The sequence below is a fragment of the Candidatus Hikarchaeum yamanae genome (assembly GCF_009889665.1).
Classification (GTDB): domain Archaea; phylum Halobacteriota; class Halobacteria; order Halobacteriales; family Hikarchaeaceae; genus Hikarchaeum; species Hikarchaeum yamanae.
Window position 1 is genome coordinate 1 of the sequence record NZ_WTZR01000011.1, and the last position, 49,726, is coordinate 49,726.

At 41.6% G+C, this 49,726-nt stretch carries 58 protein-coding genes, 4 tRNA genes and 1 pseudogene; 35 read left to right on the forward strand and 28 right to left on the reverse strand.

Annotated features, from left to right (window positions below; genetic code table 11):
- Nucleotides 1–218 (reverse strand): annotated as a pseudogene (locus ACM9H2_RS04920) (hypothetical protein); the annotation flags it as partial.
- 179 nt (nucleotides 219–397) lie between these two features.
- Here ACM9H2_RS04920 and ACM9H2_RS04925 point away from each other — a divergent pair.
- Together ACM9H2_RS04925 and ACM9H2_RS04930 are read left to right on the forward strand one after the other, a co-directional pair.
- A complete protein-coding gene (locus ACM9H2_RS04925) occupies nucleotides 398–1,243 on the forward strand; it encodes a deoxyribonuclease IV (RefSeq protein WP_415488817.1) in 846 nt (281 codons plus the stop codon).
- Nucleotides 1,244–1,246: 3 nt separating this feature from the next.
- Nucleotides 1,247–1,834 carry a SprT-like domain-containing protein gene (locus ACM9H2_RS04930; RefSeq protein ID WP_415488819.1) on the forward strand — a complete coding sequence of 196 codons (588 nt, stop codon included), beginning with the start codon at nucleotides 1,247–1,249 and terminating at the stop codon, nucleotides 1,832–1,834.
- Nucleotides 1,835–1,848: 14 nt separating this feature from the next.
- On the opposite strand, the gene ACM9H2_RS04935 is transcribed toward ACM9H2_RS04930, so the two are convergent.
- Nucleotides 1,849–2,364: a hypothetical protein gene (locus ACM9H2_RS04935; protein WP_415488821.1), complete on the reverse strand. Its 516-nt coding sequence runs from the start codon at nucleotides 2,362–2,364 to the stop codon at nucleotides 1,849–1,851.
- Between the two features lie 68 nt (nucleotides 2,365–2,432).
- Between ACM9H2_RS04935 and ACM9H2_RS04940 the strand changes: the two genes are divergently transcribed.
- The 3 genes from ACM9H2_RS04940 to ACM9H2_RS04950 are packed head-to-tail and all read left to right on the forward strand — an operon-like array spanning nucleotide 2,433 to nucleotide 5,169.
- Entirely contained in the window at nucleotides 2,433–3,659 is a 1,227-nt protein-coding gene (locus ACM9H2_RS04940; RefSeq protein WP_415488823.1) for an ATP-binding protein, read from the forward strand.
- A 38-nt stretch (nucleotides 3,660–3,697) separates the two neighbouring features.
- Entirely contained in the window at nucleotides 3,698–4,483 is a 786-nt protein-coding gene (locus ACM9H2_RS04945; protein ID WP_415488825.1) for a cupin domain-containing protein, read from the forward strand.
- A 2-nt stretch (nucleotides 4,484–4,485) separates the two neighbouring features.
- Nucleotides 4,486–5,169, forward strand: a complete 684-nt coding sequence (locus ACM9H2_RS04950; RefSeq protein ID WP_415488827.1) for a hypothetical protein — start codon at nucleotides 4,486–4,488, stop codon at nucleotides 5,167–5,169.
- Between the two features lie 38 nt (nucleotides 5,170–5,207).
- Here ACM9H2_RS04950 and ACM9H2_RS04955 read toward each other — a convergent pair.
- The 3 genes from ACM9H2_RS04955 to ACM9H2_RS04965 all read right to left on the reverse strand — a co-directional run bounded on the left by ACM9H2_RS04955 (nucleotide 5,208) and on the right by ACM9H2_RS04965 (nucleotide 7,029).
- A tRNA-Val gene (locus ACM9H2_RS04955) sits at nucleotides 5,208–5,282 on the reverse strand.
- Between the two features lie 65 nt (nucleotides 5,283–5,347).
- Nucleotides 5,348–5,878, reverse strand: a complete 531-nt coding sequence (locus tag ACM9H2_RS04960; RefSeq protein ID WP_415488829.1) for a cob(I)yrinic acid a,c-diamide adenosyltransferase — start codon at nucleotides 5,876–5,878, stop codon at nucleotides 5,348–5,350.
- A gap of 497 nt (nucleotides 5,879–6,375) precedes the next feature.
- A complete protein-coding gene (locus ACM9H2_RS04965; protein WP_415488831.1) occupies nucleotides 6,376–7,029 on the reverse strand; it encodes a sulfite exporter TauE/SafE family protein in 654 nt (217 codons plus the stop codon).
- A 379-nt stretch (nucleotides 7,030–7,408) separates the two neighbouring features.
- Between ACM9H2_RS04965 and ACM9H2_RS04970 the strand changes: the two genes are divergently transcribed.
- The 3 genes from ACM9H2_RS04970 to ACM9H2_RS04980 all read left to right on the forward strand — a co-directional run bounded on the left by ACM9H2_RS04970 (nucleotide 7,409) and on the right by ACM9H2_RS04980 (nucleotide 10,813).
- The gene (locus tag ACM9H2_RS04970) at nucleotides 7,409–8,530 is read left to right on the forward strand and encodes a pyridoxal phosphate-dependent aminotransferase (RefSeq protein ID WP_415488833.1); all 1,122 of its coding nucleotides are present in this window, start codon (nucleotides 7,409–7,411) and stop codon (nucleotides 8,528–8,530) included.
- 151 nt (nucleotides 8,531–8,681) lie between these two features.
- Entirely contained in the window at nucleotides 8,682–8,978 is a 297-nt protein-coding gene (locus ACM9H2_RS04975) for a hypothetical protein (RefSeq protein ID WP_415488835.1), read from the forward strand.
- Between the two features lie 2 nt (nucleotides 8,979–8,980).
- The gene (locus tag ACM9H2_RS04980; RefSeq protein ID WP_415488837.1) at nucleotides 8,981–10,813 is read left to right on the forward strand and encodes a ribosome biogenesis/translation initiation ATPase RLI; all 1,833 of its coding nucleotides are present in this window, start codon (nucleotides 8,981–8,983) and stop codon (nucleotides 10,811–10,813) included.
- Nucleotides 10,814–10,860: 47 nt separating this feature from the next.
- On the opposite strand, the gene ACM9H2_RS04985 is transcribed toward ACM9H2_RS04980, so the two are convergent.
- Nucleotides 10,861–11,382, reverse strand: coding sequence for an archaemetzincin family Zn-dependent metalloprotease (locus tag ACM9H2_RS04985; RefSeq protein WP_415488839.1), 522 nt, complete (start codon nucleotides 11,380–11,382; stop codon nucleotides 10,861–10,863).
- 39 nt (nucleotides 11,383–11,421) lie between these two features.
- Here ACM9H2_RS04985 and ACM9H2_RS04990 point away from each other — a divergent pair, with 39 nt between their 5' ends.
- The 3 genes from ACM9H2_RS04990 to npdG all read left to right on the forward strand — a co-directional run bounded on the left by ACM9H2_RS04990 (nucleotide 11,422) and on the right by npdG (nucleotide 13,451).
- Nucleotides 11,422–11,808, forward strand: a complete 387-nt coding sequence (locus tag ACM9H2_RS04990; RefSeq protein WP_415488841.1) for a UPF0146 family protein — start codon at nucleotides 11,422–11,424, stop codon at nucleotides 11,806–11,808.
- A gap of 42 nt (nucleotides 11,809–11,850) precedes the next feature.
- Complete coding sequence (locus ACM9H2_RS04995) at nucleotides 11,851–12,711, forward strand: TIGR01548 family HAD-type hydrolase (RefSeq protein WP_415488843.1); 861 nt, start codon at nucleotides 11,851–11,853, stop codon at nucleotides 12,709–12,711.
- Nucleotides 12,712–12,776: 65 nt separating this feature from the next.
- Nucleotides 12,777–13,451, forward strand: coding sequence for an NADPH-dependent F420 reductase (gene npdG / locus ACM9H2_RS05000; protein ID WP_415488845.1), 675 nt, complete (start codon nucleotides 12,777–12,779; stop codon nucleotides 13,449–13,451).
- An 11-nt stretch (nucleotides 13,452–13,462) separates the two neighbouring features.
- Here npdG and trxA read toward each other — a convergent pair whose 3' ends face one another.
- Nucleotides 13,463–13,732 (reverse strand): thioredoxin, encoded by a 270-nt coding sequence (trxA, locus tag ACM9H2_RS05005; RefSeq protein ID WP_415488847.1) that lies wholly within the window; start codon nucleotides 13,730–13,732, stop codon nucleotides 13,463–13,465.
- Between the two features lie 110 nt (nucleotides 13,733–13,842).
- Here trxA and ACM9H2_RS05010 point away from each other — a divergent pair, with 110 nt between their 5' ends.
- The 9 genes from ACM9H2_RS05010 to ACM9H2_RS05050 all read left to right on the forward strand — a co-directional run bounded on the left by ACM9H2_RS05010 (nucleotide 13,843) and on the right by ACM9H2_RS05050 (nucleotide 22,740).
- On the forward strand, nucleotides 13,843–14,004 hold the full coding sequence (locus ACM9H2_RS05010) for a preprotein translocase subunit Sec61beta (RefSeq protein ID WP_415488849.1): 162 nt from the start codon (nucleotides 13,843–13,845) through the stop codon (nucleotides 14,002–14,004).
- A 34-nt stretch (nucleotides 14,005–14,038) separates the two neighbouring features.
- Nucleotides 14,039–14,665, forward strand: coding sequence for a pyridoxal 5'-phosphate synthase glutaminase subunit PdxT (pdxT, locus tag ACM9H2_RS05015; protein ID WP_415488851.1), 627 nt, complete (start codon nucleotides 14,039–14,041; stop codon nucleotides 14,663–14,665).
- Between the two features lie 62 nt (nucleotides 14,666–14,727).
- A complete protein-coding gene (gene hisE / locus ACM9H2_RS05020; protein WP_415488853.1) occupies nucleotides 14,728–15,018 on the forward strand; it encodes a phosphoribosyl-ATP diphosphatase in 291 nt (96 codons plus the stop codon).
- A gap of 120 nt (nucleotides 15,019–15,138) precedes the next feature.
- Nucleotides 15,139–16,266 carry a GMP reductase gene (locus ACM9H2_RS05025; RefSeq protein ID WP_415488855.1) on the forward strand — a complete coding sequence of 376 codons (1,128 nt, stop codon included), beginning with the start codon at nucleotides 15,139–15,141 and terminating at the stop codon, nucleotides 16,264–16,266.
- 80 nt (nucleotides 16,267–16,346) lie between these two features.
- The gene (locus ACM9H2_RS05030) at nucleotides 16,347–17,357 is read left to right on the forward strand and encodes an NOG1 family protein (RefSeq protein ID WP_415488857.1); all 1,011 of its coding nucleotides are present in this window, start codon (nucleotides 16,347–16,349) and stop codon (nucleotides 17,355–17,357) included.
- Nucleotides 17,358–17,408: 51 nt separating this feature from the next.
- Nucleotides 17,409–18,029: a GTP-binding protein EngB gene (gene engB / locus ACM9H2_RS05035; protein ID WP_415488859.1), complete on the forward strand. Its 621-nt coding sequence runs from the start codon at nucleotides 17,409–17,411 to the stop codon at nucleotides 18,027–18,029.
- A 170-nt stretch (nucleotides 18,030–18,199) separates the two neighbouring features.
- Nucleotides 18,200–18,952, forward strand: a complete 753-nt coding sequence (locus ACM9H2_RS05040; protein WP_415488861.1) for a coenzyme F420-0:L-glutamate ligase — start codon at nucleotides 18,200–18,202, stop codon at nucleotides 18,950–18,952.
- Nucleotides 18,940–19,923: a 5,10-methylenetetrahydromethanopterin reductase gene (locus ACM9H2_RS05045; protein ID WP_415488863.1), complete on the forward strand. Its 984-nt coding sequence runs from the start codon at nucleotides 18,940–18,942 to the stop codon at nucleotides 19,921–19,923. Before ACM9H2_RS05040 ends, ACM9H2_RS05045 begins: the two co-directional genes overlap by 13 nt.
- Before the next feature lie 402 nt (nucleotides 19,924–20,325).
- Nucleotides 20,326–22,740 carry a xanthine dehydrogenase family protein molybdopterin-binding subunit gene (locus ACM9H2_RS05050; protein WP_415488865.1) on the forward strand — a complete coding sequence of 805 codons (2,415 nt, stop codon included), beginning with the start codon at nucleotides 20,326–20,328 and terminating at the stop codon, nucleotides 22,738–22,740.
- Here ACM9H2_RS05050 and ACM9H2_RS05055 read toward each other — a convergent pair.
- Nucleotides 22,735–23,196, reverse strand: coding sequence for a deoxyuridine 5'-triphosphate nucleotidohydrolase (locus ACM9H2_RS05055; RefSeq protein WP_415488867.1), 462 nt, complete (start codon nucleotides 23,194–23,196; stop codon nucleotides 22,735–22,737). The two genes, ACM9H2_RS05050 and ACM9H2_RS05055, sit on opposite strands and share 6 nt — an antisense overlap.
- A 98-nt stretch (nucleotides 23,197–23,294) precedes the next feature.
- Here ACM9H2_RS05055 and ACM9H2_RS05060 point away from each other — a divergent pair, with 98 nt between their 5' ends.
- From ACM9H2_RS05060 to ACM9H2_RS05070, 3 genes are all read left to right on the forward strand, one after another.
- Nucleotides 23,295–23,858 carry a GNAT family N-acetyltransferase gene (locus tag ACM9H2_RS05060; RefSeq protein ID WP_415488869.1) on the forward strand — a complete coding sequence of 188 codons (564 nt, stop codon included), beginning with the start codon at nucleotides 23,295–23,297 and terminating at the stop codon, nucleotides 23,856–23,858.
- Nucleotides 23,859–23,943: 85 nt separating this feature from the next.
- Nucleotides 23,944–25,047: an amidohydrolase family protein gene (locus tag ACM9H2_RS05065; RefSeq protein WP_415488871.1), complete on the forward strand. Its 1,104-nt coding sequence runs from the start codon at nucleotides 23,944–23,946 to the stop codon at nucleotides 25,045–25,047.
- 5 nt (nucleotides 25,048–25,052) lie between these two features.
- On the forward strand, nucleotides 25,053–25,418 hold the full coding sequence (locus tag ACM9H2_RS05070; RefSeq protein WP_415488873.1) for a Rieske (2Fe-2S) protein: 366 nt from the start codon (nucleotides 25,053–25,055) through the stop codon (nucleotides 25,416–25,418).
- Here ACM9H2_RS05070 and ACM9H2_RS05075 read toward each other — a convergent pair.
- From ACM9H2_RS05075 to ACM9H2_RS05095, 5 genes are all read right to left on the reverse strand, one after another.
- On the reverse strand, nucleotides 25,415–26,017 hold the full coding sequence (locus tag ACM9H2_RS05075; RefSeq protein ID WP_415488875.1) for a cupin domain-containing protein: 603 nt from the start codon (nucleotides 26,015–26,017) through the stop codon (nucleotides 25,415–25,417). The two genes, ACM9H2_RS05070 and ACM9H2_RS05075, sit on opposite strands and share 4 nt — an antisense overlap.
- 1 nt (nucleotide 26,018) lies before the next feature.
- Nucleotides 26,019–26,729 (reverse strand): cupin domain-containing protein, encoded by a 711-nt coding sequence (locus ACM9H2_RS05080; RefSeq protein ID WP_415488877.1) that lies wholly within the window; start codon nucleotides 26,727–26,729, stop codon nucleotides 26,019–26,021.
- A gap of 89 nt (nucleotides 26,730–26,818) precedes the next feature.
- Complete coding sequence (locus tag ACM9H2_RS05085) at nucleotides 26,819–27,529, reverse strand: SDR family oxidoreductase (protein ID WP_415488879.1); 711 nt, start codon at nucleotides 27,527–27,529, stop codon at nucleotides 26,819–26,821.
- Between the two features lie 36 nt (nucleotides 27,530–27,565).
- The gene (gene yciH, locus ACM9H2_RS05090; RefSeq protein ID WP_415488881.1) at nucleotides 27,566–27,859 is read right to left on the reverse strand and encodes a stress response translation initiation inhibitor YciH; all 294 of its coding nucleotides are present in this window, start codon (nucleotides 27,857–27,859) and stop codon (nucleotides 27,566–27,568) included.
- 84 nt (nucleotides 27,860–27,943) lie between these two features.
- Nucleotides 27,944–29,086: a hypothetical protein gene (locus ACM9H2_RS05095; protein WP_415488883.1), complete on the reverse strand. Its 1,143-nt coding sequence runs from the start codon at nucleotides 29,084–29,086 to the stop codon at nucleotides 27,944–27,946.
- 102 nt (nucleotides 29,087–29,188) lie between these two features.
- On the opposite strand from ACM9H2_RS05095, the gene ACM9H2_RS05100 reads away from it, so the two are divergent.
- Entirely contained in the window at nucleotides 29,189–30,325 is a 1,137-nt protein-coding gene (locus ACM9H2_RS05100; protein ID WP_415488885.1) for a zinc-binding dehydrogenase, read from the forward strand.
- 39 nt (nucleotides 30,326–30,364) lie between these two features.
- The gene (gene nthB / locus ACM9H2_RS05105; RefSeq protein WP_415488887.1) at nucleotides 30,365–31,033 is read left to right on the forward strand and encodes a nitrile hydratase subunit beta; all 669 of its coding nucleotides are present in this window, start codon (nucleotides 30,365–30,367) and stop codon (nucleotides 31,031–31,033) included.
- Here the strand turns inward: nthB and ACM9H2_RS05110 are convergent, their stop codons facing one another.
- The 7 genes from ACM9H2_RS05110 to ACM9H2_RS05140 form a co-directional block, all read right to left on the reverse strand.
- Nucleotides 31,034–31,432 (reverse strand): hypothetical protein, encoded by a 399-nt coding sequence (locus ACM9H2_RS05110; RefSeq protein ID WP_415488889.1) that lies wholly within the window; start codon nucleotides 31,430–31,432, stop codon nucleotides 31,034–31,036.
- On the reverse strand, nucleotides 31,410–33,071 hold the full coding sequence (locus ACM9H2_RS05115; RefSeq protein WP_415488891.1) for a flavoprotein: 1,662 nt from the start codon (nucleotides 33,069–33,071) through the stop codon (nucleotides 31,410–31,412). Before ACM9H2_RS05115 ends, ACM9H2_RS05110 begins: the two co-directional genes overlap by 23 nt.
- The gene (locus tag ACM9H2_RS05120; RefSeq protein ID WP_415488893.1) at nucleotides 33,064–34,860 is read right to left on the reverse strand and encodes an electron transfer flavoprotein subunit alpha/FixB family protein; all 1,797 of its coding nucleotides are present in this window, start codon (nucleotides 34,858–34,860) and stop codon (nucleotides 33,064–33,066) included. Before ACM9H2_RS05120 ends, ACM9H2_RS05115 begins: the two co-directional genes overlap by 8 nt.
- 1 nt (nucleotide 34,861) lies before the next feature.
- Entirely contained in the window at nucleotides 34,862–35,713 is an 852-nt protein-coding gene (locus ACM9H2_RS05125) for an electron transfer flavoprotein subunit beta/FixA family protein (RefSeq protein WP_415488931.1), read from the reverse strand.
- A gap of 132 nt (nucleotides 35,714–35,845) precedes the next feature.
- Entirely contained in the window at nucleotides 35,846–36,175 is a 330-nt protein-coding gene (locus tag ACM9H2_RS05130) for a ferredoxin family protein (protein WP_415488895.1), read from the reverse strand.
- A 59-nt stretch (nucleotides 36,176–36,234) separates the two neighbouring features.
- Nucleotides 36,235–36,819, reverse strand: coding sequence for a 50S ribosomal protein L15e (locus ACM9H2_RS05135; RefSeq protein ID WP_415488897.1), 585 nt, complete (start codon nucleotides 36,817–36,819; stop codon nucleotides 36,235–36,237).
- 158 nt (nucleotides 36,820–36,977) lie between these two features.
- Nucleotides 36,978–37,871, reverse strand: coding sequence for a hypothetical protein (locus ACM9H2_RS05140; protein ID WP_415488899.1), 894 nt, complete (start codon nucleotides 37,869–37,871; stop codon nucleotides 36,978–36,980).
- Between the two features lie 117 nt (nucleotides 37,872–37,988).
- Here ACM9H2_RS05140 and ACM9H2_RS05145 point away from each other — a divergent pair.
- Nucleotides 37,989–38,103, forward strand: a tRNA-Met gene (locus ACM9H2_RS05145).
- A gap of 5 nt (nucleotides 38,104–38,108) precedes the next feature.
- Here ACM9H2_RS05145 and ACM9H2_RS05150 read toward each other — a convergent pair.
- The 3 genes from ACM9H2_RS05150 to ACM9H2_RS05160 all read right to left on the reverse strand — a co-directional run bounded on the left by ACM9H2_RS05150 (nucleotide 38,109) and on the right by ACM9H2_RS05160 (nucleotide 38,872).
- Nucleotides 38,109–38,459, reverse strand: coding sequence for a DUF5830 family protein (locus tag ACM9H2_RS05150; RefSeq protein WP_415488901.1), 351 nt, complete (start codon nucleotides 38,457–38,459; stop codon nucleotides 38,109–38,111).
- A 64-nt stretch (nucleotides 38,460–38,523) separates the two neighbouring features.
- Nucleotides 38,524–38,646 (reverse strand): HVO_2523 family zinc finger protein, encoded by a 123-nt coding sequence (locus ACM9H2_RS05155; RefSeq protein WP_415488903.1) that lies wholly within the window; start codon nucleotides 38,644–38,646, stop codon nucleotides 38,524–38,526.
- Nucleotides 38,627–38,872, reverse strand: a complete 246-nt coding sequence (locus ACM9H2_RS05160; RefSeq protein WP_415488905.1) for an HAH_0734 family protein — start codon at nucleotides 38,870–38,872, stop codon at nucleotides 38,627–38,629. The genes ACM9H2_RS05155 and ACM9H2_RS05160 overlap by 20 nt, the downstream gene beginning before the upstream one ends.
- A gap of 149 nt (nucleotides 38,873–39,021) precedes the next feature.
- On the opposite strand from ACM9H2_RS05160, the gene ACM9H2_RS05165 reads away from it, so the two are divergent.
- From ACM9H2_RS05165 to ACM9H2_RS05190, 6 genes are read left to right on the forward strand one after another with little or no spacing between them, the layout of a single operon-like run.
- Nucleotides 39,022–39,300 carry a 50S ribosomal protein L44e gene (locus ACM9H2_RS05165; RefSeq protein WP_415488907.1) on the forward strand — a complete coding sequence of 93 codons (279 nt, stop codon included), beginning with the start codon at nucleotides 39,022–39,024 and terminating at the stop codon, nucleotides 39,298–39,300.
- Nucleotides 39,301–39,306: 6 nt separating this feature from the next.
- On the forward strand, nucleotides 39,307–39,480 hold the full coding sequence (locus tag ACM9H2_RS05170) for a 30S ribosomal protein S27e (RefSeq protein ID WP_415488909.1): 174 nt from the start codon (nucleotides 39,307–39,309) through the stop codon (nucleotides 39,478–39,480).
- Nucleotides 39,477–40,280: a translation initiation factor IF-2 subunit alpha gene (locus tag ACM9H2_RS05175; protein WP_415488911.1), complete on the forward strand. Its 804-nt coding sequence runs from the start codon at nucleotides 39,477–39,479 to the stop codon at nucleotides 40,278–40,280. The genes ACM9H2_RS05170 and ACM9H2_RS05175 overlap by 4 nt, the downstream gene beginning before the upstream one ends.
- Nucleotides 40,281–40,314: 34 nt before the next feature.
- On the forward strand, nucleotides 40,315–40,500 hold the full coding sequence (locus ACM9H2_RS05180; protein ID WP_415488913.1) for an RNA-protein complex protein Nop10: 186 nt from the start codon (nucleotides 40,315–40,317) through the stop codon (nucleotides 40,498–40,500).
- A 3-nt stretch (nucleotides 40,501–40,503) separates the two neighbouring features.
- Nucleotides 40,504–41,418 (forward strand): archaeosortase A, encoded by a 915-nt coding sequence (gene artA / locus ACM9H2_RS05185; RefSeq protein WP_415488915.1) that lies wholly within the window; start codon nucleotides 40,504–40,506, stop codon nucleotides 41,416–41,418.
- Nucleotides 41,419–41,453: 35 nt separating this feature from the next.
- Nucleotides 41,454–42,812, forward strand: coding sequence for a UbiD family decarboxylase (locus tag ACM9H2_RS05190; protein WP_415488917.1), 1,359 nt, complete (start codon nucleotides 41,454–41,456; stop codon nucleotides 42,810–42,812).
- A gap of 13 nt (nucleotides 42,813–42,825) precedes the next feature.
- Here the strand turns inward: ACM9H2_RS05190 and ACM9H2_RS05195 are convergent, their stop codons facing one another.
- Both ACM9H2_RS05195 and ACM9H2_RS05200 read right to left on the reverse strand, forming a co-directional pair.
- Nucleotides 42,826–44,025 (reverse strand): mechanosensitive ion channel family protein, encoded by a 1,200-nt coding sequence (locus ACM9H2_RS05195; RefSeq protein WP_415488919.1) that lies wholly within the window; start codon nucleotides 44,023–44,025, stop codon nucleotides 42,826–42,828.
- Between the two features lie 6 nt (nucleotides 44,026–44,031).
- Nucleotides 44,032–44,104: transfer RNA gene (locus ACM9H2_RS05200), tRNA-Asn, on the reverse strand.
- Between the two features lie 110 nt (nucleotides 44,105–44,214).
- Between ACM9H2_RS05200 and cca the strand changes: the two genes are divergently transcribed.
- Nucleotides 44,215–45,564 carry a CCA tRNA nucleotidyltransferase gene (cca, locus tag ACM9H2_RS05205; RefSeq protein WP_415488921.1) on the forward strand — a complete coding sequence of 450 codons (1,350 nt, stop codon included), beginning with the start codon at nucleotides 44,215–44,217 and terminating at the stop codon, nucleotides 45,562–45,564.
- A gap of 405 nt (nucleotides 45,565–45,969) precedes the next feature.
- Here the strand turns inward: cca and ACM9H2_RS05210 are convergent, their stop codons facing one another.
- Genes ACM9H2_RS05210 through ACM9H2_RS05220 form a run of 3 tightly spaced genes read right to left on the reverse strand, consistent with a single transcriptional unit; the run spans nucleotide 45,970 to nucleotide 48,988 of the window.
- Nucleotides 45,970–46,404 (reverse strand): histone family protein, encoded by a 435-nt coding sequence (locus tag ACM9H2_RS05210; protein ID WP_415488923.1) that lies wholly within the window; start codon nucleotides 46,402–46,404, stop codon nucleotides 45,970–45,972.
- A gap of 41 nt (nucleotides 46,405–46,445) precedes the next feature.
- Entirely contained in the window at nucleotides 46,446–47,882 is a 1,437-nt protein-coding gene (locus tag ACM9H2_RS05215; RefSeq protein WP_415488925.1) for an amidase, read from the reverse strand.
- Nucleotides 47,879–48,988, reverse strand: a complete 1,110-nt coding sequence (locus ACM9H2_RS05220; protein WP_415488927.1) for an OB-fold nucleic acid binding domain-containing protein — start codon at nucleotides 48,986–48,988, stop codon at nucleotides 47,879–47,881. The genes ACM9H2_RS05215 and ACM9H2_RS05220 overlap by 4 nt, the downstream gene beginning before the upstream one ends.
- Nucleotides 48,989–49,097: 109 nt before the next feature.
- On the opposite strand from ACM9H2_RS05220, the gene ACM9H2_RS05225 reads away from it, so the two are divergent.
- Both ACM9H2_RS05225 and ACM9H2_RS05230 read left to right on the forward strand, forming a co-directional pair.
- A tRNA-Arg gene (locus ACM9H2_RS05225) sits at nucleotides 49,098–49,170 on the forward strand.
- 134 nt (nucleotides 49,171–49,304) lie between these two features.
- Nucleotides 49,305–49,726, forward strand: a 422-nt coding sequence (locus ACM9H2_RS05230; protein ID WP_415488929.1) for a zinc-ribbon domain-containing protein, incomplete at its 3' end; no start/stop codon positions are given.

A 49,726-nucleotide genomic window follows, 5' to 3' on the forward strand; every position in this document is an offset into this window, starting at 1 on the left:
GTAGGTACTCCGGGTGCTATAATCGAGGAAACCTGCTCTTTTGGAACTTCTTTCTTAGTATCTTCTTCCCCATGATCGTGGTCAGAATGGTCAGCATGATCGTGACTTTCTGCTCCTACATCTTCACTATAACTTCCTTCTTGCACTTCTCCAATACACCCTGCAAATACTGTTGTTATCAGCAGAACACAAACTAAAATAGAATATAGTTTTTCCATACAATTTCCTTGAATTCTTCTATCGATCTCCCCTTTAAAAAGCTGACCAAATATGGTATAAGATATATTGTTTTTAATAAATATAACTTACAATTTTAATAATTCCTCTGCCCCTTCGTTATGGAACGCCACGGATAGTAAAACCTACAATATATTGCTAAGACATGCTAAGAAAGACTATGTTTAGGATTGGTTCACATGTTTCAACAGCAGGTGGAGTTGAAAAAGCGGTCGACCGCCAAGTGGAAATAAAAGGAAACTGCGGTCAACTTTTTGTAGGTTCTCCTCGGGGATGGAAAGTGGGAGAAGTCAAAAAAGAGGGTGCAGACCTATTTAAAAAATACTGCTCAGAAAAAGACGTTGGACCGTGGATAGTCCACGGAACGTATCTAATCAATTTGGCAACACCAAAAGAAGAATTAGCAGAGAAATCCGTTGCAACTGTTCAAGGAGAATTAGATGCCTCGGCAGAGTTGGATATTCCCTATTATACCTTCCACCCCGGTGCACACACGGGAGAAGGGGTTGAGAAAGGATTGAAGAACATAGCCATGCGACTTTCTCAATTGGAGATCCCAAGCTCTGTCACACTACTTCTAGAGAACACTGCTGGAAAAGGCACTACTCTAGGGGAGACGTTCGCAGAACTCCAAACGATGGTGGAAGAATCGACATATGGATACGACGAGATAGGGGTATGCCTTGATACCTGTCACCTATTTTCTGCTGGATATGGATTTGGAACTGACGAAGAAATCTCTCAGATGATTGATGAAATTGAAGGGACAATCGGCATTGAAAATGTGCGTTATTTACATCTAAACGATTCGAAGCACCCATTCGGATCAAAAAAAGATGAACACGAACACATAGGAGATGGGGAAATCGGAGAGGGGCCCTTTAGAACTCTCATCAACCACAAACTCTTTAGAGACCTTCCCATGGTTCTAGAAACGCCAATAGATGCCGAAAAAGACCATTCTTGGGACATTCAAAAAATAAGAGAATTAAGGGACGATTCTTAAACCATGGTGATAGAACCCGCGTTGAAAAGGACCTCTATCTCTTACCCAACTACTCCTTCGGAGTTAATCGATCATGCGATTGAATATTCTAAAACAATCAAATTACCTATTGACATTTCCGTTATCCATTGGACTATATCTCGTCGTGCAACAAAACGGGCAGCTTGCTGTAAATTTTCTCCCGGATCTCCTGACATTCTCATCTCTCTTACGTGGAAAGCTTTCCAGGCCTATGGATGGGAGAAATTCAAGAGCATCATACGACATGAGTTGATTCACGTATGGGAATATCAAACCTATGGATCAACTTCTCACGGATCGTTATTCAAAGAAAAAGCACAACAATTAGATGCACCCCTTCATTGCGATGCCTTTTGTTCCCCTAGATTCTATCTCATCTGTAAAAACAAAGACTGCCAGTGGAAAACCATTCGTCATCGCGCATCGAAAACAGTAACTCACCCCTTCCATTTCTATCGCTGTCGCAAATGTGGGTCTCCTTACACAGTCGAACATGTGGGCACGTCCATTCGCTGGAACACACATTTAGAATATCGACGGGCACGGAAAAAAATAGGAATTCATTGGTAATCTCCTATATCATTTCACGTATATTCTTTCCAATGTCGTATTACCCACCAACCAACTCCTGAACACAATAACCCTCCTGTTACCAAATATAAATATGTCTGCAACGTGTACCCTGTCCCTTGTACTATTCTAACCAACCCTTCTCCAGACAATGATACTAGAACGAACCCAAAGATTGTAATCGCAATTACCACTTTCATTATGTCCATTGCATTCTTACGTTTCGTTTTTTCTATAGAATAAATAGTGACTATGAACACCACTGAACTAAATAATACATAAAATCCCAATCTCCCATCACTTCCTGTATTTTGACCATTGATCAATCCCACCAACCCCACTGCTGCCAATGTAAAAACCAAAGTAAAAAATATAACTTGAACTCCATTCTTCCCCAATTTACTCGATCCAACCTTGTTCACTAATTTTGTTATCTCTCTAATTCCTTTCACAACCCCTTTAATTTTTTTTGGAATATCTATTTTCACACCCACCGTTCTTGCCCTCCTTTTTTTTCTAAACCCTTTCATAATTTTTCCTCTCTTGTATTTCAGTAGAGGGAAGGCTATATACATGGCGCCCAAAAATCGTTTATTTAATGCCTCAGAATTCCAAAACTATCACAGTAACCAATGATGGTGTTACTTTGCCTATCCCGTCTATTGTCACTGGACGTGGCTTTATTACAGGCAAATCTGGATCTGGAAAATCCAACACGGCCAGTGTGGTAATTGAAGAACTTCTTAAGAACCGTTGCCCTCTCTTAATCATTGATACTGATGGTGAATATCGTGGCTTGAAAGAGAAATTCAAAGATCTCATTCACGTGGGGCAAAAAGAAGAGTCGGATGTCGAATTAACGTTAGAAAGGGTGGATCTAATCACGGACCTTGCGCTAATCCAAGGGGCACCTATCATTCTAGATGTCTCTACTTTCAAAACTGAACAATCAAAATCAATCATCAATGAGGTTGTCACGTTACTATTCCATAAGGAAAAAGAACATCGGAAACACTTTTTAATTGTAATTGAGGAAGTACATGAATTTATTCCGCAACAAGGTGGTGTAGATGAGCTGGCACAAAATATCATCCGAATAGCCAAACGCGGACGGAAACGCGGACTTGGAATTTGTGGAATATCTCAAAGGCCATCCGCCGTGGATAAAGATTTCATTACCCAATGTAGCTGGTCCGTTTGGCACCGCTTTACATGGGCGATAGACAAAAAAGCAGTAAACCAAACATTGGGAGTTGACTATGCAAATCAAATATCCTCTCTAAAAACAGGAGAGGCATTTTTAGTAACAGACTGGGATGAAACTACTAGAGTCACAATAAAACAGAAAGAAACGTTCGATGAGGGCGCAACGCCCCACACTTCAGATATAGTCCGCCCCACTTTTAAATCAGATCAGAGCGAATTAATTGAACAACTACGCTCTATAGAAGGTCCTCCCCCTAAACTGGATCCGAACGCATTGAGAACCGAACTCACCTCCAAAAATTCTCGTATCAAAGACCTAGAAAACCGTATTCTGGAATTGACATCAGAACTGGATGCAAACCCCCCTCTCCCTTCTACAAAACGAATTGAACCTTCTAAGCCGGTATCTCTGCCAAATCCCTCTCCGAATAAACTCTTAGAAGACTCAATAGAATCAATCAATGCGAATACGAAGAAACAAACTACAGCGGACGTTTCTCAAGATTTCAGTCCAATTTGGGAACTTGGACAATTGATTCTATACCTATGGCGCGTTTCTCTCCGTGGATTTTTGATAATTTTGGTAAAATTGATAGGTATTTTTAAAATAAAACTTTAATTACAAAAAGAATCTATATCTTCAATAGAGGCTTATTAATGTCAAAACACAAACATGAGCATTCCTCCGATCCAAATCAAACAAAAAAGAAACATCGGGGTCTTCTCGACGTACGTGCAGATGGTGGATCAACGACAACTATCCAAGCCGTTGACTGCCCTGCAGATAAAGTATACAGTAATAGAAGAATATTTATACAAGAAGTGGCAGAGCGCCATTTCGATAATCGCGAAGTATGGGCCGCATTACGGGACCCTGCCAAACGAATAATAAAGGGGTCTGATATCCCCCTCAAATCCAAAACTGAGAACTCTCTACTTGAGGGCTCAAAAGCATGGGGACGATCTTATGTCCGTCCTTGGAAAGGAAGGACCCAAAGCATGTCTCTCATGGAGCGCGTCCTTGCCCCCGAAGCAGACGACAAAAAGCATGCTCATCAAAATGAAGCGATGATGTATGTTTTAGAGGGAAAGGGATATGAAATTCACGACGGTGAGGAATATATTTGGGAAGCTGGAGATCTAATTGTAATCCATGGTGGATGTGTACATGAACACTATTCCGTTGATCCTGATAAACCATGCCGCCTTTTAGTATATAATTCACTTCCAATTTACAATTTCTTACATCTTGTATACCAAGGAACAGTTCGGCACACCCCTGGAGATCGCGCAAAAGATCCTAATTGGGTTCCCCCATTCGATTGGAACGTTGGCCGTGAAGAATATTCTAAGGAAGATCATGATCAATATGCACAGATGAGGCAGATGCTCTCTAAAGAAGAAGCAGCAGTTAAATCTGCAACCCAGAGGTCAGGTGTATAGCTATGGCAGAAAACGTTGACTTCGACGATCCTCATAACTATGAATTTGATCATATACCTAGGCATAGGAAAAGAACCAAAGAAATGGTTCCTGATGACTATATTCATATGGACGAACGCGATGAATGGGAGCGTGGAAATCTAACCACAACTCACTATCAAGAATTCCTTGAGGATTCAAAACAGAACCCACTTTCCCAACACGGACCCCGCGGCCCTCTCCATAAAATTATCAAACCAGAAGAGATGCCCTGGGAAGATTCTCCCCAAGGAAAAATAAAATGGCTTCTCAATGAAAAAATGGAGAGAGACCTTGGCTCTACAGGTGCCGTTAACACCGATCTCTATATGCAAATTATACCTCCTGGAGGGAAATCAGGCAAACATCGACATATGAGCGAAGAGTTGGTATTTGTTTTAGATGGGGAGGGATACGATCTCCATTGGGATCCGACCGCTGTTATGAGGGACAAAGTTGTCTGGGAGTGGCCAAAAGAACCCCAAAAATTTTTATGGGAAACCAACGACGTAATTTTCATCCCCACTAACACTGCACATCAACATATAAACGCTAGCGAGGACTACCCCGCCAGATTACTCTGTTGTAATGCGCGTATCTATAATCACCTAGGTCTTGGATTCAACGACTTAGAACAATTTGAAAACGCACCCGAATTCGAAGGATAGTCACCCTTCCATTTCTTCTATTTATAATCTATACTAAATGGGTCGAGCCAGATTCGAACTGGCGATCTCCGCAATGTGAATGCGACGTCATAACCAGACTAGACCACCGACCCCTGTATATGGACTTATTACTTTTTTATATCTATTAAGCGTTATTGGGTTTTTGCAGAATCTTTTATCAATAAGATGGATTTTTTTCCTCAACCCCTTCGCGTTGATTGATCAAACGCGCAAATACGAACATGGCATCCGATAGTCTATTTAGATATTCTATACACAATCCCACTTCGTTTCCTTCTTTAGAGAGTGCAACCACCCTTCTCTCTGCTCTTCTACATATCGCCCTTGAATTATGTAATTTCGCACCCTCCTCACTCCCTCCTGGGAGTATAAACGATTGAAGTGGCTCTAATTCCTCCTCGCAATCATCAATCCAACTTTCAACTAACTGAATATGTTCGAATGTTATCCTCACCTCCCCTCCCTCTTCTACTCTTGCAAGTTGTGCTTGAATTATATGTAGATGATTCTGAATTTCATTAAGATGTGCCTCTATGTCTCTATATTTTGCCATAGAAACCAGCCCTATACTCGAATTCAATTCATCAACGGTGCCATCTGATTCAATTCTGATGTCATCTTTATCTACCCTCTCTCCACTTGCCAAGTCAGTCTTTCCCAAATCTCCGCGCTTTGTATATATCTTCATGTGATTTTTACAGCTCCTTTTGTGCGAGGTGGTATCGTTTTACCTATTCTATCTTCCACAAACATATGCGTTTTCTAAGTTTGATTTCTATCTATTGTTTATATATCCCATCATACAGTTTATATATTTACTAAAATCGATAGACTCCACCTATCTACTGATTTTTAATTCTATGTCCAAAACTTATATGCCGTTCCAAGTCACCAATTCGACATGGGGTTCTTTCGAGATTGCTACTCTTTTGAAGGCTGGAACACATGGTCAAAAAAGCAATTGTATGTCTACGGGATCTTGTACGTAGTATTTTTCAAAATTTTTCTAGCTCTCATTTTAATATTCCTCTATGAACCAACCAATCTCAAAAACGCACTAGCATTTCTTTTTATCCTATGGGTGGTCTATCAGCCGATTTTTAATGTTTTGGCCTTTCGTATATTCTCATTATAGTGTAAAAACCACCCTCTACAACTGGGTCTCTTTTTGCGATTAATCTTTGCTCAAATGTATTCCACTATGAGCAACAAACCCGCAATTATACTTACAACCCCTGCAATGTTCCCCATGCCCTTTTCATGGATACCTTGAAGTTTTTTCCATAATTGAGCTACAATCCCCATTGTCACTATAATGGAAATACAAAATGAACTAAGAAAAAGGACCCCATCCATCGTTTCTGATGATGTTATGAGTAATAGAATTAAGAACCCACTACCTGCAACCCCATGGATCATTCCTACCAATACTGATGTTACGTTCCAATCAGACAATTTTTGCATAGGATTTAAGTGACCGAATTCACTTCCATGTTTGTGTTTGTGGGTATTTCTTACCTCTTTAAAAACTAAATATTTTAACCCTATATATATCAGTGTAATCCCAACTGCAATTTCTCCCACTTCATATAATGACCCTGGCAATTTAACATCTAAAAATAGCAATAAAGTTCCTATTACCCCCGTGGTGATCGAATGCCCAATCCCCCACGAACTCCCAATTTTCCAGGGGGCTGCATATTTTTTTTCACTTACCAATGTGGTCACTGCCAAAATATGGTCTATTTCGAAAGAATGTCCAATCCCTATCAAAATACCAATTGCGATTATGCTAATCATTGGCTGATCTGCAAAACTGTGCCCGATAAATTCAAACATAGACTCTCTTTGTCAATATAATTTAAAATCTAATTGGCTTTACAGTGGGATTCTATCATAAACTTGAATTAACCCCCCCGTTTTACTATTCGTATAATGGTTTATACCCGCCAATTTCATTGCGACAACTGTGGGTGTATTCAATCATTTTCTAGAGTTGCACGAACCACACTCGAATCCGGTCTAAAAACCAAGTGGGTTTGTTCTGCTTGTTCATACCGTTTGGTCCTTTTGGGTACAAAATAGTCAGACACGACTTAGTCTTCGCATTTTACCATACTTTTGTCTATTAATATGTACTTTATGTTGCTATATATATAATTTTTATCGGTATCTTTCGATCTTAAAGTTTATTCACGTTGACCTGATGCTTTACCATATGACGAATTTCGCCACCCGTATAGACTCCATTTCTATCAGTGGCATCCGAAAAGTGTTCGATTCTGCGGGTCCGAATGCAATAAATTTGGGACTGGGTCAACCCGATTTCCCCACACCCTCTCATATTAGAGACGCTGCAATTCGATCGATAAATAACGGTGATTCTGACAGTTATACTCCAAATAATGGAATTTTAGAGCTACGTCGTGCAATTTCACACAAACATTCTCGTGATAACTCGCTTAATATACCTCCTGAAAATATTATTGCCACCGCTGGAGGGAGTGAAGCATTACACATAGCAATTGCAGCTCACGTAAATCCTGGAGACAAAGTCTTAATTCCAGATCCTGGATTTGTTTCCTATCGTGCACTTACTCACATATCTGGTGGCATTCCCGTTCCCATCAGTTTACGTAAAGATTTGACCATGGATCCCTCTTCCATTGAAAACGCGATCTCTGAGGATGTAGCAGCCTTCATTGTCAACTCCCCTGGAAACCCCACCGGTGGTGTCCAATCAAAATCTGATATGAAGGAATTTGCTAGAATTGCAGATGATTATGATATCCTTTGCATTTCCGATGAGGTCTATGAACATTTTGTATTTGAAGGAGCGCATAGGTCCCCTATGGAATTTTCAAAGTCTGATAATGTCCTCATAGTCAACACTTGCTCTAAATCTTATTCCATGACAGGGTGGCGATTAGGGTGGGTTGCCGGGTCGAAAGAGCGAATAGATAAAATGCTCCGAATCCACCAATACGCCCAAGCTTGCGCTAGTGCCGTATCTCAACACGCCGCAGAGGCAGCCCTATCTGGACCTCAGGATTCCATCCTCGAAATGGTCGGCGCATTCAAACAAAGGCGTGACATCCTCGTAGATGGACTTCTTGATATGGGATTAGACGTTCCCGTTCCCGAGGGGGCATTTTATGCTTTTCCAACTGTCCCTTCTGGTTGGATCGATGATGTTCTTAGCCGCGATGTAATTGTAGTTCCCGGAAATGCCTTTGGAACTCTAGGCAATGGAAGTGCTAGGATTGCCTATACTGTTGACATAGACCAACTCGAAAAGGCTATAGACATCATGCGTCAGGTCACTCGGTCTCTCAATTAATTTACCCTTTGGTTGTATTCTTCTTCGGCCATTTGTACAATTTTATCCAACATCCCTTCCTTCGAATAAACAGACCGTTTCTTTCTCAATTATGGCACTTTCAATTTTACAATAACAAGGGTCTTCTACTAATCCCCTCCTGAACTAATTCATGACACTATCTAAAAGAGAAGCCCACCTACGAAGTCTCCGTGCAACAGGAACTTCTACTATTGTAGGGATAGTAGCCGCCTTGGTTACTCACTCACTCTCAAGCGGGCCCTCTGATATCTTAATTTCTGTACCCATCCTTATCGCCAGTTTGTTTTTGGGACTGGGAATTATGCAATTACTCGGAGTAAATGTTTCAGCATTTTCCAAGAAAGATCATTTTTACGTGTCTTTTATGACATTCACAATGTGGTTTGTTACTTGGACCCTTCTCTTGACCGCTAATGTATCCTTTTAACCATGGCAAAAAAATCGATTGCAGTTGTTAATCTTGACCATTGTCAACCCGATAGGTGCAATTATGAGTGTGCCAACTATTGCCCCCCAAATCGCACTGGTAAAGACTGCATAGTCACTCGTGGGGACTTTTACGATTCTGATGATCTCTTCGTTGGACGCCCTGAACAAATTAGAATCTCCGAAGAAATATGCTTAGGCGAAAAATGCGGAATTTGTATAAAAAGATGCCCATTCGACGCGATAGAAATTATAAATTTGCCTAGTGAGTTAGACGAATCTCCTATCCATAGATATGGAGAAAATACATTTGTCCTGTATGGTCTCCCTGCCCCAAAATCTGGAAGTGTTATTGGTCTCCTTGGCCCAAATGGAATTGGAAAAACGACTTCTCTAAAAGTTCTTTCTGGAAGCATAATACCCAACCTAGGCGACTATTCTTCCCCCGCTACTTTTGAATCGGCTATTTCTAACTATAAAGGAACCTCTCTTCAAAACTATCTAGAAAAGCTCCAAGACGAATCAATCAATGTGGCCCATAAACCACAATACGTTGAGTCTATTCCTCACGCATTCGAAGGCACTACCCGCAACCTACTAGAAAATGTAGACGAACGCGGCGAGCTTGATAATTTAACCGAAGAACTATCACTCAAACCTCTCTTAGACAATGACATTAAGACCCTTTCTGGAGGCGAACTCCAACGAGTTGCTATTGCCGCAACTTTGGCCCGAGATGCCGATTTCTATTTCCTAGATGAAATCACACCGTATCTCGACATCAGACAACGCATTGCAGCTGCAAATGTCATTCGAAACATGGCCATCTCTGAAAACCGATCTATACTAGTTGTTGAACACGATCTAGCCATTTTAGACCTAATCGCAGATTCTATCCATATAGCCTATGGAACCGCAGGTGGATTTGGGGTTGTTACTGATGTAAAATCCACTCGAATTGGAATTAACGAATATTTATCTGGCTTTTTGAAAAACGAAAATATGCGTGTCAGACCTCAAAGTATAACTTTCGACCAACGTGCCCCAAAAATTAACATAGAAACAGAACCCCTCCTATCTTACCCTCTCATCGAAATGACCTACGAAACGGGATTCTCTTTAACAGTAAAACCTGGTATTATCAATCAACATGAGGTTCTCGGTGTTGTTGGCCCCAATGGAATTGGAAAGTCCACTTTCGCAAACATACTTGCAGGAGAACAAAACACCGATTCGTTTTCCCTTGATTCTAGTGTGTCCATTTCGTACAAGCCTCAGTATTTGAATTCAGAAGAATCTATCCGAGTAGATACTTATCTGGCCAATATAGCATCTGATTTTGGTACTTCTTATTGGAATACTGAAATCGCCCTTCCCTTACAACTAGATAAAATCATGAGCCAAACTCTCCCAGATCTATCTGGTGGAGAGCGGCAGAGAGTTGCAATAGCAGCTTGTTTGTCTGCCCCTGCAGACCTTTATCTTTTAGACGAACCTTCTGCACATCTAGACGTTGAACAACGCTCTCAAGCTACTCGTGCAATCCGGAGGTTTGCAGAGCATACTGGTGCATCCGTTATGGTAATTGATCACGATATTTACATGCTAGATCTTCTGGTTAGTCGACTCTTAGTTTTCAGTGGCACCCCTTCTGAATTCGGCACCGCAAGTACTCCTACGGATATGCGGACTGGAATGAATGAATTCCTTTCCAATCTTGGAATCACTTTCCGAAGAGACGAACGAACCCAACGACCTCGGGTTAATAAACCAGGTAGTCAAAAAGACAAAGAACAAATAAAATCTGGAGAGTATTATTATCTGCCAGCCGAGTGATTCTTCCCATTCGTTCTATATTTCTTCTCTTCACTAATCTATCTCTTCTAATCCAATTCCCTTCTACAAGCCCCACAAAGATATTCCTCTTTCCGATCAACATCTAAAACCGTAGGAGAAAAAGACATGACACATCTATTATTACTGCAATGTTCTAGACCTAATGTATGGCCAACTTCGTGTATTACTTCCTTTCTCACTCTTCCAACGAATACCTCTTGTTCAGTCTTCCCAGAAAACTCTCTTTGCGTTTGTTTTTTCAATCTATAAGTTGATATTATACAAGCTTTCCCACCTAGATATGCTAGGCCAAAAACATAGTTCCTCCCTGTGTAGTACATATCATCGTTTGTTATGGCCACAATTTTTTCTCCCCTCCCCCTCTGCGCAGTGAACTCTAGAAGACCTTCAGCTCGATATTGCCCCCTAGAATTCTCATATAATCCCTGTGGCATTTGCTTTGCCTCCTGAAATGACACATCAACTCCATAAACATTCCTCAACGCCGAAGATACCTCTCGCTTAATGGCTGCCTCTATACTTCCGAGTGGTATTATTTCGACGAGCATACGAAGAACATATGAGTACCGAGGCATAAACTTCCCGACGTGCACTCTGATTCAACAACCTCTCTCCTCTCTATTCTCCGTCCGTTCAAAAGATTGGTCGAAGTCGGAATCGGTTCTAGATTTGACGTGGCCCATTCCCTTTCTGAAAATAGAATTATAGTGGCCACTGATATCCATCAGTGCAACCCCCCTGACGGGGTCCAATTTGTTCTCGATGATATATGCGACCCCCTCTTAGACTTATATTCTAAAGCAGACATAATCTATGCATTGAACCTACCCCCTGAGTTACATCAACCAACTCTTAATGTTGCCTTACAGGTCAAATCTAAATTTCTATTCACAACATTGGGGAATGATTTTCCAGAAATACCCGTCCGAATTGAAACAACCCCCGGGGAAACTATCTATTGGGCATTGGAATAAAAATCACAAACTCTTACATCTATAAGAAACCTCTATGCATTCATGCAAGTAGATTCGATCATTCTCGACATAGATGGAGTTATGGTGGATGTATCGGAATCTTATAGGCGCGCCATTGCAGACACGATCGAAAGTCTCAGCGGGGAAGAATTCCCACTCGAACGAATTCAACTACTGAAAAACGCCGGTGGTTTCAACGACGATTGGGAACTAACCGATGCTGGGATACTGTGCACACTGGCAAAACGCCATGGCCACCCCGACACTTTCGCCTCTTTAGTTCAAAAAATAGGAGACAATGGAGGGGGTCTACCTGCTACTAAAAAAACTATTTCTAAAGTGATAGGATCTGCTGCTGAAGACGAATGGGACCCCGGCGCTGTACGGGCCATGTTCCAATCCTTCTATCTAGGCAGGAAAAAATTTCTTGAATGTTTCCAACACGAACCCATCATTGATGTTCCTGGTTACTATCTATCTGAAGAAAATATAATCTCTGCACAAACGATTGATCAATTACTAACTCAATTCAATGTCGGAGTTCTCACTGGTAGGCCCCTCTCTGAGGCACACATGGCTCTCGATAGCATGGAACTCGACATATCTGATGATTACGTTATGGCAATGGAAAACTCCCCCTCTAAAAAGCCCCATCCTGCGGGACTCATTTCCCTGGCAGAAAAATTTAATTCCTCTTCACTGGTTTATGTGGGGGACACCCTTGATGATATCAAAACTGTGGTGAATGCCACTAAAGCCGACCCATCCCGAAACTACCGTGGTGTCGGAGTTCTCACTGGCGGACTCTCAGGAATCTCTGGAAAAAAAATGTTTGAAGAAAACGGAGCAGATGCCGTCATCTCTACTGTCAATGATTTACCCGAACTTCTATTGAATTTTTAAATCACTTTCACTTATGAAAAAATTAAAATCGGTGGGTCCATATCCCTTGATTTTTTAGTTACCATGTGATAATTACATTAATAGGTGGGACTGGAGATATCGGAGAAGGTTTAGCTCTCCGGTGGGCCCATGATACCACTCACGAAATTCGAATTGGTTCTCGAGATCCTCAAAAAGGAATTGATAGTGCAAAAAAATACGAGCTAGAACTTTCTAATCGCGGAAAGAAACGAACTGTCCTTGGAGGTGGTAACGATGAAATGACCGTCGGGGCAGATATCATCGTCCTTTCTGTGCCTCCTTATTATATCGTAGACACAATTAAATCTATAACTGAAGCCATATCCCCTGGGTCTATCCTGATCAGCCCTGCGGTTGGCTTAAAACGCGATGATGATGGGAATTTCTACTCTTCTCCTCCCCCCTCTAGTCGAAGCGTCACTGAATATGCGGCAAACGCTTCTCCCGATGGTGTCCCTCTCATAGGGGCATTCCACACTCTCCCTGCCCACCGATTATCCGATCTAGACGCTCCTCTAGATTTTGATACCCTCGTTGTTGGAGATGATGCCGATGCTAAACAGGTTGTCATTCAAATTTCCAATGAAATCAATGGCTTACGAGCTGTCGATGCCGGTGCACTTGCCAACTCCGCAGAAATAGAAGGAATCACTCCTGTACTGATTAATATTTCCAAATCCAACAAAGACATGGACGAATTGGGTATTGAAATCAAGTAAAGCTTTTATTTTCAACTACTATTTTGTTGGAAGACACTTTCTAGATCTTCCTTTTGTGTAACTCCTACAAATCTCGAAATTACTCCCTCATCATCTTCAATCACAATTGTTGGTATTGATCTAACTTGGTACTTATTAGCAATATCTTGGTGAGTATCCACATCTATTTTTTCAAAAACAACTTTCCCTTCCCATTCTCCTTCTAATTCTTCTAGAATAGGATCTTGCATTTTACATGGGCCACACCAATCTGCATAGAAATCTTTTACAGTTATAGTCATTTATCTCACCCTGGCTAATGCTCTCCCACGGAATAAGGATTTCTTAGCCAGATTAAACCAAGATCTGCCTATGCCGAAAGATTTAGGCTAGTTGAATCCAATTCATGAGCATGAAAAAACAAAAAAGTTCAGGTGGACTTCAATCGAGCGCGGGATTAGTCCGCTATTTCGACGCAGAATCCAAAAATGCAATTCATATGGATCCAAAAACAGCACTGGCAATTTGTATTGTGTTCGGCCTGGGGATATTAGTGCTTAATTGGACTATATAATTCTTCAATAAGTTACAGCTGTTAATTAATTCCAATGTCCTCTTCCCAAAATCTAGTTGCAGGTGTAATAGGTGTCCAGGGAGATGTTAGTGAGCATATCGGTGCAATCTCTAGACTCGGCGCCCACCGAAATATCTCCATAGACACACTTGTAATTCGGCAACCTGGACTTATCCCAAAATGCGATTTTTTAGCTATACCTGGGGGTGAATCAACAACCATATCTAGACTCATTGATGATATAGATCTCTCTTCTGAAATCATTTCTTACGCCGCATCTGGAAAACCCCTTCTCGTCACTTGTGCTGGACTAATAGTCGCATCGTCCAATGCCAATGATCCTCGTGTTAAAACGTTGAATCTATTGGATGTGAGTATAAACCGAAATGCATTCGGTAGGCAAATTGATAGTTTGGAAACCGATTTACCCGTCATTGGCTTAACTGACCCATTCCCTGCTGTTTTTATCCGTGCCCCTGCGGTAGAAACTGTCTCAAATAATGTTGAAATCTTGGCCGAATATGAAGGGAAGCCAGTCGCAATTCGCCAAAATAATATTATTGGAACCTCTTTCCACCCGGAGTTAACCTCCGACTTGCGCATTCACGATCTCGCATTTTTCGGAACTACTTCTCCCCATTCAAAAACCCAAATAAAATAAATGATCGACAATATAGATTCCAAAATGCCTTATATTTTGGAGGAATAACTTTACCAACTCTTATGAAACAATCCGTTCTAGATCAACTTTTCACTGTGATCGAACAGCGTAAAGAAGAGCTCCCCGAAGGTTCTTATACCTCTTCTCTTTTTCTTCATGAAAAAGGTGAAAACGCAGTCCTTGAGAAAATAGGGGAAGAATCCACTGAGTTAATCCTGGCAGCAAAAAATAACAATTCCCAAGAACTAATCCGCGAAGCGGCAGATTTAGTGTACCACTTATTAGTTCTGTTATCCATGAAAGGTGCACACATAGACGACCTCTTATCAGAGCTTGAAAACAGACGGAATTGATATGCACTCCACAGTGAAATCAGTAGAGTTATAGCCGTACTTTTTTTAACTTATTCTGGTATATGTACTCTGTGAAATATAGTATCTCCATCTGCGAGATTTACTCTGAGGTATCTTTATATGCGAATTGAAACCGATCCAAAACTTGGATATGAAGACGTTTTAATTCGGCCCAAGAGATCTACTTTAGGATCGAGAAAAAAAGTCGACCTCACACGCAAATTTAGCTTCCGAAATTATCTATCCAACACAGATATACACTACGATGGAATTCCCATCATGGCTGCAAATATGGATGGCGTAGGTACTATTCCTATGGCCCAAAGTTTGTCCTCTCAACAGCTCTTCACATGTTTAATAAAAAGCTATGATTCCGCCGAACTCACTGACGTTTTCACTACAAACTCTAATCTGAAAGAATCCACCGCTATGAGCATCGGAATCACGTCTCCCGAACTTGAAAAGTTCGCTTCTGTTAAAAAAGAAGTAGGCACCGATCTCAAATATATCTGTGTAGATGTTGCAAATGGTTATTCCGAACGTTTTGTCGATTTCATCTCCACCCTCCGAGACGATTACGCCGATGTAGTTATCATCGCGGGAAATGTAGTAACTGCAGACCAAACACAGGAACTCCTTCTCAATGGCGCAGATATTATTAAAGTTGGTATTGGACCTGGAAGTGTATGCACTACTCGAATCAAAACAGGTGTTGGCTATCCCCAACTCTCTGCCGTTATCGAGTGCGCCGATGCGGCCCATGGACTAAATGGACATATCATAGCAGACGGCGGATGTGTTTTCCCCGGTGACGTGGTAAAAGCCTTTGCTGGAGGAGCAGATTTCGTTATGATCGGGGGCATGCTAGCTGGCCACAATGAAGGAGGCGGGGACATAGTCACTAAATATCACAACGATGGTGAATATACTTTGGATAAAGATACTAATTCTTACGCCCCCGTAATCAAACCAAAAACATTCGTTGAATTCTATGGGATGAGTTCTAAAACGGCAAACGAGAAACATTTCGGAGGGCTCAAAGATTATCGATCTTCTGAAGGCAGAACTGCATTAGTACCCTACAGAGGCGAAGTAGAAACAACAGTTCAAGATATTTTGGGTGGCATTAGAAGTGCCTGTACTTATGTAGGTGCAAGAAAACTTAAACAGCTTTCAAAATGTACCACATTTGTCACCACCGCACGCCAGTACAATACTCGTTACGAAGAAAGTACAATCGGCGATTGATCCCAATTTATACCTTATCGTGGCATTTTTGCGCATTTCGAACTAACCTTCTTTTTATCATCTGAAATAATACAGGTCCTATGGAGTTCGAGTCCCTACCTACCACTCCTACTTCCGAAGAACTTTTAGATAAAGCCTTTTCAAAAGCGGCGAGAGTTGGAAAGGCACAATATGGAGTCCAAGCTCAACGGTCCATGCTCCGGACGTCTTCTAATATCCTTTCTGATAATCTTGAGCATATAGTCCAATCGTGGCCCGATTTCGATTCAATTAGCCCTTTTTACTATGACTTAGCCGACATCCTTGTCGAGGTAGACACTTTGAGAAAAAGTCTTGGGAAAATTCAATGGGCATCCATTAAAACAAAAGACATAGGCCGTGAGCATCAAAGTTCTCTTATAGGGACCAACCTAGAACAAGCAAGGGCAATCCGAAGACAGGCGTTTGCCCGAATGGCTTCTGTCGTACGAGGCGTTTCAAGTGAGTTAATAACCTTATCTGAAGCTAGGGATTCACTCAGGCACCTTCCCACAATTGATCCTGACATCCCAACTGTTGTGGTTGCAGGATATCCTAATGTTGGTAAATCTTCTTTCGTAAATGTCACTACAAACGCAAGGAATGAGATTGCTTCCTACCCTTTCACAACACGTGGAGTTCTAGTAGGTCACATAGAACAAAACCGCATTCGATACCAACTCATAGATACTCCTGGATTGTTGGATCGATCCATGTCCGACCGAAACGATATAGAAAAACAAGCCATAAGCGCACTCAGATATGTTGCAGATTGTATTTTATTTTTCATAGATGCCAGTGAAACATGTGGCTATTCACTAGAAAACCAGTTGAGCTTACGCGACGAAATTAAGTCCCAATTTGAAATAACCCTCCTCACTGTGTGTAGCAAATCCGATCTATCTACAAATGTAGAATCTGATTATTATCTTTGTATCTCTTCTGATCCCTCTGATACTCTTGATCTCCAAACTCTAACTGAACCACAAATCCTATCCCCCTCTGACTTGATTAAACAAGCCATATCTTCTATCCCTATATCGGATCTTTGGTCAACTTCTCACCCCCCCTAGAACTCTGCTAAAAAACAAGAAACTCTTAACAATCGGGGAAAATTAATGGACATGTTCCAAGGACGTCCTAACAGGGACTCCGAAATCATACTTGTTGGGCGATCTAACGTAGGTAAATCCACTTTAATGAGAAAGATAACTGGGCGTGCATTCCGAACTGGAAAAAAACCCGGAGTAACAAGAAAGCCCAATTTTTATGATTTTTCCGCACACAATTTCTTGATCACAGACCTACCCGGATTTGGGTTCATGTCTGGCGTCGAAAATGCGTATAGGGAAACAATAAAAACCGACGTAGTTCAGTACATAGAGTCTAATTCAAATTCAATACTCGCGGCCATACTCGTTATCGATGGAAACAGCGCAATAGAAATCATAGATCGTCACGTATCTCGTGGAGATGTACCCCACGACATCGATTTTTACAATTTCTTAATTGACCTCGAAATACCGACTATTTTGGCTATAAACAAAATAGATAAAATCAGTAATCTAGATGCCACATTAGACGATATCTCCAATAGTTTCGGTCTCCCGTCCCCCTGGAAACAATGGTCAGATGTAATCGCACCCATCTGTGCAAAAAAAGATGACCTCTCCCCGTTGCTGTCTATTCTACGCACTATATTGCATGACGCAAAACACGACGACTTTCTACAATATTTCAAATAAATCTTCTCAAAATCAAAAGGTGGCTCGGTAAATTAGTTTCGCCACACTGAGCTTAGTGGGGGTAACCTTCGTCATCACCACCACCTATTATTATTACCCCTTTGAAATTCACTTTTTCCTTTTGATGTTGTATTATTTGAGCTTATGCTTCTGCAGCACCATACACGCCCATGGAACTTTTCACCGTTGAAGGAATACCTGAGATAAGACCTGGTGATAACATTCCTTCTCATGTTGAAAAAAATATTGACTTAATCGATGGAGATATTATTCTTATAGCTAGTACTATTATTTCAAAATCAGAGGGGAGGGCTACAAATTTATCGAATTTTACCCCTTCTAAAAGAGCAGAATCCATAGCAAAATCTCTCGAATCCCTCACTGGGAAATCAAAAGACCCTCGATTCGCACAGGCCATTCTCGATGAAAGTTCAGAGGTTCTCATCGAGTCACCATTTATCCTGTGTAGAACTCATTTTGGACATATTTGTGTCAATGCTGGCATAGATCGATCTAACACAGGATCTCACGATATTCTTCTCCTTCCTATTGATCCTTCTCATAGTGCTATGGGCTTGAAAAAACAATTCTCCACCGACGTATCTGTAATCATCACTGACACTTGTGGCAGACCTTTCCGGTATGGTCAAGTGGGTGTTGCTATTGGTTGGGCAGGAATATCTGCCCATCGCGATTGGAGAGGAAAACACGACCTAATAGGACATGAATTAGAAGTCACGGTACAGTGCATCTTGGATGAGCTAGCTTCTGCGGCAAATCTATTGATGGGAGAAGGAGATGGTGGAACTCCCGTTGTTATTGTTCGAAATTGGGATTTTGGACCATTCCCAGAAAACCAAGATTTATTCCGAAAACCCGAAGATGATGTAGTCCGAAAAGCCCTACGTAGGTGGGCATCTTGAAAGCAATTGAATTAACCCCCGAATTACCGCCCCATGAGATTGCTAATCTCTCTGAATTGGCGGAGTCTTCTGGGTTTGATACCATTTTTACAAGTTGCCATTATAATAATAGAGACCCTTTTTTGACTCTAGCCCAAATCGCAAACTCAACAAACTCGATAAAAATTGGTCCTGGAGTGGTAAATCCCTACACGACCCATCCTCTAACTTTAGCTTCTCAAATGGCAACTCTCTGGGAACTTAGCAATGGGCGAGCAATTCTCGGAATTGGGGCTGGAGACCGATCTACACTCTCCCATTTTGGACTCAAACACACTGACATCCTCCTTCAACTGTCTAAAACAGTCGAGATTCTTCGGTCCCTTTGGACCGGAAACCAAGTCACTTATGAGAACCCCGAAACGAATCTAATCATCCATAACGCACGTCTAAATTTTACGGTTGGTAATATCCCCATTTATGTAGGAACTCAGGGGAAAAATATTCTAAAATTGAGCACCGAAATAGCTGAAGGAACGCTTTTTAACGCTACTAACTATCACGACATATCTGCCGCAATTGAATATGCTGATACTTGCCTGTCCTCTACTAAACGTTCCTCTGATGAATTTGATTTTTCTGCACATGTATGTGTTAGCGTTGATTCTAATTCTTCTAAGGCAAAATCCGCTTCTCGCCCCTCTGTGGCTTTCATAGTTGCTGGTGCATCAACAACACTTCTACAATCTCATAATATTGACTCTTCAATTGCAAATTCCATTCGCAATTTAATCCAAGAAGGAGATTTCCAGCAAGCATTTAAAAAAGTAACTGATGATATGCTTAATACTTTCAGCATATCTGGGACCTCCGAAGTGGTATCCACACGACTTGCAGAAATATACGATCGTACTGGAAGTATTGTGGTGGGCTATCCCCTTGGACCTGACCCCGCAACTGCAATTTCCACGATAGGCTCCTTCTTAGATTAATTCCTTTATGTTATATCTTCTTAAACTCAATACCAGTTAATGCCGGTTAATCATTCCTTAGATGATTTTCAGAAAGCCCACTCTCCCCCTTCTATAACCACCTCTGATCCTCCCTCCCCTCCTGAAACCTCCTCTGAGATTCCAGAGACCCACTCTCCAAGTTTATTCACCATTGTTTATTCAACCTCTCGACCCAATACAGTCTGCAATTCTTGTGGTACTGCAGCTCCTGTTTATTGGATCGAAGAAGAGAATTTTTTATGTGAAGATTGCAAAATCTGGTGAGGGCCTCTCCACACACTCTCTATGAAAAATTCTCATATTGTCACATATTCGAAGAGCTGCCCAACTGCGTAACACCCATATACGAGCAAAACACAAAATTCACTATAGGAAGTTTACATGAGTAGTCAAGCAATCTTATCTGATCAAGACCTTCTCAAAAATCGTGAAATTGGGAAGAGCGTTAACAGTAAATTGGGCAAAAAATTAGTCACCGGACAAGGACAATTCATCGACGATCTTCATCTCCCCGGGATGCTTTATGCAAGATTCGTAAGAAGTCCCCACGCCCATGCCCGTATAATTTCAATTGATACAAGTGATGCAAAAGCATACCCTGGAGTCGAACTAGTTTGGACTGCCGAGGATATCGATCCATATGTAAAACCATTTGGCCACCCTAGTCTCACCCGGGCAGATGAGGAAGCTCTAGCATCTGACAAAGTACGTTATGTTGGCGATGAAGTTGCCATTGTATTGGCAAAAACCAAAAATATAGCCATCGAAGCAGTCGACTTAGTCCGTGTTGAGTATGAAAAACTACCCGCAGTCGTTGGAATCGAAGATGCACTAGCTGAAGGCGCCCCTGTCATCCATCCCACTTTAAGCGACGATCCCAATTGTGAAGTTAAAGGAAATCTCCTAAACACTTGCCATGTTCATGTAGGAAATTATGAGGATCCTCTATCAGACGCTGATATAATCGTAGAAGGTTCTTTTAAAACACACAAAACCAATCCCTCTCCTTTAGAACCTCATGGATGCGTTGCTCACTATGACCGAGCCGCTCCTAAACTAACACTATGGTCTTCAAACCAAGTACCACATTTATTGAGAAAGTATGTCGCAGATACCATCCTCAATCTAGAAGTGGAACAAGTAGTCTGCAAAATGCCAGATATTGGAGGTGGGTTCGGTGTCAAACTAGAGCTGTTTTCCCACGAAATATGTGCATCAGTACTTGCCATGGTAACTGGAAAACCAGTTAATATGGTTCTAGACCGGATAGAAGAATTAAAAGCCGGACGGGGAAGGCACCCCGAAACGTTCACAGCAAAGTTAGGCTTGAAAAATGATGGCACCATTGTCGGAATGGATATCGATATGTTCCAAAATACAGGTGCTTATGGGAGTTTTGGAAAGACGATCGCATTTTCAGCGATGGCTACTTGCTCTGGTCCCTATCCCATTCCAAATCAACGCATCACTGGATCTGTCGTATATACAAATGTAATGCCAGGATCTGCAGTAAGAGGATATGGAGATCCCCAATTCACCTATGTGCGAGAACAACTAGTTGATATGGCGGCAGAAGAACTGGGAATGGACCCAATCGATCTCCGACTAAAAAATGTCCCTCGAATAGAAGACATGCCCCTTCGAACACCATCTGGGCTTAAATGGGTAAACTCTGATATGCCTGAATGCCTCCATATAGTTCGGGATCGACTTAACTGGGACAAAGAACGCAGTAGTCCCAAGACCAATGATGGAAAACTCCGCGGCATTGGTATGGCAACAATCATGAAACGAGCAGGGAATAAAAGTGCCAAAGGAGCTGATTATTCCTCTGCAATAGTTCAGATGAATCATTACGGACAAGTCACGGTTTTCTCGGGTATTTGCAGTATAGGACAGGGAACTGAAACTGCACTTTGTCAAATTGTAGCCGACGTCCTTGGGATCTCCACCGATGACGTGACTCCTGTTATTGGTGACTCCGATATAACCCCTGATGATATGGGCGTTTGGGCAGATCGTGGAACTATTATGGGCGGAACCTCTGCCGCAATGGCCGCAGAAAATCTAAAGCAGACTATCGTTTCACTTTCAGCTTGGCTCTTAAAAATAAATGAGGATGATGTAGAAATTGAAAATGGTCTCATCCACGAAAAAGGGAACTCTGATAACGGAATCACTATGAAAGAACTAGCTCACAAAGCCACATTTGGTGATCCCGAGGACCGTCCAGAAATTTTCAGAAAAGGTGTATCGTTGGTGGGGGCCGCCAAGTTCGAAACACTTGAAGCAGAATTCTTAGATCCTGAAACTGGGACTGGAAATATTTCCCATGGATATACTTTTGGAGCCTTTGGGGTCATAGTGGAAATAGATCCTGGAACCGGAGTTGTCCAGGTAGTCGACGCAGCAATATGTGAAGATGTGGGAAAACTGATCAATCCAAAACTCCTAGAAGGACAAACCCAAGGTGGGATTATACATGGCTTAGGCGAAATACTACTCGAGGAGATGGTTTACGATTCAAATGGAAACCTAGAAAACGGATCTCTAGTCGATTACCATCTACCCACTGCCGCAGACGTACCTATGATTACTAAAATAGATGAACTTGAAAATCCAGATCCTTCTACTTCCCATGGCCAAAAAGGAGCCGGTGAATGTTCTACTGTCCCTGTCCCTGCGGCTATTGCGAATGCAGTTTATGATGCCACTGGAATTCGATTTTTCGAGGGCCCTTTAACCCCTCGGCATGTTCTCCCCCGCTTGGTCGAAGCTGGATTAACAGAGCTATAGATTTTCTCCCTGATATCCTCCTGCATACAAACCTGTATTCTCTGCACGAGCAAAAACTATCTGTGCGACTCTAGACCTTCTTTCTATGTCTATTCCCTTGTAAACCTGCAAAAAACTCTCTCCCTTTCCTTTGTAACCAGAATCCCACACTGCAGTATTGATCATACACGAATTCCGAAGTAATGAAGAACGGGGGTAGATAAATCCCACATGGCCTTCTGGAATATTCACCGTTTCAAAATATCTAACTATGTAACCCCCTGGTTGCAAGGTATACTGACCATCTTGAGGTTCTATCTCTTCCCGATCTCCAATTTTTTTCCCTCCCTTTTCTATACTGCCCCCTGCCGTCTGAACAAAAACACAACAAAGGGTTAGATCAACACCATTCGGTTGAATTTGAACATCTTCAATTGGCTCTACATGCTCCGCAACAAATTGACCTGATTCAAACATGTGATTCCGGTTCGACGCAATGGAAATAACCCTGCCGAACTCAATTTTATCTGTACCACGTCTTTTTTATCACACGCAAACAAATATGCTGTGAGACTATGGTGGAAAATTTCATAGAGTCTTCCAATGTTGATCTGATACCTCTTGCAGATGTTACTGATAACCGGATATCGATTCGCCACGCAAGACAAGAAGATCTACTCGATATACTCCAAATAGAACGATTATCGTGCCCTTCTCCCTGGACTTTTGATATTTTCAATTATTTTCTTGCAACCCCTGGATTTTTAGTAGCAACTGTACCCACTGAAAATTCTCTCATCGACGACATTTTGCCCCTTTCTAATACCTATCCTTCGCCAATAGGTTTCATCATAGCAGACGTAATATTAGAAGATGATTCTCCCCTTGGGCACATAAAAGATTTAGCTGTATCCCCTCCCTGGCGTGGGAATGGGATTGCAACCCAGTTGATATCTCGAATTTTGGACGATTTTAAATCACAAGAAATCAAAAAAGTAAAACTTGAAGTGAGAAAAGGAAACAAAACTGCCATCTCCCTTTATAATCGATTTGGATTTTCATTCCACCATTCCCTATCTGGTTATTATGCCGACGGAGAAGACGCACTAGTTTTGGTGTTAGATCTACTCGTCACTTAAGTTCATTCAGTACTCTACATCCTACTGATTCTATATTTTTAAGAGAATTTATTTATACCTCAAATTCTTATCTAAATATATTCTCATGGTTAAATCAGAATCTGCCCCCAAAAGTCCTTTAGAAGATGTCTTCGTTGTAGACAATGACGTCCACATCGAGGAGACTCCCGGTCTCATGGCGAAATACTTTGAATCTCCTTACGATGACGCAGTTCGTAGCTATGAAAAATCCTATCGATACAGGGATACCTCTGGTTTTATGCCTGGAATGAAGCTAGGCGATATTTTCAGAAACTCTCCTGCATCTAAGCACGCCAAACGGCCCGACCTAACCAATGGGGAAAACACGGAACGAGAACTAAAGAAATATCATGTTGACGTTGGAGTTCTTTTTGGGGAAAATGCTCTTAAAATTCCCATATTACAATCTGTCGAGTACGCCAACGCTTTTGCCAGCGCGTACAATGATTATCTGATTGACCGATTTCTCGACCAAAGTGATGCCTTAATAGGTGCCATTGCAGTAGCCCCCCACGATCCCCATGCCGCAGCAGAAGAAATTGATAGAGTGGCAAACGAGAAACAAATGAAGGCCATTTTCCTACCAATTGGAGGTTTAGATCGAACGTATGGACATTCCACATATCGTCCTATTTGGGAAGCTGCATCCGAACATTCTCTACCAATTGCATTCCACAGCGTAGGTGTAGATTTCCCCGAATTCCCATTCAATATGCATAAATTACCTTATTTAACAAGACATACTCTTGCACACGAGCTATCCCTTGTAGTAAATTGCATGCACATCGTAAATGAGGGAATTCCTGTACTCTATCCCGAACTCAAATTCGTTTTCCTCGAAGCTGGATTATCTTGGATGCCCATGACGGCGTATCGTCTCGACCGAGAATACATGCAACATAGGGAACAAGCACCCCTTCTCGAGAAAAGACCCTCTGAATACATCGATGAATTTTATATTGGGACTCACCCAATTGAAGTACCTGAAAACCCTGCAGAATTAGCCGTTCTCCTCGACCAAGTCAATGGGGAAGAGACTGCTGTATTTGCAACAGATATTCCACATCACGACTGGGACGATGCAGGTGCAATTCAATCTATGCCCATTTCCAAAGAAGCCAAAGAAAAAATATGGGGTCTAAATGCCAAAAAACTCTATAATATCTAATAACTATGGTAAAAAAACATCTAGTGGCTAAGACCAAAGACATCTCTCCTGGTGGTCATAAAATAGTTAGGATAGGTAGGGTTGAGATCGGACTATTCAATATTGATGGAGATTTCCATGCAATACCCAATGTTTGCCCCCATCAATATGGGCCTTTATGTAGTAATGGTACAATTAACGAAGGAACTCTTTATGGAAAACGCGAAAATAATTTTCAACTAGCATGGGATTATCAAGGAGAAGTAGTCAGCTGTCCATGGCACCAACTCCAATATCATATCCCCTCTGGAAAGTGTTTATCATTTCCTGATATGAGCTTAAAACCATACAAACTTCTCATAGAAAATGATTTAATCTATATTGAGTCTTAATCAGTTTCTTCGTATTCTGGTGCATTTTCGAATTGTTCTAAATCTTCCATCCCATAACCAAGTGTATTATAAAGTCTACTTTGGCAGCATAGAATTCTTGCAGGGACTTCTTGACTTTTATTAAAATGTTGGTGGACCGTATTTGTTGGAATATATATCACATCTTCTGGTATCCAATCAAACCTCAGTGCTTCTTCTGGATATGTCCAATGTGCAACATCCTGCCCCACGTGTAACGTAGGATCCCAGTGTAGGTCATATCCTTCCCCTTCTATCACAAAAATCAATTCTTCGCTCATATGACGATGCTTTCCAGATCTCCCCCCTGGAGGTATGACTTGCATGTATATGTCGGTCCCTCTAACAGAAGCGCCCAGTTCCTTGGCCAACTTCTCATTTATAACATGTTTCAGGATACCCTGTTGGGAATATTCCCAAGGCATTTCTTCCGGTTTGATGACCTTTTTATCAGGCCCACTCCCATGCTGTGCCATAGGATTCTGTTTTGATGTTTCTATTGCTTCACCATAATACGAAGCCACCTTTTCTCCTTTATTGTATGACAACCTTTCTTCTTTGTGTGTGTATTCCTTTGCCATTTTATACCCTCTCCTTAAGACGTTCTTTTTGTGCACCTTCTTTATGTGATATTACATCTAGTAAATCTCCTGCATGATACAATTGCTTTTTATCTGTCCAAAGTTCATCAGGCGTCCATTCTGGGTCAACACGACACCTTTCTGAGGGATAATTCTCTGCAAATCCCTGATATAACAGATGCAAAAATTGACACACTGCCTTTGGTTTTATAATTAGACCTTTGCATAGGTTTTCTGGATCTGAACTATAGTGGCGATGAACAGTCCCCCCTCTTATGATTGCAAGGTCTCCTGCTTCCCACTTATACTCTTGACCATCATGGATTTCATATCCCTCCCCTTCTAAAATATACAACATGGCTTCATTCTGATGGTAGTGTTTTTTCCCATGGCTTTCGGGAGCTAGAACTCTATAATGTAACTGTAATGACTGGGTGATCCCCGACCAGGGCCTTACAAGCTGTTTCCCCCACGTTTGAGATCCTTGTGGTGGTGAAGATTTGGCCTTCATTGGTATTTCACTCCCTCTGATCAATCTCTTTTCAGGATCTCTGAGGCTCTTCCAGACATCTTTATAATCATATCTATCTGTTTCTAAAGCTGTTACGTAAGTCCTTTTCCCGGGAAACGTTTTTTCATAAGCAGCATCTACTGCTTGCTGCACCGTTATACTTTTTCCGCCATCTGTTCTATGAGGGTGATCATTGCACATAATCTTTTAATCCGTATGATGTGTTAGTCCTTGATCTATCTAAATGATGACGTTTTATTTTTGCATTCCAACCGGGAACTAATATGACTTTAAATTGATCTGGTAATGCCACCATCCACTCGAATATTCTGACCTGTGATGTATGCTGCCCCATCAGATGCTAAAAAGCTCACCAAACTAGATATTTCCTCAGTCGTTCCATATCGATTCAATGGAATTCTAGATTTAATTTCCTCTTTTTCGGGCAAACCCTTGCTATTAATAAAACCTGGTAATATATTGTTCATCCTAATATTTTTAGAAGCATATTCATCTGCAAATAATTTAGTGAATGCCGCCAAAGCAGACCTAAATATAACTGAAGTAGGAAACATGGGATCTGGTTCAAATACTGCGAAAGTAGATATGTTAATTATGACCCCGGATTTTTGGGATTGCATAATAGGGGTAACTAATTGGGCAGCATGAACCACATTCATCAAATATGTGTCCATACCCTTGTACCACTCCTCATCTGAAATATCTAGAATCGGACCTTTGGGACCATGACCTGCACTATTTACTAGAACATCTACCCTTCCCCATCTATCAATTGTGCCATCAATAAGTTTCTTTATGTCAACTTTCGATTGATTGGACCCTGTCACTCCAAATCCTCCTAGTTCTTTCGCCAACGTTTCTCCTTTCCCAGAGGACGAAAGTATTGATACTTTAAATCCCTCTGAAGCTAATTTTTTAGCTGCATCTGCACCCATCCCCGTCCCTGCAGCAATCAAAACTGCAACTTTTTCATTAACCATCTATGATTTAGCCTACTTCTTTCTACCCAATAGGTCTTATGCCACGGTAAATCCCTTCTCTTGAAGGAATTTTATAACTCTTGCAGTATGGTCTCCTTGCAATTCTATTGATCCATTTTCAACGGTACCTCCACAAGCAAACTTAGCTTTTAGAGATGAAGCAAGGCTCCCGAGATCAACATCCTTTGGATCAAAACCTTGGATAACCGTCACTGCTTTACCATATCTTCTAGTATCTGTCCGAATTGTTATTTGCTGAGATTCTTTCGCCACGTCCTCGCAAATGCAAAGCTCCTCGGGTAACCCACACGTTGAGCAGATCTCTGCCATTGCAATTTATAACCAATCTATCTACTAAAGACTATCGGGGGACTCGATGTGGATTCTTACTATCAATTCCCTTCTCTGCAATCCTCATGTCCCTTGTATTTCTTGCTCAAACCATTGGGTTGGAACTATGTGTCCTATTTCCTCTCTTTCTGCTAGCTGATGTAAAGCCCATCCCGCAGCTGCAAACTGCGCCCCAAAACCCCGATTATAAAACGCCGTTCTATCTTCTAATTTTTCTCTTTTTATATTCCCCATTATTGCCTCGTGCAAACTTGGAACCCTGTCCCATTCAATCCGATCAGATTCCTCCGTATTATCTACGGAAAATTCTGGTATTCTTGCTGGGTCTCCCACTACATAGTAATTAATATTCTTAGCTGGTATCTTTCGTTCTTTAACTGTAGTTCCAATTTCTTCATAAATCTTGATCTTCGGCCACGATTGTACAAATACGTCAAACATCCCCTCTTGGAAAAAATCAGTTGGGGGCTCTTTCCCATTTAATACCCCTACGTGGGTTCCTTCTGAAACCCATTCCATATTGAATACTGGATCCAACGAATTAGTTGCACATTGTATGATGTCCACCTCTTGAAAAACTTCTTCAGGAGTGGTCGTAGCAACCAAATCCATATCCGTCTCGTCCCTCATTGAAGAAACAAATATTTCTCGATTCTTTGAAGTTGGGGAGTATATTTTTGCACTTTCTATCCCATATATATCCTCAAAAGCTAGCAAATGGGCCCTAGCTTGGGGGCCTGTTCCTAAAATACCAACCCGATTGCTATCTTCTATAGCTAAATATTTTGCTGCAATTGCACTTGTCGCAGCTACTCGGTAAGTCTGAATAATCCCATCTGGAAATATGGACAATAATTCCCCAGTCTTAGTACTAAACAACAAAACCAAACCTGTGTACTTTCCACTATCTCCTGGTATTTTATTTTTAGTTCGTTTCCCCTCTCTAGTTTTCCATGTTACTATGTTTGAATTAATTCTTATGGCACCAACTTCCAATGATGGTACTACCCCGCCCATAGTTTTCAATAGATGTGATTTCGCATCAATATCTTCTCCAGAAATAGATTGAGGACTCAGAATATCTTCTCGAGTATCTGTCGCAGCCATCTCTTCTCCAAAACCAACAAACATTCTTTCGACCGCAGAAATAATCTCTGTTACCTGTAGATTTTCAGCAATATCCTCTTCAGTGATAACCCGAGTCATATCTCCTTTGCAACCCTTACACCTACTTATCACTTTTCCCTCTCAACCCTCTTCTAAGCTCCTATAAACGAAGTTAAGTCTCTAAATGAAGAATAAACCCCCATGGAATCAATAGCAGCTATCCTCGAAAAACCAACTAGTAATGGAAAATTCACTGAATCAAGACCTGCTACTATTTGTGAAATAGAAGTGGAAGAGCCCACCGGCGAAGAAGTCTTAGTACAAATTGTTGCCGGAAGTTTATGTCATACTGACGTTGCCATGGCATTAGGAAATATCAATGAACAGTATCCCCTCGTAATGGGGCATGAAGGAGCTGGAATCGTACGTCAAGTCGGAGATTCTGTTACCACTCTATCTCCTGGAGATCACGTAGTGCTTGGAAGGCCCGCATGTGGTATCTGTGAATATTGTAGACAGGGAAGATCTAATTTATGCAATGCAAGGCTAACATCCCGCCACGCAGGAACTCTCCGCACTGGGGAACGTAGATTCTACCGGGATGGAGAAAAAATATACCACTGCCATGGAGTTTCATCCTTTACACAGTTTACCAATGTAACTGAAGAAGTAGCAATTAAAATCAACGATAAACTCCCCTTAGATGAAGCAACTCTTTTAGGATGCGGTGTATTTACTGGAGCGGGGGCTGTGATGAACACGGCAAACATCGAAGCAGGAGCATCAGTCGCCATCTTTGGAGCAGGGGGCGTTGGATTGAGCGCTCTACAAGGGGCTGTGGTCCGTGGAGCGGTAACTATTATTGCAGTAGACATGATCCCTGAGAAACTCCAAGTAGCCAAAAATCTCGGCGCGACCCACATAATCAATGCCAGTGAAGAAGATCCTGTAGACCGAATCAAACAAATAACCGATGGACGCGGCGTAGATTATGCGTTTGATGTTGTTGGAAATCCAAAAGTCGTCGAACAGGCAGTGGAATCTCTTCACTCTACAGGATCTGTAGTCCTAGTCGGAACAACTCCTGCAAAAAAACATACAGTCAATCTCAATCTATATGAGATGGTCGTACGGGAAAAATCTATAATTGGATCCTTTAATGGGTCTTACAGTCTTCAAACAGCAATCCCCATGCTAGCAGATCTAGTTGTGGCAGGGCATATGTCGTTAAAAGAAATGATCAGCAGCAAACGTCCACTTTCTGAGATCAATGAAGCAATGGAGGCATTAGAAGAAGGCGGATCTGCAATTAGACAAGTCATCCTGCCTCCAAAATAACCAGTTATATTTATTAAATATCAACTCTCATATCTCTACATGAAAGCCATACACGATTTAGGGGGAATACATGGATTCGGCCCAATCAAAATGGATTCTGCCCAATTCCACGAAAGATGGGAACAGGAAGTCTTTGTAATTAACAAAATAATTCAAGTACATGGTATTTACAAAGTAGACGAAAAACGTCATGCATCAGAGAGAATTCCACCACTGCGATACCTTCAACTCAGCTATTTTGAAAAATGGCTCGATAGCATTGAAATGTTGTTAATTGAGAAAGGAATCTTAACGAGAGAAGATATCGATTCTCGCCGAGAGTCTCTCCCATCGGGTGCACAACAAAACGAATCCAACCCTGATCCTGATTTGACCACTAAAGTATTGGAATCATTCAAAAAAGACAAGCTCAAAGAAGTCGAACCCACGAAAAATAATTTTCATATAGGGGATGAAGTTGTAGTAAAATCTAATAATGAATTTGGCCATTGTAGGGCCCCCGCATATGCTCAAAAAAGTACTGGAACGATCGAACAAATTTTTGGAACATTCCCCCTGCCAGATGCCATAGTGCGCGGGGAGTATCTCGCCGAACCTGTGTATAAAGTCCGATTTTCAGCACAAGAACTCTGGGGTGATTCTTATCCCGAGAATGATTCTATTACTCTAGATTTGTGGGAAAGTTACCTCTCACCCACTCCATCTTAGTTACTGGTTAATTTTTTTTTTTGGAATTTTCGTTAGCATTTCTGCAACATCCTGAATGTCATGCGTTTCAAGAAATAATAACGATGCTTCTCTTATACTAAAATTCGCTTCAATATCTTCTCCATAGTATTTTGCATATATTTCCAACCAACCATTCATAATTGATTCAATTCTTTCGAATTGTTCTGGAGTTATGGGAATTAATTTTCCTTTTATTCGGGCCTCTATATACATAGCAATAGCTGGCCCAAACCCTATCATGAGGCAATCTAAAGCAGAATCCCATTCTACCAATCTGCTACCGCAATTTCTTTCAATTTCCCTTCGTAGTTCTCCTTCAAGAATCTCTATTCTATCTGAAAAATCATCCAATCTTTTATCCGTATTTGAACTCGACACCTTTGTTTCCTCTTGGGTTGCTCCACTCCGTTTCGGCTACTACTGCACACGTACCACACTCAATACACGGCTGCGTATCTAAGCTAACCCGAAGTTCAACCGTCCCATCTACTTCTATTTCTTCTACGCGATAACAACCCCCTCCAAATCCAACAGCACTCACTGGACATGCAGTCACAGCACCACCACTTACAGTGTACGAGTTATCTATAAGTTCGATGTGTGGCTTTCCTATATCTGTGTCATATGATAGTTTACTAATACGATCTGCTAACTCTGGAGGATCTACCAAGTTTTTACTTTTAATTATTTCTCCCACTTCTTGACCAATTATTGTTGGGAGGGTAACGTATGGTGTAGAAGTATCTGGTATTGCCATCGATAAGATGGGTACGTTGTATAATTTTCCTATTCTTTTCCCCATTGCCCTTATCGCCACTCGACCAACAGGAGAGGTCAACACACCATCTACTATTGCGGTGGCAACTTTGTTCTCTGCCACTACCTTGACAACGCTATACATTGGAGGACGGAGTTTACTCATAAGCCCAGTCTGACGAAGTTTTAATTCATATCTCTCACCAGCTTTCCCACTATCTCCCTTTCCGTTCATCTCCACAAAGGCTTCAGCTGCAAGCGCACCTGCTGTAACTGCATGGTTCATACCTTTTATTATCGGCCCTTGGGCTTGCATTTGACCTGCAGCATCCCCCACGAGCAAAAGACGATCTAAATGTGGATTTGGGTTTGCGGCCTTTTTCGAATCTGGTACTAGTTTTGCTGAATATTCCAATTCACAATAATCTTTGTCTAGCCATTGGCCCAATAATGGGTGGGTTAATAATTTGTTTAATAATTCATGACTCTCTGCTTCTTCCTCCATAATACTATCTAGGTGGAATACTGTTCCAATCGACAATGATTCCCGATTCGTATACAAGAACCCTCCTCCTCGAACACCCTCAAAAAGATCTCCGGAAAATAAATGAGCAATTCCCGTTTCTGGTTCTAAATCAAATATGCCATCTACGTCTTTTAGATCAACGACCACTTTTACACCTTGGAACCATTCTTCTGGGCGCTCCCAGTCCATTAACCCCGATGCACGAGCCAATCCAGACGTTACCCCATCTGCCGCAATCACCACATCTGCTGTGATTGGATCTATTTCGTCACAAGTCACTCCCTCGATTTTCCCGTTTTCATCCCTTAGCAACCCGTTCACGTGTATCCCACTTATCAGGCCACCTCCTGTTTCTTGAGTCCTATTTTGTACTTCTTTTGAAAGCCAAGAATCCATTTTTCTTCTAAGAACTGAGTCACACCATTTTGTATCATATTCATGAAGCCCTTTTAGATCAAATGAAGCCACTTTTTCTCCAGATATATTGTGAAGTTTGTATTCTGTTATTGGCCTCTCTGTAGCTTCGTTTCTAAATTCTGGAAAGAGATTATCAATAGTATATGGGGAAGATTCTTCCGCGTATATAAGACCGCCAGATACATTTTTTGATCCCGGTTCTATTCCTCTTTCCAACACGATCGTTTCAATATCATTCTCTGCCAGTACTGCAGCAGCAGCAGCACCACCTGGCCCTGCCCCCACCACTATCGCTTCATAGTGCTCGTATTCACGCATTATTTTTTTCTCCTTTTATAAATTTTGATAGGTTCCCTTTCCCCACACTTAGTTCTTCTACCATTTTGGGAATTATATCAAACAGGTCTCCTTGTATGAAATAATCTGCAAAATCCCGAATATCTGCAGTTTCATCTTCATTTATTGCAACTATAATCTCCGATTCTACCATACCTGTCTTATGTTGAATCGCCCCTGATACTCCCAGTCCAATATACAATTTTGGTTTTATCCATTGGCCAGTTTCTCCTATTTGCCTCTCTTCTTTTGCATACTGTTCCACTCTCCCCTCAAATTTGTAGGAAGATGTCACGATTCCTCTTGTTATTCCCAAAGCTGCGTTATCGAACATGTTTACAAGTTCCAATCCCAGATCAATTCCACCAGTTGGGTCTTTCCCAATTCCTCTCCCCAAGCATACAATAACTTCATATTCTGCCAAATCCACTCCAGTCTCAACTTCTTCATTGCCCACGATGGTCACGTCTACCCATCCATCTTCAATTTCCATCTCGTGAGAAAATACCTCCCCCTTTCTATTGGATTCTAACTCTTTTACAGGGAAGCTCCTCGGAATAACAGATGCGCCTTGTGGATGAAATTCTCTGTGTGGGTTATCTAAACAAAGAATCGTTGAATACTCAAAACCAGAAAAATCGGGTCTCTTCATGTGGAGTACTCGTTCAAAGTTTTTCTTTGCCCCGGGCATACCCGTTTTAACAGGATTCGTGATCACTATATTTTCTATGTATAGATCTGAACAGTCAGAAGCTAGACCAGAATCTAGTTCTGCCTGCACTTGAGCCGAAAGGTCTCTCCCGTTATTTGTCGCGGGGAAAATAACATATCTAGGCTCGTCATATTTTTTCCACTTTGGCCGAGAACGGGACATGTCGCAGAAAACTTTTGTATAAGCTGTATGAATAAAACGTGACAAAGAACTATGTTCTGTATATATGACAATATCTGCTCCATACCCAATACACTCATCCGCCAACCGTGCAATATCCTTCCCAATTAAAACAGCTACAACTCGTTCTTTTACCTTGTAATCTTGATTATATTTGTCCATCAATTCCCGCGCTTTTCCTAGCATCTCTCTGGACACATCTATGAGTTCTCCGCGCTGTGTTTCGCAGTATACCCACATATCCTCGTATTTCCCCTCTTTTAACGCCCGAACATGTTTTTTATCTGCAGTAGGGTGATTTAGATACGGATACTTTTCTTCAGGAGCGATATATTCTATTGGTTCGAGTATTTCGACCCCTTCTATTGATTCTATCTTATTTTGTATTTGTTTTTTAACTGCAACTCTGTTCTCCCCTCCTTCTTCTTGGGCAAGCAACCCTCTCAATTCATCTGCACTTTCAATTCCTCTTATTGCATTTGCTATCCCTGCAATTGTCATTGATTTGACATCGATTTCACCCTCTTCCACCTTCTCCGAGAATTTTTTTATTCGACTCTCAATCAATACTATTGCACTTGCTCTATTTTCCCCAGATTTTTCAAGATCCAAAATGGCCTTCAAACTGGTCACGTCTTCTATCTCTCTAATTGCAGCCCCTATCTCTCGAATATCGTGGGAATTTGGATTGAATACCCCATCTCCTCCTGTCCCTCCACTTACATTTTCGATCCGTTCTGTAATTGCATTGATGGCTCCTTTTCGGCCCTTTCCTTCTTTTTCTGCCACCAGTATATTGTTTAATTCCTCACTATCTTCTATCTTTGAAATCTCTTTCGCCAAATCTCCGATAGTCAATTCTTTTGGATCAATCGTCACGTCATCTTCCCCCTACAAATGGTGCCATTATTCCTAACATCTCTTCTAACCCACTCTTGCTTTCTATATCTATGATTATTGCTTCCCTATCCGAGGGAGCCTTTGGGATTGGATCCACCCGCCCCACAATCGTAGGTGACCCATCCAACCCAATGAAATCCGGATCCAAATTCAACTCCTTGTGGTCCCACATAGTCAAAGTTTCTTCATAAGAATCGGATCTAATTTGCGTTTCTTCAGTCAAATTTTGCAATCTTAGTCTGTGAGATGCTCTTGGATACTCTGCTTCAAATTCTGGATCTGGTATTACAAAACAAGGCAAATCAACTTCTACCGTTTCTATCTCCTTAATGTCTCCTTGAACCAGCCGCATTGCCCTTATTTTCCTTTCATTTACATCTACATCCAAACTAACTACGTGCGTGATTATTGGCCACTCAAGTGCCCAACTAGTTTGGGGACCTGTATGTCCTGTCTCTCCATCTGCAGTTTTAAAACCTGCAAAAACAATATCTGGAGTAGGATCGAGCTTTTCCACCGCCGAACAAATGGTTATTGCAGTAGCCCATGTATCTGCTGCTGCCATTTCTCTATCTGATAATAAGTATAACTCATCAGCATAGATGTTCATGGCCTCTTGCAATATTTCTTTGTATCCTGGAGGCCCCATGCTCATCACCGTAATTTTCCCACCACTACGGACTTTTGTCTGTAGTGCAGCTTTCATGGCAAAGCGATCATTGGGATTCATCACTGTTGGAGTTTTGCCCCTTTCCAAGTGCCCATGCTCATCAAACGAAACTTTTCCTTCTCGAAAGTCCGGCACACCCTTCGTTAACACAACAATATCGATGTCAGAACTGTTGTTATCCATCATTCTTGTATCTGCTTCCCTAGTGTGTAAATGTAACTAATTCACCCTGTCACAAAGGTATTCACTTTCTGCGATATTAATTCAGAAAAATTAGATGTATTTGGTTTATGTTTATATCCTTCCAGCTCTCCCCGGATCCACGTCAATAGCATCCACCGGACATACATCTACACACAACATACAATCAATACATTGCGCTTCATTCATTGGACTCGCTTTGATTTCACTTTCCGGATGTCCTGGTGTATCTACCCATTCAAAAACATCAACAGGACAATCTTCCAAACAGGCCCCATCTGCTAGGCATATGTCGAAATCTACAGCAACATGAGTCCCATGGATCCCTAGTTGATCTGGCTCATTAACCGGGCCCCAAATCTTAACCCCATTCGCTTCCCCTGATACTTCTCTATTCTGGTCAAAATTAGGATCAATTGGCATCTTCTGAACCCAGTGAGATTCCCCGAACAAATAAATTACCCGTATTTAAATCTAGGACTTTATTTCTTTCTATTTGCATTTCTGCTCGGTCTAGTGTGCTCTGACCCTTTACCTTTTTTATGCAATCCCCTCCCTCGTTTTCCAGCACTAGTTAAACCCCTATGTGCCCTTCCTTTATGCCCGTTAGAGCAGATCCAATTTAGATCTTTATCATTTTGAATCGCCGCATGATTTGGATCTACAAGAATAACTTCAAACCACTTTCTAGACCCATCTACTCCTACCATGTATGAATTCAAAACACGCAAATTGGGATATTTTCTAGTCGCACGTTCTTCCGCAATCCTTTGTCTGCTTTTTGCCCGTGTCAATCGGTTCACTCCCTGTCTTTTCGTACGGCGACCTGCTTTGTGCCTTTGTATGCGGGCTGAGGACTTTCGAACACTAACCCTCACCACCAAAATACCTTGTTTCGCCTTGTAACCCAAAGATCTCGCTCTGTCAAGACGAGTCGGCCTGTCCAATCGAACTATTGCCCCTTGTTTTCTCCATTCCTGTAATCGTTCCCATTGAAGTTCTTTCAATTTGCCTTCTTTGGGATCTTTCCACGTTTCTCTAATGTATGTGTAAAAGCTTCTTGCCATTTGCTAACCTCGCGGATTCTTAACGGTTCAGCCGTAAAGCCACATCCCGCATCAACCTGAGTTATACAGGCGCCCCACCGGTTCCGCATTCCGGCGAATCTGTACTCCTCATGCAGCTTTCGATCCTTTTAAGCACTTCGAAACAGACGTCAATCGTCTCATAGGTCTTCCAATAGATCTTTTATTTCTCTAATTTTCTTTTCAGTGTCTTCTCGATGTGTTGCTATTGACGCTTCTAGTTGTAGAAGTTTTGTCTGAATGGTCATTGTTTTTATATGGGTAGGCCCTTCTGTTTCTAACTCTTCCTCTGCTATGATCATTTGATTCCCATCTGTAATTTTTGGTATTGCATCTACTGAGTCTGCAAAAACAGATGGAACTATCTTATCTATCGTTCCATCTCCCAAAATAGACGGGATCATTTTCTCATATTCTTGATAGTCTTTGTAACCTTTATATAATGCAAGTCCATTCCGAGCTTGAACACAAATAAGTCTAGCTCGCTCTTTATCTGTTTTGATCCTTTGCATCCTTCCTTTATATTCAATAAGGATCTCTGCCGAAACCCCTCCTTTCTCAATATCAACCCGACTTACGTCTTCATAATTAAAATTCTCATAATCTCTACTCCATAGGGCCACTCCAATATGCTTCAAGAATTGTTTATCTGTGAGAACAACTGTTAGCTGACCATATCGATATACGTGTCTGATTAATTCTCCAGGTTCTACCACCCCTGTTGCTTTAAGCACCCCCCGAACTAATGGATCCACAACTCTGTCATAATACTTCGCATACAATGAGAACTCCCGCATCCCTTCCAACCCATAATTGAGTACAACTCTCGCCTTTCTCTTATCTGAAAAAATAGAAATCTGATCTACATTGAGGCCATATTCTTCAAATATTTCACTGTTAATTATCCCCTCCTCGCGATGTATAAATACACGTTCGGTCGTGGTGATCATATGTGTTCCACTAGCTACCAGAACTCGGGAAACAATTTTTTCCTCTTCTCCAATTGAATCCAATAGCAAACTAGGGATGTCCATGCTAAGAGATCGGCATCTTTGCACATAACTCTTATCCACCTTTGAAGCAAACGCCCAGGATTGCCTTCCGACCTATTCGAAGCCATTATTTGTACTTAGCAACCACTTACAAGATGTGCCCCGATGGCTTAGAGGTTATAGCGCCACACTCATAGGGACAAAGAGAATGTAATTTTTCATTCTCGTGGTCTGGGACATGTGGAGGTCGCTGGTTCGACTCCGGCTCGGGGCATAATTTTAAAATCCCATTATTTTTTTCACACAAGTAGATCCAAATGGTCCCCATTCTCTGTCATTAAGTATGATGAAATATCCTGTCGAGAGGCTAGATCCACACCGGCAACATGTAAATTCCCCTACTCTTATCTTCACCTTACTTCTATAATCTCCCGAAACACTTCCTGACGATTTAACACCAACACCATCCCTTTCTATCGCCCCTCTCCTCTCTGCCTCTTCCAATATTTTCCGTGTTAATTGAGGATCTTTTGTAACTATCTCAATCCGACCAATTGCTTCTGATAATGTCATTTCTCTCTTTCCTTGGGTTAGAAATACTATCCCATCCTCGAGAGCTTGATGTTCCATCGACCCCTATTAGGCCCCTCCCTATTTAAAATATTTATTGATAACAGTCCTCTTTGTTTGATACTCACACAAATGGATCACTACAATCATATATCACACCGTGATTTGGACACACATATTTGCAATGTCGAGAAAATAAACCGGAACTGCAAACAGGACACACACGATTAGATGACAATTTTAACATCCTCGGAATCGATAGATTCCGTTTCGAGAAAGTGTGCTATATATTCTTCCTCTATGAATGTGCTATATTCCTCAGTAACTCCCACTATACATGCAAGCTGAACCCTTCTGGGACCATGGTAATCTCCATTCCTAGTAACAGAAAAGCAGATGAGTTCTTCATCTCCATACTCGATTTTAGTCCCTTTCTGTAAATGAGCATCCCCATTGATCAATAACCGCTTCATCTACCACTGCTTCACTGCGGAGATTATTAATGGCTTCGAAGTGAGTAATCCAAATGACTCTATATAATAGACTTCAAATGTATTGAATATTTCTCACGCATAGATCAAACGCGTTTTAAGGAGGCGGTTCTACAAGAAACTCAACAATCATGCAAATGCCACGTCGATTAAATACACATTGCCCATATTGCAATGCTCATCATGAGCATGAAGTAGAAAAAGCCCGTCGAGGGCGGGAACGCGGGATGCATTGGATCGACCGTCAACGAAAAAGAAACTCTGGAATCGGAAACTCTGGTAAATTTTCAAAAGTCCCGGGAGGCGACAAACCCACTAAACGAACCAACTTAATTTATCGATGTACCACGTGTGGAAAAGCACACCAACGCAAAGGATGGAGGGCCGGAAGGCTCGAATTACAGGAGTAGTCATTTATGTCTGGAAAATTCCACCGTGTTAAATGCTCGAACTGTGACAATGAACAAATACTTTTCAACCGCTCTTCAATAGTGGTACATTGTTCTGGCTGTGGAGAGGCCCTTACCCAATCAACTGGAGGGGTTTCTATTATCCATGCAGAAATACTTGAGACTCTTAGCGATCAATGAAATATAGTGGGTGGCCAGAAGTAGGGGAGCTTGCCGTTTGTCAAGTCGGAGACATAGAGGATTTTGGTGTTTTCTGCGATCTTCAAGAGTATGAAGAAAAACGTGGACTCATCCATATAAGCGAAGTGGCATCAGGCTGGGTAAAAAACATAAGAGATCATGTTAAAAAAGGCCATCTAGTCGTTTGCAAAGTTCTCACAGTAAATGAATCTAATCATCAAATTGATCTATCATTAAAAGATGTTAATGACCACCAACGCTCTGAGAAAATACAGGAGTGGAAAAACGAACAAAAAGCCGACAAATGGCTAGAACTAGCACTTGGATCTGATCTATCCAATGATCAATTCAATAGAATTGTGCCAGGGTTTCTAGACAAATACGGAACACTATATGCCGCCTTCGAACATGCCGTATTAGATGGGAAATCGGCCTTCGATGAATTAGATTTGACAGAAAAAGAAATTGATTCAATCATCTCTATCGCAGCCGAAAACGTTTCTTTATCCAATGTGAGTATTTCCGGGTATGTTGATCTCGAGTGTTCCACCCCTGATGGAATTGATTCCATCCGAGATGCACTCAGGTCTGCGGAAGAAGATATAGTCCTCCCCCCTGACGTTGAACTTGATCTCATTTATGTTGGTTCTCCCGAATATCTTATCAAAATTGTTGCCCCCGATTACAAACTCGCAGAATCTCTCCTAGATGAGTATGCAAATCACATCATAGCATCTATAGTTAAAAGTGGAGGCACTGGAAAATTCCACCGCGACCGGAATATAGACGAAGATTCTTAGTACTTCGTGGCCCAATGCGCCATATCAACCTCCTATGAAGTCCAAAATACGAGTGTGCTCTTCTTGGAAATCAAACCACGATTCCCCCTTATATACTCTCTCTGACCAATGTCCAATTTGCAATTCTCCAGCTATTAATAGTTCACCTGCACCCTTTGGACTTGAAGACCATTATGGTGAATATCGAAGAAGAATCCTACGAAGAAAATCTAACCAGTGACATATGTTTGAATCTATAGTCTCTCCAATATGGGTCACGAATATTCTTGCTTGGACATTCACTTTATCATTTGCATTAGCCTGGGTTTTTGCAAACAAAAGTGAACATATCTCCCGTAAAATAAGAATAATCGCATGGTTTTTATTCGGCATATTTTGGCTTCTATTAACCCCGAGATTTGCTATTGTAATGCGCTCACCCATCGAGACTGTTCTTAGTCTCCTTGCCATTCCCATTTGCTTCCATGCTGGCTATCTATTACTCACTGAACAGTCCCTTCGCCTCTCACTCTCAAACGCGATTGCAGTAATGGGGATTGTCTACTTGCCTTTTGAAACTATAGAACCCCTTGGTATCTTTTTAATTAACATAGTTACCCAACATGTATACCTTACTATTCTTGGAACCGGGTTCGATGTAATCCTCACCGATGGCCCTGTTATCGGACATAAAAGTGGATTATTATTCTCACGAGTTGGGCACGATTATTTAACGCATATCGTTTTGGCTTGTACCGGAATTGGAACTATAACCATTTTTTTAGGACTGATAACTTCTCTCTCCATCTCCCTCTCTCGAAAAGCCATTGCATGCATTGTGACAACTTCTCTTATATATGTACTTAATATCCTTCGAAATGTATTCATTGCCATCTCCTTTGGGGAACAATGGTTCCAGTGGTTTGTACCCTCTGTTCTACTTATTACGGGATATGATGACCCCCGACTCGTTTCTTTTTTCATCGCAGACCGAGTCATCAGCCAGAGTCTAACTGTTCTAGTTGTAGGGGCATTACTCTTGATTTCTATAAGAATCGTCCCTGAAATTATAGATTTACTGGAAGAACTTCTTTACCTTCTCACTCGGAAGAAATATGACCTCCACTACGCATTCGAACCCATATCTCCCAATCGCTAACGTTATTGGAAAATGAGGCCTAATCTTTTTCACTGATGGTTGAACAAAGTTTGAGAGAGTGGGCTGCAAATCTAGAAAAACGTGGAGATCTTGTCGTCATAGATAAAGAAGTCTCAACAAAATTTGATATGGCAGCTTACATCAAAAAATCCTGTGAAGTAGAGGGCCCTGCATTCCGGTTTACCAACGTGGCCGGATATGATATGAATGTTATGGGTGGTTTTTACGGCACTAAAGCTCGCATCCTCGAGTCCGTAGGTGTCGAAACCCACGAACAAGGAGTCCAAAAATATATTGACGCTATTAACAACCAAATCGAAACTAAAACAGTGAAAAAAGCCCCTGTAAATGAAGTTGTTAAGACGGGGGATGATGTTGATCTATACAATATACCGATCGTCCATCACTCTGAAATGGACTTTGGAGATTATATCACCGGAGCATCTTTAATTTCCAATTTACCACATTCTGGTGTTCGTGGTTCTGGTATTCATAGAATGTACCGTCAATCTAAACAAGAACTCACAATATGGGCTCCCCCCGAAAGGCGTATCGGATATGCGTATCGTGTAAACCAAGATAAAGGAGAATCCACAGAAGTGGCAGTTGTCATTGGACCCCCGCCCGCCGTAACCATGGGAAGTATCGCCAACGCTCCCCATTTTGTCGATAAATTATCGATTGCAGGGGGATTACAAGGATCTCCAATTGAGGTAGTCAAATGCAAAACCATAGACGTTGACGTCCCTGCACATGCTGAGATGGTCATCGAAGGACTAATTCATCCTGATAATTTGGTAGAGGAAGCACCATTTGGTGAATTCCCTGGAACATACGGTCCAAAACAAATGTGTCCTGTTGTAGAAATAACGGGTATCATGCAACGTTCAGACGCGATGTATCATACCATCTTAACCGGTTTTCCTCCTACAGAAAACAACCTCATGAATTGGCTCCCTCGGAGTGCAACTGTTAGACAAGACGCAGAAAGAGCAGTACCCTCTGTGAAACAAGCGTTGGTCAAATGCGACCCCTATTCTGGAGGAAATGGTATGTATGAAGCATTTGTCTCTATAGATAAACGCCTTGAAGGCGATCCCAAAAATGTCATCGCTGCTGTTTTGGGTGGCCGCTGTCAAGCAAAATATTGCGTCGTCGTTGACACAGATATTGATCTATATGATGAACGTCAGATAAACTGGGCTCTAAACACCCGTGTACAACCACACCGAGATGTTATAACTTTCCCAACTATGACCGGAGCCCCACTCGATCCTTCTGGCCCTCCTCGTCAATCAGAAAAGATGGGAATAGATGCGACAGTCCCACTTGATGGTGACAAATTTACTTTCTCCCGAGTAACGGTCCCTGGATCTGACGAAGTGGAGTGGTAATCTCAACCCCGCCTTACTTTCCCAAATCCGTATTCCTTTGGAATATTCTTAATCCGAACTCGGGTACTACTGCGAGAAGGTGGTCAAAAATATCTGCTTGGATTTCCTCATAACGGACCCAATCTGTATCATTAGAAAATACATATATCTGAATTGGAAGTCCCTTCTCACTTGGTTCCAATTGCCGAACCATACACATCATATCTTCACTGATATTGCCGTTCTCCTTCAAATATGCTTCAACATATGCTCTAAACGTACCAATATTGGTCAAACTCCGGCCATTAATGATCTCTGAAGAATCAAACCCATTCATTTGGTTATACTCCTCAATTTCCACCTGCTTGCCCTCAATATATCCTTTGATAAGGTCAAATTTCTTAAATTTCTGCAACATTTCCCCATCGCAGAGCGAAATACTATTCATATCGATCCAGATAGAGCGCTTGATTCTCCTTCCTCCGCTTTTTTCCATGTTCTTCCAATTCTTGAATGTGGATTCAATAAGCTTGTGAGTGGGAATTACTGAAATAGTTTTATCCCAATTCTCGATTTTCACTCCTTGTAACGCAATATCTACTACGATACCATTTGCACCAAATTGGGGAACTTCAATCCAATCCCCCTGTTTGAAAAGACTGCTGGAATTTATTTGTATGCTAGCAACTAATGCAAGAATTGTATCTCTAAAAATCAATAATAGAACTGCAGTCATCGCACCAATTCCACTAAGCAACAGGACGGGATTTTTATTCACTAGAATTGATACAACGGCCACAATTCCAAGACCCCATACAATGAGCTTGACAACTTGCAAATAACTTTTTATATTAAGTCCATCTGCATACTTTGTAGTCTGATAGTATTCCCCCAAACTATTGATAATGCCTTGGAATATCAAAACACCACACAGTATAATCACACATATTGAAATTCTCTCAATAGCAACTGCAAATTGAGGAATGGTATATGCAAAATTATAAAATATTATTGCAGGAACTAAGTACGATAAAGGTTCCAACACTTCTTTGGTAACTAAGTAATCGTCTAATACGGTATCAGTTTTTCCAACCAGGTTTTCTGGCCACACAGAAACGACCCTTCGAGTAGCCGCCCATCCAACAAATCCCATGACTGCCAAAATCCCTAAAACGGTTGCCGAATACAAGACTGGATCCGAGGGCAAATACGGGTTCATATATTCAACTACCATGCCTAGCGCCTCCACCAGGGCTCGAACCTGGGACATCCTCGTTAACAGCGAGGCACTCTACCAACTGAGTTATGAAGGCTCTGCATGTGACTTTACCAACGCAATTTACATATTCGTTTCGTTTTCAATAAACGCCCCATTATCAGACCGATACTCTTTCATTTAGTGTCGGAGTACCGATAACAGACTATGGTACAGTTCGATAACATACTAGCCAGCGTTAGAGAACAAGTAGTACCAACTTCTTCAGAAAGAAAAAAGCTCGAAGAAGCCATCCAAGAACTACAAATACTATCTCGACAAGCAACATCCAACCTCCCTTTCAAAACACATATGCTCCATCTAGGAAGTACTTCTCGCGATACTTGGTTGCGCGGAGATGTTGATATTGATATTTTTATTCAATTCCCCCGATCCACTTCTAAACAAGATTTAGAGAAATATGGCCTTGAAATTGGGCACAAAATTCTACCCGATGGACATGAAGAATATGCAGATCATCCCTATGTAAAAGGCACATTTAACGGTTTTAAAATAGATATCGTCCCTTGCTATGCCGCCACATCCGCCATCGATCTCATATCTGCGGTAGATCGGACTCCTCTTCACGGGGTATATCTATCAGACCAACTAACTGAGGAACTTTCTACCGAGATTAGACTCCTTAAACAATTCTTCAAAGGGTGCGGGGTCTATGGATCCGATCTCAAGACTCAAGGAGCATCTGGCTATCTGTCTGAGCTTCTCATAATCTTATTTGGGAGCTTTACAAATACCATCGAAGAGATGTCCAAATGGATTGTTCCTATACGATTAGACCCAAATGGCACAAGTGAACATTTTTTTGACTCTCCGCTCACCTTCATAGATCCTATAGACCCATCTAGAAACGTTGCTGCTGCTCTCTCCTCCCCTAATCTATCTCTAATCCAACATTATTCCCGCGAGCTTTTATCCCGTCCAAGAATAGAACTATTCTATCCACACTCTATGGAACTAATTACAAATGAGGAGTTACAGGACCATATAGCCAATAGGGGCACTTCTCCTATTGCTATCATTTTCCACACCCCTGATATAGTCGAAGATGAATTGCACCCCCAATTGCAGAAATCTCTATCGGGAATAGCAGATCTGTTGACTCGACACGATTTCAATATAGTCCGATGCGACACATTCTCGGAATCCAATTCCATCTTCTTCTTCGAACTATCGTCGATTGAAATACCTTCTATAGAACACCACGATGGACCTCCACTTAGTTCTCAACCACACGCATCTGCATTTTTAGATAAATACACCAAAACAGATGTGTACGGCCCCTTCATCGACAACGACCATTATGTAGTCGAGCGGTTCCGAGAATTTGATAATGCCGTGGCCTTCCTAAAAAGTGAGGCAATTTTCACCGCACGAATTGGTCCTGACATAGGGGATTCCCTCAAAAATCACTACGATGTTCTAGCCGAATCTGAACTTTTAACTTTAACACCCGAATTTGGCATTCATTTACACAACTATTTCAACCCAACATTGTGACTGCAACCTCTTCATTATCTGTATAAAATAGTCCAATGGCCATCTGTAGATGACCGCAACAGCTCCACCGAAAGCTGTTTTATCACTGTTACTGGGCCACGCTACTGGATCCTGCCTCGACTGAGACAGGGATATGCTAAGTCTTCATAGATACTGTATGGATGGGGGAGGATATAAACTCTATGCTATTTGATATCATATATCATAAAATATATAAACTACCGAGTGCGTTCATACTACAAATGCCCTGTGACAATCCCCATTGCCAATGTGATCCCTGCACGTGCGACCCCTGTCTTTGCACCGAAGAAACGCCTTGTATGTGCCATAAACCTTCTCTACTCGAGCGTATATTTTCCACTATGGAGCATGCATCCAACTTACATTATTATGAATAATTAGCTATTATCCTTCCAAAATTTTTACACAAGTCTCTATGTCTTCTTTTTGGATGGTCTTCCTTCCCGCATGACGTGACAGAATCGCGCTCTTTTTTGCTATTTGGTCTGCATAATCCTCTAAATATTCTGCAAGAATCAATCTTGCATCATTGCCAATTCTATATCGATCATCTATTTCCGATCGTGCAATGCGATCAACAGGGGCAATAGGCAATACTAGTTCTCTTTCAGAACTTCTTTCTCTAATATTGAAATCTCCTTCCTGGATGGTTTTTCTCCCATTTTCTCTTGCAATTCTAGCAGCCCCAATTGCGAGATTTGCACCTTCTATTTGAATCAAACGGGCCAATTCTTCAGTTGCCTCAGAACTCACCCGGAGTACACCTGAATTTCTACGAATAATCGTATCTACTGGAGCAAACGGCAATTCCATACTCATACTTCACACGGCAATATGTATGGACTTAACCCTTCCTGTCCCTACCACTTCGGATAGTTCTGTACCCATGGTCTAGTCTCTTCCAATGCCCCTGCAACTGCTAATACAATATCATCCCTAAACCTTGGACCAACCACCTGCATCCCCGTTGGCAACCCACTTTTCGTCAATCCACTTGGAACCGAAGCCACTGGATTTCCTGTTAAATTAAATGGCCATGTAAGCGAAGTCCCATGCTTCACCGAAACCGAAACGCCTCCAATTTCTGTGGGAATTTCTGCATCTGGATGTGGTGGAACTGCCATGGTTGGAGTCGCCAATACATCCACTGACTCCAGCAATCTCGATAAACTCACATAGAATTCTGTCCGTAGGTTGTTTGCCAAACGATATTCCAATACCCCTTTCCTCCCCCCCGATTGGATGCGGTCAATAATAATCGGGGATACAACACTTTGATGCTCCATAAGATCAATACCCGTTGAAATTTTTAGATTGTGCGCAGTTTCTGCATAGACTATCTCTAATCCGATCATCAACACTTCGTGTAATTTCTCCCATTCTGAAAATTCTATTTCTGTATATACAATTTCTGCACCTGCTTCTTCTAATCCTCCCAACGCATCTTCAATTTTTTGCACGACCTCTTCTTCAATTGGTTTATCCAAAAACGTGCGATCATATCCTATTTTCATACCCTCTACTCCCTTTCCAACAGCTGATACATATTCTCCTTCAAATATCGGGAGGCTATCGGGATCTTCGGGGTGTGGACCTGCTATCACATCTAACATCATTGCTGCATCTTCTACCGTCCGCGTCAATGGCCCACTCGCTGCAAATGGGAGATGATATTTAAATGCATCCGGGCGCATCGCATGGGGCACTCTCCCCACAGACGGAAAATGACCATATAAATTACACATACAAGCTGGACCTCTAATAGACCCCGCATGGTCCGATCCTTGTGCCCAAGGGACCATGCCCGACGCCACCGCAGCAGCACTTCCCCCCGAAGACCCACCCGGCGTAACTTCTATATCGAACGGATTTGCCGTCCTCCCAATTATTTCATTATGCGTGATCCCCTTGTGTCCAAACTCTGGAGTATTGGTCTTCCCCACAACAATAGAACCTGCTCCCTCTAATCGCTCAACTAGTGGCGCGTCCCGATCAGGAATATAGTTGGAAAATGGAACCGAACCAAATGTATGTACTATCCCCTTTTTAAATGCAAACAAATCTTTCACTGCGACTGGGACGCCCGCACATGGGCCTATAATTTCCCCCCGTTCTATTCGATTTTCTAATACCTGTGCCGACTCCCTTGATTCTTCTTCTAATATTGTAATAAACGCATTTATTTTTGGATTAATTTTTTGAATTCGATCCAAGGTAGATCCAATGACCTCTGCCGGTGAGGTTTTTCTCTCTGCTACATTTTTTGCAATCTGCACCGCAGATTCACACACTTTCACTCTGACCTCTCTAAAATACTTATTGAAGTTTTCCAATTAGTAGATGCTTCCAAATCTTCTTGCCAACCTTCTTTCACCAGAATATCTGTACACAATATTTTGTCCCCTGGCCCTATCTCAATATCCGCCTTTTCATCCCATAACGCCATTCGTATTTCCCCGGTTCCATCTTGAATTCTGATATTCCTAACTTGGCCCTTTGTCCCATCCTTTCGATCAAATACTCTTGTTGGATCTGCTACTACGATGACACCTTGAATATCTGCGGTATCTCCGATTTCTAGCGTATTTATTTTGTTCGATTTTACAGAAAATTCAACCTCTCCTTCTACTATATTAACCGATCCCCCCTTGCCAACATGTAGTTCTAGTTGAGATTCTCGTTTCCGTATGTACCCTTTCGTCACTTCTATCGACTTCCCCTCTGTAATCGATTCTATTATTTGCGTTTGTTTGTCCCATAACACAAGCCTGATCCTCCCCGTCTCGTCACTTATCGTTATACTAGCCACTTTCCCTTCGGAACCATCTGACCTAGAAAACGTCCGTTCTGATTCAACCGATAGTATCCTTCCAACTACTTGCACATTAGATGCACCCGATATCAGATCTCCAATTTTACACTCATCCATGACATCCACTCGAATGTTTGTATCTTCATCTATTATACTTCGATTCACACTGACTTCGATTTCACCTTCACGTTCACGCGAAAATCCTTGTATTCGTAATACTTGTCCTATCTCTAATTCTTCTTCTATCGCTTTCGCATATTCATTCCAAAATGCCGCCCGTATCCTCCCCGTTTCATCCGCTAATTCAACGTTTAGTACATACCCTTTTTCTTCTTCTCCCTCTTTGTCGAACTCATGAATCTGGCCTATCGACATGACCTTTGCGATAAATCTAACCTCTTCATCTGAACCTGCCTTTACATCGCTAATTGCACATTGAACCTTTCCATTCTGCTCATACTCAATCAACATTTCTGCAACATCTTTATCGATCAAACCCCCCATTTGATTTACCTTTTCCTGCACTGTACTTTCAACCACATCTTCTACCTCTTCAGGCCCATTTGATTCCTTGTTGTCCACGTCGTCCATTTCTAAATTACTCCTCACTACTCGCACACTGGTGAAAGGTTTATCGCCTCATTTCTGCCAAATCTAGAAACAAAACTCTCTTTACAAAAAATATTGTAGTCTCTACTCTGTCCAATTAGGGTAGTGGACTATCCTACGGGCTTGCGGAGCCTGTGACCGGGGTTCGAATCCCCGATTGGACGTAAGCTTAGTTCTTGAACGTTACGTAGAAAAAAGGTTCGAATGTACGTTAATTTCTACAGAATTATATAATATCCGATATATTTCATTTTTTGGGGTTTCTTTTAATTATTCGCCAATCCAATTACCAACTAATATGCCACGAACCTATGGGCTAAGTGACACGAACAATTTCGCACATAAGGTTCCACATAAAGTCAAATATTGGGACAATGAGATGAATGGGAATGTAACTCCATTAGATGTCACTCCCGGATCTGGAAAAGATAGATTTTGGATCTGCGACATCAAGCACTCATATGAAGCAACACCGTATGAAATTCGTGGTAGAGCAGGCAGTGGGTGTCCTTACTGTTCAAACCCTCCCAAACTTATTTGGAATACTGCAAAACGAAGGAAAGAAGGACTTCACATACCTGCCATAGACCCCGAACCAAACAATGATGAAGAAGATCCTCGAGACAATCATTTAAAAAAATTCTGTCTAGACAACGTTGAGGAATATGGACATCTACCCGACGAATGGTATCCTGAGCATCCCGACTGGCCAGAAAATGC

Coding starts and splice junctions, on each gene's coding strand:
- ACM9H2_RS04925 (WP_415488817.1), top strand. CDS start 398: ATGTTTAGGATTGGTTCACATGTTTCAACAGCAGGTGGAGTTGAAAAA.
- ACM9H2_RS04930 (WP_415488819.1), top strand. CDS start 1,247: ATGGTGATAGAACCCGCGTTGAAAAGGACCTCTATCTCTTACCCAACT.
- ACM9H2_RS04935 (WP_415488821.1), bottom strand. CDS start 2,364: ATGAAAGGGTTTAGAAAAAAAAGGAGGGCAAGAACGGTGGGTGTGAAA.
- ACM9H2_RS04940 (WP_415488823.1), top strand. CDS start 2,433: ATGCCTCAGAATTCCAAAACTATCACAGTAACCAATGATGGTGTTACT.
- ACM9H2_RS04945 (WP_415488825.1), top strand. CDS start 3,698: ATGTCAAAACACAAACATGAGCATTCCTCCGATCCAAATCAAACAAAA.
- ACM9H2_RS04950 (WP_415488827.1), top strand. CDS start 4,486: ATGGCAGAAAACGTTGACTTCGACGATCCTCATAACTATGAATTTGAT.
- ACM9H2_RS04960 (WP_415488829.1), bottom strand. CDS start 5,878: ATGAAGATATATACAAAGCGCGGAGATTTGGGAAAGACTGACTTGGCA.
- ACM9H2_RS04965 (WP_415488831.1), bottom strand. CDS start 7,029: ATGTTTGAATTTATCGGGCACAGTTTTGCAGATCAGCCAATGATTAGC.
- ACM9H2_RS04970 (WP_415488833.1), top strand. CDS start 7,409: ATGACGAATTTCGCCACCCGTATAGACTCCATTTCTATCAGTGGCATC.
- ACM9H2_RS04975 (WP_415488835.1), top strand. CDS start 8,682: ATGACACTATCTAAAAGAGAAGCCCACCTACGAAGTCTCCGTGCAACA.
- ACM9H2_RS04980 (WP_415488837.1), top strand. CDS start 8,981: ATGGCAAAAAAATCGATTGCAGTTGTTAATCTTGACCATTGTCAACCC.
- ACM9H2_RS04985 (WP_415488839.1), bottom strand. CDS start 11,382: ATGCTCGTCGAAATAATACCACTCGGAAGTATAGAGGCAGCCATTAAG.
- ACM9H2_RS04995 (WP_415488843.1), top strand. CDS start 11,851: ATGCAAGTAGATTCGATCATTCTCGACATAGATGGAGTTATGGTGGAT.
- trxA (WP_415488847.1), bottom strand. CDS start 13,732: ATGACTATAACTGTAAAAGATTTCTATGCAGATTGGTGTGGCCCATGT.
- ACM9H2_RS05010 (WP_415488849.1), top strand. CDS start 13,843: ATGAAAAAACAAAAAAGTTCAGGTGGACTTCAATCGAGCGCGGGATTA.
- pdxT (WP_415488851.1), top strand. CDS start 14,039: ATGTCCTCTTCCCAAAATCTAGTTGCAGGTGTAATAGGTGTCCAGGGA.
- hisE (WP_415488853.1), top strand. CDS start 14,728: ATGAAACAATCCGTTCTAGATCAACTTTTCACTGTGATCGAACAGCGT.
- ACM9H2_RS05025 (WP_415488855.1), top strand. CDS start 15,139: ATGCGAATTGAAACCGATCCAAAACTTGGATATGAAGACGTTTTAATT.
- ACM9H2_RS05030 (WP_415488857.1), top strand. CDS start 16,347: ATGGAGTTCGAGTCCCTACCTACCACTCCTACTTCCGAAGAACTTTTA.
- engB (WP_415488859.1), top strand. CDS start 17,409: ATGTTCCAAGGACGTCCTAACAGGGACTCCGAAATCATACTTGTTGGG.
- ACM9H2_RS05040 (WP_415488861.1), top strand. CDS start 18,200: ATGGAACTTTTCACCGTTGAAGGAATACCTGAGATAAGACCTGGTGAT.
- ACM9H2_RS05050 (WP_415488865.1), top strand. CDS start 20,326: ATGAGTAGTCAAGCAATCTTATCTGATCAAGACCTTCTCAAAAATCGT.
- ACM9H2_RS05055 (WP_415488867.1), bottom strand. CDS start 23,196: ATGTTTGAATCAGGTCAATTTGTTGCGGAGCATGTAGAGCCAATTGAA.
- ACM9H2_RS05060 (WP_415488869.1), top strand. CDS start 23,295: ATGGTGGAAAATTTCATAGAGTCTTCCAATGTTGATCTGATACCTCTT.
- ACM9H2_RS05065 (WP_415488871.1), top strand. CDS start 23,944: ATGGTTAAATCAGAATCTGCCCCCAAAAGTCCTTTAGAAGATGTCTTC.
- ACM9H2_RS05070 (WP_415488873.1), top strand. CDS start 25,053: ATGGTAAAAAAACATCTAGTGGCTAAGACCAAAGACATCTCTCCTGGT.
- ACM9H2_RS05075 (WP_415488875.1), bottom strand. CDS start 26,017: ATGGCAAAGGAATACACACACAAAGAAGAAAGGTTGTCATACAATAAA.
- ACM9H2_RS05080 (WP_415488877.1), bottom strand. CDS start 26,729: ATGTGCAATGATCACCCTCATAGAACAGATGGCGGAAAAAGTATAACG.
- ACM9H2_RS05085 (WP_415488879.1), bottom strand. CDS start 27,529: ATGGTTAATGAAAAAGTTGCAGTTTTGATTGCTGCAGGGACGGGGATG.
- yciH (WP_415488881.1), bottom strand. CDS start 27,859: ATGGCAGAGATCTGCTCAACGTGTGGGTTACCCGAGGAGCTTTGCATT.
- ACM9H2_RS05095 (WP_415488883.1), bottom strand. CDS start 29,086: ATGACTCGGGTTATCACTGAAGAGGATATTGCTGAAAATCTACAGGTA.
- ACM9H2_RS05100 (WP_415488885.1), top strand. CDS start 29,189: ATGGAATCAATAGCAGCTATCCTCGAAAAACCAACTAGTAATGGAAAA.
- nthB (WP_415488887.1), top strand. CDS start 30,365: ATGAAAGCCATACACGATTTAGGGGGAATACATGGATTCGGCCCAATC.
- ACM9H2_RS05115 (WP_415488891.1), bottom strand. CDS start 33,071: ATGCGTGAATACGAGCACTATGAAGCGATAGTGGTGGGGGCAGGGCCA.
- ACM9H2_RS05130 (WP_415488895.1), bottom strand. CDS start 36,175: ATGCCAATTGATCCTAATTTTGACCAGAATAGAGAAGTATCAGGGGAA.
- ACM9H2_RS05135 (WP_415488897.1), bottom strand. CDS start 36,819: ATGGCAAGAAGCTTTTACACATACATTAGAGAAACGTGGAAAGATCCC.
- ACM9H2_RS05140 (WP_415488899.1), bottom strand. CDS start 37,871: ATGGACATCCCTAGTTTGCTATTGGATTCAATTGGAGAAGAGGAAAAA.
- ACM9H2_RS05150 (WP_415488901.1), bottom strand. CDS start 38,459: ATGGAACATCAAGCTCTCGAGGATGGGATAGTATTTCTAACCCAAGGA.
- ACM9H2_RS05155 (WP_415488903.1), bottom strand. CDS start 38,646: ATGTTAAAATTGTCATCTAATCGTGTGTGTCCTGTTTGCAGTTCCGGT.
- ACM9H2_RS05160 (WP_415488905.1), bottom strand. CDS start 38,872: ATGAAGCGGTTATTGATCAATGGGGATGCTCATTTACAGAAAGGGACT.
- ACM9H2_RS05165 (WP_415488907.1), top strand. CDS start 39,022: ATGCAAATGCCACGTCGATTAAATACACATTGCCCATATTGCAATGCT.
- ACM9H2_RS05170 (WP_415488909.1), top strand. CDS start 39,307: ATGTCTGGAAAATTCCACCGTGTTAAATGCTCGAACTGTGACAATGAA.
- ACM9H2_RS05175 (WP_415488911.1), top strand. CDS start 39,477: ATGAAATATAGTGGGTGGCCAGAAGTAGGGGAGCTTGCCGTTTGTCAA.
- ACM9H2_RS05180 (WP_415488913.1), top strand. CDS start 40,315: ATGAAGTCCAAAATACGAGTGTGCTCTTCTTGGAAATCAAACCACGAT.
- artA (WP_415488915.1), top strand. CDS start 40,504: ATGTTTGAATCTATAGTCTCTCCAATATGGGTCACGAATATTCTTGCT.
- ACM9H2_RS05190 (WP_415488917.1), top strand. CDS start 41,454: ATGGTTGAACAAAGTTTGAGAGAGTGGGCTGCAAATCTAGAAAAACGT.
- ACM9H2_RS05195 (WP_415488919.1), bottom strand. CDS start 44,025: ATGGTAGTTGAATATATGAACCCGTATTTGCCCTCGGATCCAGTCTTG.
- cca (WP_415488921.1), top strand. CDS start 44,215: ATGGTACAGTTCGATAACATACTAGCCAGCGTTAGAGAACAAGTAGTA.
- ACM9H2_RS05210 (WP_415488923.1), bottom strand. CDS start 46,404: ATGAGTATGGAATTGCCGTTTGCTCCAGTAGATACGATTATTCGTAGA.
- ACM9H2_RS05220 (WP_415488927.1), bottom strand. CDS start 48,988: ATGGACGACGTGGACAACAAGGAATCAAATGGGCCTGAAGAGGTAGAA.